This is a genomic window from Parafrankia irregularis, from assembly GCF_001536285.1.
Classification (GTDB): domain Bacteria; phylum Actinomycetota; class Actinomycetes; order Frankiales; family Frankiaceae; genus Parafrankia; species Parafrankia irregularis.
This window is the reverse complement of record NZ_FAOZ01000005.1, coordinates 459,841-511,258: the sequence shown is the minus strand read 5'-3', so window position 1 is coordinate 511,258 and position 51,418 is coordinate 459,841. Positions and strand designations below refer to the sequence as shown.

The following is a 51,418-nucleotide window of genomic DNA, read 5'->3' as shown; positions in this document are numbered from 1 at the left end:
GGGATAACCGCTGAAAGCATCTAAGCGGGAAGCTCGCTTCAAGATGAGGTCTCCCACAGGGTAGCCTGGTAAGGCCCCCGACTAGATGATCGGGTTGATAGGCCGGAGGTGGAAGTGCGGTGACGCATGGAGCTGACCGGTACTAATAGGCCGAGGGCTTGACTACTTTATGATTCTGCTGTTTTGCGTCCACTGTGCGGTTCTCGGGCTGCGACCGGAGGGTCGGGTCTGATAGTGTTTCGGTGGCTTTGGCGAAGGGGAAACGCCCGGTTCCATTCCGAACCCGGTAGCTAAGCCCTTCAGCGCCGATGGTACTGCGTGGGGGACCGCGTGGGAGAGTAGGACGCCGCCGGACTTCTTTCCGATGGGGTTGTTTCTGGCCTTGTGGCTGGGGGCAACCCCATCGGCATTTCTGCGTTCTGCCGCGTTTCCGGCGTGGCAGGTGAGCCAGATCTCGGTGAGGCGTTGCCGCAGGCTGAGCGCTCCAGTGCACTCGAGGCCACCATCCTGAGACGCGATCGTCAGCCGCACAGTTGGCCCCAACTCCATGGACGTCCTACTATCGGACGTGCCAGCGGGAGTCGGTGGCATCGGTGGCAGCCGAGCGTCGTCCAGGGAGCGTGGCCATGAGCGCAGTTACCGCGGCGGAGGCGGAGCAGGAGATCCCCACGTTGCACGTGCCCACCGGGCCGGTGCGGGTCGTCACCGCGGCAGCTCTGTTCGACGGTCATGACGCCGCGATCAACATCATGCGGCGCATCCTCCAGGCACAGGGTGCGGAGGTGATTCACCTCGGGCATGACCGCGGGGTCGATGAGATCGTGACGGCCGCTATCCAGGAGGACGCGCAGGCGGTCGCGATCTCCTCCTACCAGGGCGGCCACGTCGAGTACTTCACCTATCTCGTCGAGCGGCTGCGCGAGCGCGGCGCCGGGCACGTGCGGGTCTACGGCGGCGGTGGCGGTGTCATCGTTCCGGAGGAGATCGATCTGCTGCACTCGCGCGGCGTGGCACGGATCTTCTCCCCGGAGGACGGCCGGCGTCTCGGGCTGGCTCTCATGGTCAACAGGATCGTCCGGGAAAGCGATGTGGACCTGGCGGCGGTCACGCCGGCACTGGGAGATCTGCGGTCCGGCGGCGATGCCGCGCTGGCCCGGGCGATCACCGTGCTCGAGAGTTCTCGGGATGCGGCCTTTGCCGCCGCCGTCCGGGAAGCGGCGGCGACCGCCGATCGGCCGCCGGTGCCGGTCCTCGGTATCACAGGCACGGGTGGATCAGGCAAGTCCTCGCTCACCGACGAGGTGCTGCGACGCTTCCGGCTCGATCAGAGCGATTCGCTGCGGATCGCGGTACTGGCCGTCGACCCGACGCGGCGGCGCGGCGGCGGAGCGCTGCTCGGCGACCGGATCAGGATGAACGCGCTGGCGATGCGGCCGGATGCCGGCGTCGAGCCGGCGGGGCCGAGGTCGGGCGGTGACGTGTCGCTGACCTTCTTCCGGTCGCTGGCAACGCGAAAGGCCGGGCGGGAGTTGCCCGAGCAGTTCGCCGACATCGTGGCGGCCTGCAAGGTGGCGGGCTATGACCTGGTGATCGTCGAGACCCCTGGAATCGGCCAGGGCGACGCGGCCATTGTGCCCTTCTGCGACGTCTCCCTGTATGTCATGACGCCCGAGTACGGGGCGTCGTCCCAGCTTGAAAAGATCGACATGCTCGACTTCGCGGACGCGGTGGCCGTCAACAAATTCGAGCGCCGTGGTGCCGAGGACGCGCGGCGCGATGTCGCGCGTCAGATGGTCCGCAATCGGGAGGAGTTCGGCGCGGAGTGGGAGGAGATGCCGGTCTTCGGCACCTCCGCGGCCCGCTTCAACGACGATGGCGTCACGGCGCTGTACTTCTACCTGCGCGATCTCCTCGGCGAGCGTGGTCTGGAGCTGAAGCAGGGCGCGCTGGAACCCGTGGAGGTGCGGGTATCCAGTGGTCTGACCACGGTCGTTCCGCCGGCCCGGGTCCGCTATCTCGCGGAGATCGCGGATGCTGTCCGTGGCTACCACGCCCACACGGAGGCGCAGGCGGTGCTGGCACGTCGTCGCGAGCACCTGGCCACCGCGATCGCCGAGCTCGAGGCGCATCAGCGGGGCACCGGGCCGGACCGGGCCGGGCGGGAGCAGGCCGGGCAGGCCGAGCAGTCGGACCTGCGGTTGCTGCGGAGCCTGCGGGATGCCGCCGAGTCGCGCCTCGATGCCGAGACGCGTGACCTGATCGAGTCCTGGCCCGCGCTGCGCGCGGAGCGTTCCGGCGACGAGATGGTCTACACCGTGCGCGGCCGGGAGATCCGTACTCCGCTGGTACGCACCACTCTCTCTGGAACCTCGCTGCCACGGGTGGCCGTTCCGGAGATAGACGACGACGCCCGGCTTGTGCGGTTCCGCCGGCGGGAGAACCTGCCGGGGCTGTTTCCGTTCACCGCCGGGGTCTTTCCCTTCAAGCGCGTTGGTGAGGCCCCGGCGCGCATGTTCGCCGGGGAGGGCGACCCGTTTCGGACCAACCGGCGCTTCCACCTCCTCTCGGCGGATTCACCGGCCACTCGGCTCAGCACAGCCTTTGACTCGGTGACCCTTTACGGACGTGATCCGGGTGCCCGGCCCGACGTCTACGGGAAGATCGGTACGTCAGGTGTTTCCGTCGCCACGCTGGATGACATGAAGACGCTGTTCGCCGGCTTCGATCTGTGCGCGCCGACGACCAGCGTCTCGATGACGATCAACGGGCCGGCGCCGGCCGTGCTGGCGATGTTCCTGACCACTGCGGTCGAGCAGCGGCTCGACCTCTTCCGGGTGGAGCATGGCCGTGAGCCTCGGGCGGCCGAGGCCGCCGAGGTCGCCGCCTGGGCGCTGGCGAACGTGCGTGGCACGGTCCAGGCGGACATCCTCAAGGAGGACCAGGGCCAGAACACCTGCATCTTCTCGACCGAGTTCGCGCTGCGGTGCATGGCCGACATGCAGGAATGGTTCATCGCCAACCAGGTGCGCAACTTCTACTCGGTGTCGATCTCCGGGTACCACATCGCGGAGGCAGGGGCGAACCCGATCAGCCAGCTGGCGTTCACGCTCGCGAACGGTTTCACCTACGTCGAGGCGTATCTGGCACGCGGTATGAACATCGACGACTTCGCCCCGAATCTTTCGTTCTTCTTCTCCAACGGCATGGACGCCGAGTACAGCGTGATCGGCCGGGTCGCCAGGCGCATCTGGGCGGTGGCCATGCGCGAGCGCTACGGTGCGTCGGAGCGCTCGCAGAAGCTCAAGTACCACGTGCAGACCTCGGGCCGTTCGCTGCACGCGCGCGAGATGAACTTCAACGACATCCGGACGACTCTGCAGGCTCTGTGCGCGATCTATGACAACTGCAACAGCCTGCACACCAATGCCTACGACGAGGCGGTCACCACGCCCACCGAGCAGTCGGTCCGGCGTGCGCTGGCGATCCAGATGATCATTGATCAGGAATGGGGGCTCGCCGGGAACGAGAACCCCCTGCAGGGCTCGTTCGCGATCGATGAGCTCACCGATCTCGTCGAGGAGGCCGTCCTCGCCGAGTTCGAGCGGATCTCGGAGCGTGGTGGCGTTCTCGGGGCGATGGAGACCGGATACCAGCGTGGTCGCATCCAGGACGAGTCGATGCTCTACGAACGGCGCAAGCACGACGGTTCGCTGCCGATCATCGGTGTCAACACCTTCCTCGGCCCGGACGACGACGAGGAGGACGCACACCAGCTCGAGCTGGCCCGGGCCACCGAGGAGGAGAAGCAGTCGCAGCTGCGCCGGCTCGAGGAGTTCACCTCAGGCAACGCGGCCGAGGCCGCCCTGGCGCTCGACCGTCTGCGGAAGGTCGCGACAGCGGGTGGCAATACCTTTGCCGCCTTGATGGACGCGGTGCGCGTGTGTTCGCTCGGTCAGATCAGCGCGGCGTTCTTCGAAGTCGGCGGGCAGTATCGCCGAAACATCTAGCCACGTCCGGCGGCGTTGACGTGCTGCGGCAGCGCGGTCGCGCAGCTGTGGCCGTCATCCGCCACATCGGTCATCGGCAACATCGGTCATCGTCGCGTGAAGATGTTGTACCCCCGGTGCCGGCGGCTCGGCACGTGGTTGTGGACGAGCCGAGCCGGCCGGCACACTGCGCCGGCGGGCCTCGCCCGTTGCCAAGGTCCGCGAATGGCACGTGGGAATGGCATAGTGGACAGCGCCATTCATCCGCTCATCCGCCCCGCGATCTTTTGGAGTACCGCCCTCGTGTCGCCGCCGAAGCCGCTTCCGACCGACCCGATCGCGGAGGCACACCGGCAGTGGACGGCGCACGGGTGGGGCGGGGTGGCGGACGGGATGGCCGCGGTCACCTCGTTGATGCGTGCACAGCAGATCCTGCTCGCCCGCGTCGACGAGATCCTGCGTCCGCTCGATCTGACGTTCGCCCGTTACGAGCTGTTGATGCTGCTGCTGTTCAGCCGCCGGGGCTCGTTGCCGCTCAGCCGCATCGGCAGTCTGCTCCAGGTCCACCCGACCAGCGTCACCAGTGCCGTCGACCGGCTGGAGGCCCGGGGCCAGGTTCGCCGCCAGCCGCATCCGACCGACCGGCGGGCCATCCTCGCCGAGATCACCGACGACGGTCGCGCGACGGCGCTCGCGGCCACCGAGAAGCTCAACGAGAGCGTGTTCGCCGATCCCGGTCTGCCCGAGAACGGGGTCCGCGAGCTCGTGGACCTGCTCACCGACCTTCGCAGCCGGGCCGGCGACTTCTGAGGGCCACGCTGTGCCGGTCCTCGCGGTCCTCGCGGTCCTCGCGGTCCTCGCGGTCCTGCCTGGTGGGACCGCTCGGCCCCGGCGAGCCCAGCTGAGGCGTCCGGGCTGCGGCTACCCTCTACAGACGTGACCTACCTCGACCACGCGGCGACCACGCCTATGCGTCCCGAGGCCGTCGAGGCGTTCACCGCAGCCCTGACCGGCACGCGCAACGCCTCATCACTGCATGCCGGTGGTCGGCGCGCACGCCGGCTCGTCGAGGAGTCGCGGGAGTCGCTGGCCGAGGTGCTGGGCGCGCGGCCGTCCGACGTCATCTTCACGGGTGGCGGCACGGAAAGTGACAATCTCGCGGTGAAGGGCCTGTTCTGGTCTCGCCGGGCGGTCGACCCGCAGCGGCGTCGTGTGCTGGTCAGCGCGGTCGAGCATCCCGCCGTGCTGGACACGGCGTCATGGCTCGCCAGGCAGCAGGGCGCGGTGCTGGAGACGATTCCGGTGGACGGCACCGGTCTGGTGCACCCCGAGGCGCTGCGTGCGGCCGTGCAGGCCGATCCGTCGTCCGTCGCGCTGATCTCGGTCATGTGGGCGAACAGCGAGGTGGGCACGATCCAGCCGGTCGCGGAGCTGGCGAGTATCGCGCACAACTACGGCATTCCGTTCCATACCGACGCGGTGCAGGCATTCGGCCAGGTGGAGACGTCCTTCGCCGCGAGCGCGGCGGACGCACTCACGATCAGCGCGCACAAGATCGGCGGCCCGGTCGGAGTCGGGGCGCTGCTCCTGCGGCGAGGCCTCGAGCTTGAGCCGCACCTGCACGGCGGTGGCCAGGAGCGCGACGTCCGTTCCGGCACCCTCAACACGCCCGGTGTCGCTGCCTTCGCGGCGGCCGCGCGCGTCGCCACAGCAGAGCTGCCCGCGGAGCGGCTCAGGCTTACCGACCTGCGCGATGACCTGGTGCGTCGGGTCCTCGCGCAGGTTCCCGGGGCCGTCCTCAACGGCGCGCCCTCCGGCGCCGGCCGGCTGCCCGGCAACGCCCATCTGACCTTTCCCGGCTGTGAGGGCGACTCGCTGCTCATGCTGCTCGACGCGCACGGAGTGGAATGCTCGACCGGTTCCGCCTGCTCGGCGGGAATCGCGCGGCCCTCTCATGTGCTGTTGGCTATGGGTGTCGAAGAGGCGCACGCTCGGGGTTCGCTGCGTTTCTCGCTCGGGCACGGTTCGGTCGCCGCGGACGTCGACGCGCTGGTCGCGGTGATCGGGCAGGTGGTCGAACGGGCGGGCCGGGCTGGTGAGCTCGCGGGCCTGATCTCGCGGGCCTGATCCCGGGCGGATCTGGTCCCGGGCGGATCTGGTCGTGCGGGTCTGGCCTCGCGGATCCTGACAGCGGGTCGGAACAGCTGGTCGGAGGGCCGTCTGGCCGGACGGGAGAGCGGGAGAGCGGGAGATGGGATCGTGAGCGGGATGAAGGTGCTCGCGGCAATGTCGGGTGGCGTCGATTCGGCGGTCGCCGCGGCCAGGGCCGTGGACGCCGGTCATGATGTGACCGGCGTCCATCTCGCCCTGTCCCGGTCGCCGGCCTCCGACCGGGTCGGTTCTCGAGGCTGCTGCACTCTGGAGGACGCGCGGGACGCCCGTCGTGCCGCCGACGTGCTCGGTATCCCCTTCTACGTGTGGGATCTCGCGGACCGCTTCGAGGCGGAGGTCATCGACCAGTTCGTCGCCGACTACGCCGCCGGACGAACCCCTAACCCATGTGTTCAGTGCAATGAGCGCATCAAGTTCTCCGCCGTCCTGGACAAGGCGCTCGCGCTCGGGTTCGACGCCGTGGTCACCGGGCATCACGCGCGACTCGACCCGGACGGCACCCTGCGCCGCTCGGTGGACCTGGCCAAGGACCAGTCCTACGTGCTCGGCACGCTGCGCCCCGACCAGCTCGCCGCGGCTCGGTTCCCGCTCGGCGACTCGACGAAGGCCCAGGTCCGTGAGGAGGCGGCGCGCCGTGGGCTGGGCGTCGCCGACAAGCCGGACAGCCACGACATCTGCTTCGTCGCCGCCGGGGACACCGGGGCCTGGCTCCGTGACCGGCTGGGGCCGCGGCCCGGCCCCATCGTCGACTCCGAGACCGGCGAGACCCTGGGCGAGCACGACGGCGCCTACGCCTTCACGGTGGGGCAGCGCCGGGGCCTGCGGCTGGGCCACCCCGCGCCGGACGGCCGTCCACGCTACGTGCTCGAGGTGTCCCCGGTGACGTCCACGGTGACCGTCGGGCCGGCGCGGGCGCTGGACATGCGCAGCCTGGTCGCGGAGCGGATCGTCTGGCCGCACGAGGGCCCGGTGTCATGCGTGGCGCAGGTGCGGGCACACGGTGGTGTGGTCCCCGCGGTGGTCCGTGCCCGTGGCGAGGAGCTTGACGTGCAGCTGGTGGAGCCTGTGCGTGGGACGGCGGCCGGTCAGGCCGTGGTGTTCTACGACGGCGACCGTGTGCTCGGCGGCGGCCGCATCCGCTCGCTGGCCGCCTGACATCCTTTTCCGGATCCGGTCCCTGACGGCGGAAGCCATGTCGGGGCGCCCGCGACGTGGGCCAGCCCGGGACCGGCCCGATGCGATGGCATCGGCACGGCACCAGGCACGAGGGCACCAGGCGACGGCACCGGCGACGGCACCCGGCCGGCCGCGGGCGTGTGATGCGTCTGAGACCCGGGATGCGTCCGGAGACTGTTCCGGAGATTGAGGAGTCGATGTGGCGATGATGTGGTCCGCGACGGAGCGCGAGCCTGGGCCGCCGGAGGAGGGGGACAGCGCGTCGCCGGCTGGCCAGGCCCCTGCCGCGCCCGAAGGCCTGCCGTGGTCGGCGGGGTGCGCGTCGGGTGTCGGGTCACTGCCCGACCTCGACCCGGTCGAAGCGGCGCGCTACGTGCTGGGGGAGGTCCCGGACCTGCCCTTCCTGCCGGAGCTGCCCGCCCGCGGAGTGGGTGCGGACATGATCGGCCGGACCTGCGCGGTGCTGGCGGATCTGCCGGTTGATCTGCAGCCATCCGGTTGGCGGCTGGTGCCGCGCCCGGGGCTCGACCTCCGCCGGGCCCGCGACCTGCTTGAACGGGACCTCGACGCGTTCACCGAGGCGGCCGCCGGCTACACCGGCCCGATCAAGGTGGCCGTCGGTGGTCCCTGGACGTTGGCGAGCACGGTGGAGCTGCCACGCGGGCACAAGGCGCTCGTGGACGCCGGAGCCACCCGTGATCTCGCGGAGGGCCTCGCGGAGGGGCTCAGCAGCCACCTGACCGACCTCGCTCGCCGGGTGCCGGGAGCCCGCCTGGTGGTTCAGCTGGACGAGCCGGCGCTGCCGGCGGTGCTCGCCGGACGCATCCGCACACCCAGTGGCTTCTCGGTGCTGCGCGCGGTCGAGGAAGGGCCGGCGACGGAGCGGCTGGCGGCCGTCCTGACCACGGCGACCGCGGTCGGGGCGGTGATCGCGGCCGGCGTGCACTGCTGTGCGCGGGACGTCCCGATCGGACTGCTGCGCCAGGCCGGGGCCCGCTTCGTCGGCCTGGACGCGACGCTGCTCACCCGGGACCAGGACGACGCCGTCGGCGAGGCGGTCGAGGCGGGGATGGGGCTGATGCTCGGCCTGGTACCGACCTCCGCCGGAGTCGGCCAGGATCTGTCGGACCCTCGTCGTACCGTCGCGGTGGCGGTCGACCTGTGGCGTCGGCTGGGTTTCCGTCCGGAGCTGCTGGGAGAGGTGGTCGCGGTGACACCAACGTGTGGTCTGGCTCATGCCACGGTGGCCGATGCGCGTGCCGTGCTGCGGCACTGCCGTCTGGCGGCGCGTGTCCTGGTGGAATCACCGCAGTGATTTCCACACTGTGAGCCTTTTCCATCTCACGCTCGTCGGGCGTGTCGCGGCAGGTCGGAGCCGACGGTGGAAAAGGCTCAGTGACATCCGGCCGGTGAGTTCCGCTGCAGCTGTGGCGTGGGGAGTTCGGTGAGCATGGCGGAGGAAGGCGTCGAGCCGATGGCCGACAACCAGGCGGTGGCGGTGCCCGCGGTGGCGCCGGTGCCTGTAGCGGGGGAGGCCGAGGCGCCTGACACGGCTGTGCGCGCGCGTGCTGCGGAGCTGGCCCGTGATCTGGAGGAACATGCCCACCGCTACTACGTGCTCGACGCGCCGACCATCGCCGACGCCGAGTACGACGCGCTTCTGCGTGAGCTTGACCAGATCGAGCAGCAGTACCCGGAGCTGCGAACCGCGGACTCGCCGACACAGAAGGTAGCCGGCTCCTACTCGACGCTGTTCACGCCGGTCACCCACCTGGAACGGCTGCTGTCGCTGGACAACGTCTTCGACGAGGACGGGTTCCACGCCTGGGCCGCACGTGCCGCGCGGGAGCAGCCGGTGGAGGCCTGGCTGTGCGAGTTGAAGATCGACGGGCTCGCGGTCGACCTCGTCTACGAGGCCGGTGCTCTCGTGAGCGCGGCCACCCGCGGCGACGGCCGTACCGGTGAGGACATAACGCTGAACGTGCGCAGCCTGCGCAGCGTGCCGGCACGGCTGCGTGGTCCGGGCGTGCCGGAGCTGCTGGAGGTCCGTGGGGAGGTGTACTTCCCGACCGCGGGGTTCGCCGAGCTCAACGCGTCACTGGTCGAGGCGGGAAAGGCGCCCTTCGCCAACCCGCGAAACGCGGCTGCCGGGTCGCTGCGGCAGAAGGACCCCCGGGTCACGGCCAGCCGCCCGCTGGCCATGATCGTGCACGGGCTCGGCGCGAACCGGGGGTTCGAGATGGAGTCACAGTCGGCCGCCTACGAGCGGCTGGCTGAGCTGGGCCTGCCGGTCTCCACGCGCTATCAGGTGTGCGCGGGGGTCGATGAGGTACTCGCCTTCGTGCGGGCGTGGGGTGAGCAGCGGCACGACGTCGAGCACGAGATCGACGGCATCGTGATCAAGGTCGACGGTTTCGCCCAGCAGCGCCGGCTTGGCGCCACCTCGAAGGCGCCCCGCTGGGCGGTCGCGTTCAAGTACCCGCCCGAGGAGGTCACCACCCGGCTGCGGGACATCCAGGTCAACGTCGGCCGAACGGGTCGGGTGACACCGTTCGGGGTTCTCGAGCCGGTGAAGGTGGCGGGGTCGACGGTGGGTATGGCCACCCTGCACAACATCGACGAGGTGGGCCGCAAGGGAGTGCTCATCGGGGACATGGTCGTGCTCCGCAAGGCCGGCGACGTCATTCCGGAGATCGTCAGCCCGGTCGTCGACCTGCGGGATGGTTCGGAGCGTGCGTTCGTCATGCCCACGCACTGCCCGGAGTGCGGTACCGAGCTGGTCCGTCCGGAAGGCGAGGTGGACATCCGCTGCCCGAACACGGTGTCGTGTCCGGCGCAGCTGCGGGAGTCGGTTTTCCACCTGGCGTCGCGCGGTGCGCTCGATATCGACGGGCTGGGCTATGAGACCGCGACGGTGCTACTCGCCGAAGGGCGCATCCGTGACATAGGCGACATTTTTCATCTCGCCCCGGAGTCCTTCGAGGGTCTGCGTGGCTTTGCGAGCAAGAAGGTCGACCAGATTCTGCGCGGGATCGAGGCGGCTCGGGACCGGCCGCTGTGGCGGTTGCTCGTCGGGTTGTCGATCCGGCATGTGGGGCCGACCGCCGCCCGCGCGTTGGCCCGGGAGCTGCGCTCCCTCGACGCGATCGCCGCCGCGCCGGCCGAGCGGCTCGCCGTCGTCGACGGGGTCGGGCCGAAGATCGCCGAGGCGGTGGTCGACTGGTTCGCCGATCCCCGCCATCGCGATGTCGTGGCCCGTATCGCAGCCGGTGGGGCCCGTCTGGCGGATGAGGGCGCGGGAGAGGGCCCCGGGCTGCTGGACGGTGTCGTCGTCGTCATCACCGGAACACTGCAGGGGTGGAGCCGGGACACGGCTACCGAGGCGGTGCAGGCGCGCGGCGGAAAGGTCACCGGCTCGGTGAGCAAGAAGACCACTTTCGTGGTCGCCGGGGTGGATCCAGGTGCCTCGAAGTACCAGAAGGCGCTGAGTCTGCGGATTCCGTTGCTCGACGAGACGGGCTTCGCAGCGCTGCTCGGTGACGGAGCGGATGCGGCCAGGGCGCTTGCCGTGCACGAAGAGGGGGAGGGGTAGCCTTCGAATCCTGGCAGCGAAAGGTTCATCACGGTGAGCACTCATATGTTCTGTCATGTACCTGGCCGCGTGACGGGCCGCGCTTACGAGCATCTGCAACACGTCGACGGATCGGCTCCGGGCGGACCTGGGCTTTGCTGATGGGGGGCCCTCGGCCGAGCGACGGGCCGTCGGGGCTGTCCGAGGCGTCTGGGCTGTCCAGGCCACCCGCATCGTTGTCCGCCGTCTGGGCGGCTGTGGGCGGGGCGCTGGGATGCCTGTCCGCATTCGCGATCATCGCCGTCGCGGCCGGCCATGGCGGGTTCGACGATCTCGGGGTGGCCTTCGCGCTGCTCGCCGGGCTCACCGTCGCCGTCGGCCCGCAGCCGCACCCGTCGCTGATGCCGTCAGCATCGGCGCAGATCACCGGGCCACTGCCAGGGGCTGGGGCGGGGTCTGGGCTGCTGTCGGGGCTGGGGCCCGGCTCCGCGGCGACCCAGGTGGTGGGTGGCGGCGGCACGGACCTCACGGGCACCTTCCTTTTCGCGATTCTGCTCGGCTGGGGTGCGGCGCCGGCGCTGGCGGTTCACCTCGTCGTGGGTGTTCTGCTGGAGCTGCCACGACGGAGTTCGCTGGGGCTTGTGGTGGCCCGGGTGGGGCGTCGCGCGCTTGGGCTCGCCGCAGCCGGGGCCGTCGTGGCGGCGTTCGGTCTCGACCGCACCCTCGGTACCGCCGAGCTGCCGGCTGTCGCCCTCGCCGCGCTGGTGCTGTTCGTGATCGATGACCTGGCCGGCGCTCCAGTCGGGCCGCTTCGGTCGCGCGGGCCGCTTCGGTCGCGCGGGCCGGTTCGGCCTGCGCGGCCGAACCGGCTGGGCCGGCCGGGCAGGCCGGGCGCGCGTGCCGGCGGAGCTGCCCGTGGCTGGCGCAACGACATCCGCGGGGGCGGTAACCGTGGGAGCGGCAGCCGTGGGAGCGGCAGCCGTGGCGATGCATCGTTCCGTCTGCTGTACAACGAGCTGCATCGGCGACTGGCGGTCGCCGCGGCCCTGCTGTCCCTCGCGCCGTTGATCGTGATCGCCGCCGGGCGTGGTCCCTGGCTGGCGCTGCTGCTCCTGCCCGCGCTGCGGGTGGTGACGAGGGTCGGTGAGGGCGCGCGGCAGAAGGAGCATGAGGCCCGTCATGACGGGCTGACCGGCCTGCCGAACCGGACCGCGCTCGCCGAGCGTGCGGCGCTCAGCATCGCGGCGGCGGAACGGACCGGTACTCGTGTCGGGTTGCTGCTGCTCGACCTCGACCGGTTCAAGGAGGTCAACGACCGGCTCGGGCACGATGTCGGCGACCGTCTGCTGGTTGTCGCCGCGGCTCGTCTCGCCGCTGCCCTGCGCCCAGGGGACGTCGTCGCGAGGCTCGGTGGTGACGAGTTCGCGGTGCTGCTTCCGTGGCTTCCACCCGGCGCCGACGGTCGAACTGTCGCCACCGAGGTCGCCGGGCGGGTGCGCGGTGTCGTGCGCGCGCCGTACGAGATCGACGGTCAGTTCTGCGACATCGATGTGAGTGTCGGTGTGGCGCTCTACCCCGATCACGGCGCCGATCTGCCAGCGCTGTCGCAGTCCGCCGATATCGCGATGTACGCGGCGAAGGAGCATCGGCTGGGGGTCCAGGCCTACGGCCCGCGTGACGCCCGCCGGGCCCGGCTGCGTACGCGGACCACGGCGGAGCTGGGCTACGCCCTCGACCACGGGCAGCTCGAACTGCACTACCAGCCTCAGGCGGAGATCGTCGACGGAAGGGTGCGCCGAACCGAGGCGCTGCTGCGTTGGCGGCACCCGAGCCGCGGTCTGCTGCTGCCGGGAGTCTTCGTTCCGCTCGCCGAGTCCGCTGGTCTGATCCGTCCGATCACCTCCTGGGCGATGGACACGGCGCTGGCCCAGACCGCCCGGTGGCACGCGGCCGGGATCCCGGCCGCGGTCGCGCTGAACGTTTCCCCGCGTGATCTGCGAGACCCCGGTTTCGTCGGGTCCGTCGCGAGCGCGCTTGCCGCCAACAACCTGTCACCGGGCGCACTCACCTTCGAGGTGACCGAACGGGCGCTGACCGCCGACGGCGACGGGGCCGCCCGCGCGCTACGGGATCTGGTCGACCTCGGCGTGACCGTGAGCCTGGATGACTTCGGCACCGGACTGATCTCCCTGGACGCCCTGCGTCGGTTGCCGATCGGCGAGATCAAGATTGATCGGACGGTGATCGGGCGGCTGGGCGCCGACCCCCGAGACGCCGTCACGATGGGCCCGGCCGATGGGGAAACCGCGGCCTGGGAGGCAGCCACCAGGGAGGTCGCCTTCATTCGCGCCGTGGTGCGGATGGCGTCCGACCTCGGGATGCGCGTCGTGGCGGAAGGCGTCGAGACATCGACGGAGTGGTGCCAGCTCGCCGGTTTCGGCGCGGACGCCGCGCAGGGCTGGCATGTGGCGCCGGCACTGCCCGCGGCGTTGGTCACACGGTGGCTGGTCGAGCCCGGCCAGGCCCGCGAGCTTCTCACCGGACATCGTCCCGGTGAGGCCCGCCAGGTGGATTCCAGGCACGGCCAGTCACAGGACGCCGTGGTGAGCCTGAGCCGTGACGGCTGACGGGACTGCACCGGGTTCCGTCAGCTTCCAGCGGGCTGCGCGCCGAACCGGACGATCGCCTGCCGAGACGCTGCGATGTTCCAGGTCAGGCTGTCCGCCGAAGGCGTCGTTGACGGGCCGGGCGTCGTTGACGGGCCGGCGGACGGTCGCTCGTTAGCGCCGGGGGCCGTTGGTACGGGCGAGGCTGGCGGCGATGCCGGCCAGATGCGCCAGACGCGCGATCTCCGAGCCACGGAACGCCGGGCCGCCTGGTCTGCCGACGAGCAGGACCAGCTGGTCGTGGCCGACAGGCGCGGCGGCGAGCTCCATGCTGACCGCCTCCCAGCGGGCCGGGAACTCCCCATCGCTGGGTGCGATTCGCCTGGCCTTCTCCAACGGCAGCCACGGCAGGGAGATGCGGACCCGTTCCGGCACGCCCAGGTCGTCGCTGCCGAGGTTGGGAGCGCCCACCGACGCCTCGCGGACGCGGACGTCACCCGGCGCCAGGTGTTCGAGCAGCAGGGCCCAGTCGGCGTTGAAGACACCCGAGACCAGCTCGGTCAACACGGCCGCGGCTTCGGAGGGACGTTCCGTCAGCGCGTCGACGAGCTCCAGGTCGTCGCCGATACCGGCACCGTCGGCGAGGAAGGGGCGCAGGGCCTCGACGGTCACCCCGGGAACGGACTGCGCGGCCGTGAACACGCGGTCGGCCAGACCGCCGGGCGGCAGCAGCACGATCATGTCGTCGACCGCGCCGGCGGGTGTGTGCTCCACGACCGAGAGGCTCACGATGTCGATCCCCGCCGCGCCGAGGGCCGTCGCCACCGCGCCCAGCGCGCCAGGATGGTCGGGCAGAAGGAGCCGGAGCAGGTACGACATGCGGCTGAGCATGCGCAAGATGTGTGACGCTGTCATGGCGATCACGTCACGGGCAGATGTCGATGCAGGTCACCTGCCTGTTAGGAAACGGTTTTCGGGAACGGGTGATCGTGGGTGGCTGTGTGCGTCGCGCGGCGCGCCGGCTCCGCGACGCGGACCCGTACGATGAGTGCACGCTGACGCCGCGCTTCGCCAGGTACGCCGCTGCCCGCGCGGCGCGCGCCACGACCTAGCCGATGTAGGGCCTGTGCCCACCGCTCACGAGGGGTCCACCGGAATGGCGATCACCCGGGACGAGGTCGCGAACCTTGCCCGCCTTTCGCGGATGTCCCTGTCCTCCGCTGAGCTCGACGCGCTGGCACCGCAGCTGGAGGCGATTCTCGGCGCCGTGGCCAGGGTCGCCGAGGTGGCGGCGGCAGACATTCCGCCGACCTCGCACGCCGTACCGCTCACCAATGTCTTCCGCGCGGACGTGACTCGCCCGTCGCTGCCGGTCGCCGACGTCCTCGCCGGCGCGCCCGCCGCCGAGGAGGGCCGGTTCCGGGTGCCGCGCATTCTCGATCCGGAAGAGTGAAGGGCACCAGGCTGCACATGACCGACGTTTCAGGCATCTCGACGCCCGTGGAGTCCGCCCGGACGGACGACGTCGTCCGGCTGACGGCTGCCGCGACGGCCGCCGCGATCGCCGCGGGTGAGCTTTCCGCGGAGGAGGCCACCCTCGCCGCTCTGGACCGCATCGCGAAGGTCGACGACGCGGTGCACGCGTTCCTGCACGTCGATGCGGAAGGCGCGCTTGCCGCCGCCCGCGCGGTGGACGTCCGGCGTGCCGCGGGGGAGCGGCTGGGTCCACTGGCCGGTGTGCCGCTCGCGCTCAAGGACGTGTTCACCGCTCGTGGTATGCCGACCACCTGCGGCAGCAGGATTCTCGAAGGCTGGCGACCGCCCTACGACGCGACTGTGGTCTCCCGGCTGCGCGCTGCCGACGTCGTCATTCTCGGCAAGGTCAACATGGACGAGTTCGCGATGGGCTCCTCCACCGAGAACTCGGCGTACGGCCCGACCCGTAACCCATGGGATCTCACCCGGATACCGGGTGGCAGCAGTGGTGGCAGCGCGGCCGCGGTGGCCGCTTTCGAAGCGCCGCTGTCCATCGGCACCGACACGGGTGGCTCGATCCGTCAACCGGCCGCCGTCTGCGGTCTGGTCGGGGTCAAGCCGACCTACGGCGGGGTCAGCCGGTACGGCCTCGTCGCGTTCTCCAGCTCCCTGGACCAGGCGGGCCCGATCACCCGTACCGTCGCCGACGCCGCCCTGCTGCACGCGGCCATCGCCGGGCACGACCCGATGGACAGCACCAGCGTCGAGCTGCCGGTGCCTCCGGTGGTGGAGGCCGCCGGCCGCCGGGACATCCGCGGAATGCGGGTGGGCGTGGTGCGTGAACTCGCCGGCGAGGGCTACGACCCGGGAGTGCAGGCCGCGTTCGACGCGGCCGTCGCGGAGCTGGCCGGGCTCGGTGCCGAGGTGGTCGAGGTGAGCTGCCCGCACTTCACCTACGCGATGGCGGCGTACTACCTGATCGCACCGAGCGAGTGCTCGTCCAACCTGGCCCGCTTCGACGCGATGCGGTTCGGCCTGCGGGCCGGGGACGACGGTCGCGCCGGCGCGGAGGAGGTCATGAGCCGTACCCGGGACGTCGGGTTCGGTGCCGAGGTGAAGCGGCGGGTCATGCTCGGCACGTACGCGCTGTCCTCGGGGTACTACGACGCCTACTACGGGCAGGCACAGAAGGTCCGGACGCTGATCAGCCGGGACTTCGCCGCCGCGTACGAACAGGCTGACGTGCTGGTCTCACCGACCACGCCGACGCCGGCCTTCCCGATCGGGGACAAGGTCGACGACCCGGTGGCGATGTACCTGTCGGACCTGTGCACGATTCCGTCCAACCTCGCCGGTGGGCCGGCGATGAGCCTGCCGTCCGGGCTCGTGGACGGGCTGCCCGTGGGCATCCAGATCATGGCGCCGGCGTTCGCCGATGACCGGCTCTACCTGGTCGGCGGGGCACTGGAGGCCGCGCTGGACGCCCGGCGCGGGCACGCCCTGCTCGACGAAGCACCGACGCTGTAGACAAACCGACGCTGTGGACAGACCGAGCCTGTGGGCAACAGGCCAGCGCACCAGGAGAGGAGGGACGAGAAGGAGATGGTCGAGCTGCGCAGCGGTCGCCAGGACCGCGCACTTCTGCTGATTGTCTGGGGGCTCACGCTCGTGGTGCTCGTCCTCGGCGTCCTGACGTTGAGCCCGATCCTGCTCGTCTGGGGGGTCATCGGCCTGCCCGCGGCGGTCGCGCTGGGCTACGTCCATGTCCGTGACACGCGGCGTCAGGCCGGCAGCCAGGGGGCAACGCCTGGGCGGCCGGCGGCTGGCGGTCACGAAGACGGCCTTGAAGACGGCATCGAAGAGGAGTCATCCCGGTGAGCACATCGGCTCCCGTCATCGCCACCCCCTCCTATGAGGACGCCACCGCGCGCTACGAGGCGGTGATCGGGCTGGAGACCCATGTCGAGCTCGGCACCGCCTCCAAGATGTTCTGCGGGTGCGCGACGACGTTCGGCGCGGAGCCGAACACCCAGGTATGCCCGGTCTGCCTGGGCCTGCCCGGGGCGCTGCCGGTGGTGAACGAGGCCGCGGTGCGGTTCGCGACGCTCATCGGGCTCGCGCTGAACTGCACGATCGCATCCTGGTGCCGGTTCGCCCGGAAGAACTACTTCTATCCGGACATGCCGAAGAACTTCCAGATCAGTCAGTACGACGAGCCGCTGTGCTCGAACGGCTGGCTTGACGTCGAGGTCGAGGGGGAGATCCACCGAGTCGGGATCACCCGGGTCCACCTGGAGGAGGACACCGGCAAGTCGCTGCACGTCGGCGGGGCGACCGGGCGGATCCACGGAGCCACCCACTCCCTGGTCGACTACAACCGGGCCGGCATCCCCCTGGTGGAGATCGTCACCGAGCCCGACATCCGGCATCCCGAGGTCGCTCGGGCCTACGTCGACGAGCTGCGGGAGCTGTGCCGGGCGCTGGCGGTCTCGGACGTGCGGATGGACCAGGGCTCGCTGCGCTGCGACGCGAACGTGTCGCTGCGGCCCCGGCCCGCGGCAGGGCAGCCGGACGCGCCGTTCGGCACCCGTTCGGAGACGAAGAACCTCAACTCGCTGCGTTCGGTCGAGCGGGCTGTCCGCTTCGAGGTCGTGCGCCAGGCGGCGCTGCTGGACGCCGGCGAGCGGGTCATCCAGGAGACCCGGCACTTCGACGAGGCGTCGGGCCGCACCTCCTCTGGCCGGTCGAAGGAGGAGGCGACCGACTACCGCTACTTCCCGGAGCCGGACCTGACGCCGCTCGCGCTCACCTCGGAGTACGTCGAGGCGCTGCGCGCGGTCCTGCCGGAGCTGCCGGCACAGCGGCGGGCCCGGCTCGTCGCGGAGCTCGGCTACACCGCCCGTGAGCTGCAGGAGATGCGCAACGCCGGGGTACTGGAGCTGGTCGAGGCGACGGTGGCCGCCGGCGCGAGCCCGGCCGGGGCGCGCAAGTGGTGGCTCAACGAGCTGGCGAGGCGCGCCTCGGACGCCGGTGTCGAGCCGCGTGAGCTGGCGATCAGCCCGGCCCAGGTGGCCCGGATCTGCGAGCTCGTCGCCGAGGGGAAGCTGACCGACGCACTCGGGCGAAAGGTCGTCGACGGTGTGCTCGCGGGTGACGGCTCGCCCGACGAGGTCGTCGCCGCGCGGGGGCTGGCCGTGGTCTCCGACGACTCGGCGCTGCGCGACGCGGTTGACGCCGCGATCGCCGGCGCGCCCGACATCGCGGACAAGGTCCGGGGCGGCAAGCTGAACGCGGTGGGGCCGCTCGTCGGCACGGTGATGAAGACGATGCGGGGCCAGGCGGACGCCGCGGCCGTCCGCAGGTTGTTGCTGGAGCGGCTGGAAGTCTCCTGACCGACGGTGGTTCCGGCAATGTGCGACGATCGTCGGTGATGTCTGGGACCACGCGGGGGCGTCTGCTCGCCACCAGCGATATCCATGTTCGCCATCCGGAGAACCGGGCGATCGTCAAGGCGATGCGGCCGGGCCATGACGATGACTGGTTGCTCGTGGTCGGCGACGTCGGCGAACGTCTCGACGACGTCGAATGGGCGCTGAGGTTGCTCGCGGGCCGGTTCGCCCAGGTCGTGTGGGTGCCCGGCAACCATGAGCTGTGGACGTTGAGCCGGGACGCCGTGCCCCTGCGCGGAGAGGCCCGTTACCGTCATCTGGTTGACCTGTGCGCGGGCCTGGGAGTTCTCACCCCCGAGGACCCCTACCCGATCTGGACCGGGCTGGGTGGTCCCGTGCGCATCGTGCCGATGTTCCTGCTCTACGACTACACGTTCCGTCCCGAGGGCACCTCGAACAAGGAGGAGGCGCTCGCCGCGGCGTACGCGGCGGGCGTGGTGTGCTCCGACGAGTCGGTGCTGCACTCCGACCCCTATCCGAGCAGGGACGACTGGTGCCGGGCTCGGGTCGCGCAGACGCGCGTCCGGCTGGACGAATGTCCCCGGGACGTCCCCCTCGTGCTCGTCAACCATTTCCCGCTGGTGCGTGAGCCCACCAGGATCCTGCGCTACCCGGTGTTCGCGCAGTGGTGCGGCACCGAGCTCACCGCGGACTGGCACACCCGCTACAACGTCGCCGCCGTGGTCTACGGTCACCTGCACATTCCTCGGACGACGTGGCATGACGGCGTCCGGTTCGAGGAGGTCTCGGTGGGCTACCCGCGTGAGTGGCGCAGCTGGCGGACCCGACGACCGGTGTTGCGCCAGATCCTGCCCGCGCCGACCGGTGAGCGCGTCCCGCCCTGGGGCGCGACCCGGGACGAGTCGGAGTCCGCGTTGGTCCCGCCCAGCTGACCGGCTGGCCGGTCGGCCGGCTGCTCCAACAAAGGTGTGGTCCTCCGTGTTGCCGCCATCGGTGCATCCGCGTGTCGGCTTGCCGACGTCGCGCGGCGCGTCGGATGCGGAGTCGCGGAGCCGTTCGTAGTGTGTGGACGGGCCTTGCGGGCCCCACCGGATGGTTCTGCGAGGCAATGGGGGGAGGCGAGTCGTCGTGCCCCTCACACCTACGGGGTTCGGTCCGTCCCGGTCGCGCCGCAGGGGGCGGGGGCGCCGGGGCCTGCTGGCCGCAGGTCTGGTGCTCGTGCTCGTGGCGGTTGGTGGCGGTCTCACCTACTGGCTGAAGGAACGGTCGGACGCGCGCGCGGCTGACCGCGCGGTGGTCTCGGTGGCCGCGGCCTATCTGGAGGCCTGGCAGGCGCTGACGATCGCGCCGTCCGCGGCCGAGGAATCCGACACGGCTGCCGGCGGGACCGGTGCCGCTGCCAGCGGGACCGGTGCCACCGGGACCGGAGTCGCCGGGACCGGAGCCGCTGCCACCGGGACCGGCGGTGGCGATGCCGCGGCCGGTCAGGCCCGTGCTCGGGCCGGCGCCGCGGTCAGCGCGGTCAGCGTCGACGGCGACGTCCCGGTCGCGACACTGGTCGGGCTGATGTCCGACGTCCACGATCGGCTCTCGGTCACCAGGGCGGAGTTCGTCGCGGGGAAGGCGGCCCGCTCGGGGGCGAGCGCCACGGTTCCCTACACCGCGACCCTCACGCTCGCCGGATTCACCGAGCCGCTGACGTACTCCGGTTCGCTCGGCCTGACCGGGGCCGGCGGCGATGCCTGGAAGGTGCGGGCGGCGCCGTCCTCGGTGCACCCCGACCTCAAGCCCGGCCTGCACCTGGACCGCACCGACTCCACCGGTAAGCGGGGCGCGCTGCTGGACGTGAACGGGCGTCCCATGGACACCAACCCCGAGCTCGCCGGGAACCTCATCGGCCGGATCGATCCGGCGTCCGGCCTGCAGCGGGTCTACGACTCGCGGCTGCGGCCCCAGGGCGGCTCGGTGGTGGTCCGCACCGACGGCAACGAGACAGTGAAGACCCTCAAGGCCTACCCGAGCAGCGACGGCGAGGCGATCCGCACCACCATCAACCTGGACGTCCAGCGTGCGGCCGAGGCGGCCCTCGGCACCGCCGCGCAGCCGAACGGGGCGCTGGTGGCCATCGACACCCGGACCGGCGGGGTGCTCGCGGTGGCGAACCGCCCGACCAACGGCTACGGGCGGGCGGTGCGCGGGTCGTATCCGCCCGGTTCGACCTTCAAGATCGTGACGGCGACGGCGGCGCTGATGAACGGCAGGACGGCGGACACCCCGCTCGACTGCACCGAGAAGGTGAGCATCGGCGGGCGGGAGTTCCAGAACGCCGAGGCGGAGCAGTTCGGGATGATCCCGTTCCGCACGGCCTTCGCCAAGAGCTGCAACACGGCGTTCATCCGGCTGGAGCAGTCGCTGCCCGACGGCGCGCTCGAGCAGGCCGCCAAGCTGTACGGCTTCGACGGTGTCGAGCCGCTGCCCATCGCCAGCGTCGGCGGCTCCTTCCCGACCCCGCGCGACGACGTCGAGGCGGCGGCCGCGTCGATCGGGCAGGGCCGGGTCGCCGCGTCGCCGTTGCAGATGGCGAGCGTCGCCGCCGCCGTGGCCAGCGGTACCTGGCACCAGCCGTTCGTCGTGGGGGAGTCGCCGCGCAGCAACGCTCTGCCGGCGCAGGCCCTGGGGCCGCTGCGCGACTTCATGCGGGCCGTGGTCACCGAGGGGACCGCGGCGGGGGTTCCGATGCCGGGTGAGGTCGGCGGCAAGACCGGCACGGCCGAGTACGGGAACGGGAACCCGCCGCCGACGCACGGCTGGTTCGTCGGATACCGGGGTGACATCGCGGTCGCGACGGTCATCGAGGACGGTGGTTTCGGTGCCGAGTCCGCCGCGCCTGTGGTCTCCAGGTTCTTCACCGCTCTCGACGGTGGCCAGGTGTCGGCTCCGCCGGCCGCCGGCTGATCGGCTTTGGCCAGTCGCAAGAGTGAAGGATCTTTGTCGTTCCAACGACCGAAATCTTTCACTCTTGCGGGTCGCCAGGCGATCTCGCGGGTCGGCAGGCGACCCTGTGGCCCTTTTCGTTCCTTTTGAGGGGAATTGCTGGCGCGGCGACGCGGTGCTGGATCCTCGATGGGTGGCCGCGCGAGTGGGCTCGCGTTCCATCGGCGCGCCTGGGCCGGGCCCGGGCTGACCGCCCGAGGCCGCCAATCGAAGATCATGGGATTTTGTCGTCCTGGCGACCATGATCCGCAACTCTTGCTCGGCAGCAACGGCAGCAACGGCAGCAACGGCAGCAACGGCAGCCCGGTGTTCGCCGTTCTGTCGCGGGCTCTGTCGCGGCCGTAGTCCTCACTCCTTGCTGGGAAGCAGGGATGGCGTGGGCCGGCTACCGCCGTCCGCTTGACGTGGTGGCCGTTGTCGGGGATGGTGTATCGCGTGCTGCTTGGCATCCTCGTACGCTCGGAGCGCGTGTAGTCGGACCGACTGGTCACCGACCACCCGCGCCGCCCCTCAGTGCCTCCGGCACGAGGGGCTTTTTCATGTCCGGCCCGGCGCATGCACCACGACCGCCCGTACATCGCCGTCTCGACCAGCTCTGCCGGCCCCGTCAAGGAAGACGACCAGATGACCAGAGAGACTCCACAGATCACCGGCGCGCAATCGCTCGTCCACTCGCTTGAGGCGGTCGGTGCCGAGGTGGTCTTCGGTATTCCGGGCGGGGCGATCCTGCCCGCCTATGATCCGCTGTTCGACTCCACCCGGGTGCGGCACATCCTGGTCCGGCACGAGCAGGGCGCCGGGCATGCCGCCGAGGGCTACGCGCAGGCCACCGGGCGGGTCGGGGTGTGCATGGCGACGTCCGGGCCGGGCGCGACGAACCTGGTGACGCCGATCGCCGACGCCTACATGGACTCGGTGCCCATCGTCGCGATCACCGGCCAGGTGGCGAGCCGGGCGATCGGCACCGACGCGTTCCAGGAAGCCGACATCTGCGGCATCACGCTGCCGATCACCAAGCACAACTTCCTGGTCCAGTCGGCCGATGACATCCCGCGCACGATCGCCGAGGCGTTCCACATCGCCTCGACCGGCCGGCCGGGTCCGGTGCTGGTCGACCTGCCGAAGGACATCCTGCAGGGCCTCACCTCGGTGCTGCCGCACGAGATCTGGCCGCCGGCGCTGGAGCTGCCCGGGTACCGCCCGGTCACCCGCCCGCACGCCAAGCAGGTCCGCGAGGCGGCGAAGATGATCAGTGCCGCCCGTCGCCCGGTGCTGTATGTCGGCGGTGGCGTCCTCAAGGCACGGGCGGCCGCCGAGCTGCGGGTGCTCGCCGAGCTCACCGGGATCCCGGTGGTCACGACGCTGATGGCCCGTGGCGCGTTCCCCGACTCGCATCCGCAGCATCTGGGCATGCCCGGTATGCACGGGTCGGTCGCGGCGGTCACGGCGATGCAGAAGTCGGACCTGCTGATCACTCTCGGGGCCCGCTTCGATGACCGGGTGACCGGGCGGCTGGCGTCCTTCGCGCCGGACGCCGCGATCATCCACGCCGACATCGACCCGGCCGAGATCGGTAAGAACCGGGTGGCCGACGTGCCGATCGTGGGCGACTGCCGGGAGGTCATCGCCGACCTCACCGTCGCCCTGCAGGCCGAGCCGCGTCCCGACCTGGAAGCCTGGTGGCACGCGCTGAACCGCTGGCGGGAGACCTACCCGGTGGGCTACGACCTGCCGGCGGACGGCTCCGTCGCCCCGCAGCAGGTCATCGAGCGGATCGGTCAGATCTCCGGGCCGCAGACGGTCTTCGCGGCCGGTGTCGGGCAGCACCAGATGTGGGCGGCGCAGTTCATCTCCTACGAGCACCCGTACACCTGGCTCAACTCCGGCGGCGCCGGGACGATGGGGTACGCGGTGCCGGCGGCGATGGGCGCGAAGGTCGGCCGGCCGGACGCGACGGTGTGGGCGATCGACGGTGACGGCTGCTTCCAGATGACCAACCAGGAGCTGGCGACCTGCGCCCTGGAGGGCATCCCGATCAAGGTCGCGGTCATCAACAACGGCTCGCTGGGCATGGTGCGCCAGTGGCAGACGCTGTTCTACGACCAGCGGTACTCCAACACCGACCTGGGTACCCACCCGGCTTCGGCGCGGACCGGGGTGACCCGGGTGCCGGACTTCGTGCGGCTGGCCGAGGCGCTGGGATGCGTCGGTCTGCGCTGCGAGTCCCCCGAGGACATCGACGCGACCATCGAGAAGGCGATGAGCATCAACGACGCCCCTGTTGTGGTCGACTTCGTGGTCCACCCGGACGCCATGGTGTGGCCGATGGTGGCCGCGGGCGCCAGCAACGACGAGATCCAGGTCGCCCGCGACCTGGCTCCCGACTTCGACTACTCCGGCGACGCGGAGGTCAACCTGTGACCCGGCACACCCTCTCGGTCCTCGTCGAGAACAAGCCGGGCGTCCTCGCCCGGGTGTCGGGCCTGTTCTCCCGGCGCGGCTTCAACATCGAGTCCCTCGCCGTCGGGCCCACCGAGCATGCGGACGTCTCCCGGATGACGATCGTCGTCGCGGTCGAGGACCTGCCGCTGGAGCAGGTGACCAAGCAGCTCAACAAGCTGGTCAACGTGCTGAAGATCGTCGAGATGGACACGAGCGTCTCGGTCCAGCGCGAGCTGATGCTGGTCAAGGTGCGGGCTGACCTCACGGTCCGTTCCCAGGTGCTGGAGACCGTCCAGCTCTTCCGGGCGAAGGTCGTGGACGTCGCCCAGGACGCGGTGACGATCGAGGCCACCGGCACCCGTGACAAGCTGGACGCGCTCATCCGCATGCTCGAGCCCTTCGGGATCCGCGAGCTGGTCCAGTCCGGCATGGTTGCTCTCGGCCGCGGCTCGCGGTCGATCACCGACCGCAGCCTGCGTGCGGTCGAGCGCTCGGCCTGACGAGCATCCCCTCTGTTTCCACCAGCAGTTCGTTTCCACCAGCAGTGCCCCAGCAGTTCGTTTCCCCCAGCAGTGCCCCGGCAGTGCCCACCAGTAATTCCCACTAGGAGATTCACCAACGATGGTCGAGATCTACTACGACGACGACGCGAACCTCGCGAACCTGGCTGACCGCAAGGTCGCCGTGATCGGTTACGGCAGCCAGGGGCACGCGCACGCGCTGAACCTGCGTGACAGCGGGATCGACGTCCGCGTCGGCCTGCCCGAGACGAGCACCAGCCGGGCCAAGGCCGAGGAGCAGGGCCTGCGGGTGGTGACCCCGGCGGAGGCCTCCGCCGAGGCCGACATCATCATGATCCTGACGCCGGACACGACGCACCGCAAGATCTACGCCGAGTCGATCGCGCCGAACCTCGCCCCGGGCAAGGCGCTCGCCTTCGGGCACGGCTTCAACATCCGTTACGGCCTCATCGAGCCGCCGGCCGGCGTGGACGTCTTCATGGTGGCGCCGAAGGGCCCGGGCCACCTGGTCCGTCGGGTGTTCACCGAGGGCAAGGGCGTGCCGTGCCTCGTCGCCGTCGAGTCGGACGCCTCCGGCAAGGCGCTCGACATCGCGCTCGCCTACGCCAAGGGCATCGGCGGCACCCGGGCCGGCGCGCTGCGCACGACGTTCACCGAGGAGACCGAGACCGACCTGTTCGGCGAGCAGGCGGTGCTGTGCGGCGGTGCCAGCGCGCTGGTGCAGGCCGGCTTCGAGACGCTGGTCGAGGCGGGGTACACCCCCGAGGTCGCCTACTTCGAGTGCCTGCACGAGCTCAAGCTGATCGTCGACCTCATGTACGAGGGCGGCATCAGCCAGATGCGCTACTCGATCTCCGACACCGCCGAGTACGGCGACGTCACCCGTGGCCCGCGTGTGGTCACTCCGGCGGTCAAGGCGGAGATGCGCAAGATCCTCGGCGAGATCCAGGACGGGACGTTCGCCCGCGAGTGGGTCGCGGAGGACGACGCGGGTCGCCCGACCTTCACCAAGCTGGTCGAGGAGGGCAAGCAGCACCCGATCGAGCAGGTCGGCGGCAAGCTGCGGCCGATGATGTCCTGGATCGCGAAGGACTGACGCGGTGGGCCGGGCCGGGTGGCACTGCCGCCCGGCCGTGCCCGGCGTGTCAGGCGGTGCCCGGCTGTGCCCGGCCGTGATCCCTCGGTGGTGAGAGCGGGCACACCGCCGCGGGCAACCGATCGCGCTGAGCGTCCTCTGTAGGCTGTAGGCGCACCGTAAAGCCCACCTGATTCGACACCGTCGTCGTCCGCCCGGGCAGCGGCGCAGCACGGCCTCGTTGCCGCTGCGTCCTTCTCACTGGTGGCCGGCGACGAGCTGCGCTACTAGGAGCAGACCGTGCCCGTCGTACTCGTCGCCGAGGAGCTCTCACCGGCCGGGCTGGAGGTCCTCTCTGGGGACTTCGAGATCCGCCACGTGGACGGGGCCGACCGATCCGCGCTGTTGCCGGCGCTGGCGGACGTGGACGCGGTCCTCATCCGTTCGGCAACGAAGATCGACGCGGAGGCACTCGCCGCCGCGCCGCGGCTGAAGGTCGTCGCCCGGGCCGGGATCGGGCTCGACAACGTCGACGTGCCGGCCGCCACCAACCGGGGCGTCATGGTGGTGAACGCGCCCCAGTCGAACATCGTCAGCGCCGCCGAGCACGCGATCGCCCTGCTGTTGTCCGTGGCGCGGAGGGTGCCGGCCGCGCATGGCGCGCTCATCGGCGGCGAGTGGAAGCGGTCGAAGTACGTTGGCGTGGAGCTGACCGAGAAGACCGCGGGTGTCGTGGGGCTCGGCCGCATCGGCGTCCTGGTCGCGCAGCGCCTCGCCGCGTTCGGGATGGACATCGTCGCCTACGACCCCTACGTGTCGGTGGCCCGGGCCTCCCAGCTGGGCGTTCGCCTGGTCGACCTCGACGAGCTACTCGCCGTCAGCGATGTGATCACCATTCACCTCCCCAAGACGCCCGAGACGCTGGGGCTGATCGGCGCCGAGCAGCTCGCGCGGGTCAAGCCCGGCGTGATCATCGTGAACGCCGCGCGCGGCGGCCTGGTCGACGAGACGGCGCTGGCCGACGCCGTCAGCTCCGGCCGGGTCGGTGGCGCCGGGCTCGACGTGTACGTCAAGGAGCCGACCACATCCTCGCCCCTGTTCGGTCTGGAGAACGTGGTCGTCACCCCGCACCTCGGCGCCTCGACCCAGGAGGCGCAGGACAAGGCGGGCCTCGCGGTGGCGAGGTCGGTGCGCCTGGCGTTGAGCGGCGAGTTCGTTCCCGACGCGGTCAACGTGCAGGCCGGCGGGGTCGTCGCCGAGGACGTGCGGCCCGGCCTGCCGCTCGCCGAGAAGCTGGGCCAGCTCTTCTCCGGCCTGGCCGGGGGTGTCGCCGCGGCGATCACGGTCGAGGTGCGGGGCGAGATCGCCGTGCATGACGTCTCGGTGCTGCAGCTGGCCGTCCTCAAGGGTGTCTTCACCGACATCGTCGAGGAGCAGGTCACCTATGTGAACGCGCCGCTGATCGCCAAGGAGCGCGGGGTCGAGGTCGGGCTGGAGACCTCCGAGGAGAGCCCGGACTACCGCAACCTCGTGACGGTGCGCGGAGCGCTGCCCGACGGCACCGCGGTCTCGGTCAGCGGCACCCTGGTCGGGTCGCGGCAGGTCGAGAAGATCACCGCGATCGACGGGTTCGAGGTGGACCTCCGGCCCGAGAACCACCTGGCCTTCTTCCGTTACGAGGATCGCCCGGGCATTGTCGGTGCCGTCGGCGCACTGCTCGGCGAGGCCCACATCAACATCGCCAACGCGCAGGTCAGCCGGCTGAGCGCCGGCGGCGAGGCGCTCATGTCCCTGTCTCTGGACGACGCGGTGGCGCCTGACATCCTGACCGAGATCGCGAAGATCATCGGCGCGTCCTATGCGCGGGCGGTCAGCATCTCGACCGACTGATCGCGCCGAATGGGTCTTTTCGTCGCGCCTTGGTGTGACTCGACCTGATCCGGGTGATCGTTAGGCAGAAGTGACGCCCGAGGCGCTTGCCGGCGTTACCGTGACACACATGGCGCCACGGCACCCGGATCCGTTCGAGGGCGTGCGGCTTGACGAGCGCTTTGTGCGGTCCGCACGCTTCCTGGAACCCTCGGCGATGGAGCGTGCGGGCCGGTTTCCGCCCGCCAGCGGGGCGCGGTGCACGGTCGTGCCGGCGCCCCGCGGCCTGCACGGGCTGGTCTTCCGGCTCTTTGTCGCCCCGCCGCGTCCGGCGCCGCGGGCCAGGCGCCTGACCTGGGTACTCGCCGTGCTCACCCTCGCGCTCGGGATGATCAGCCTCACCTTCATAGCGCTGCGCCAGACGGCGCGAAGCGTTCCGGTCGCGACCTTGCCGCAGCCGGCCTTGGGGATCAGCACCACCAGCAGCACCCTTGCCTCCCATGAGGCCGGTGGTCAGGTCGCCACCACCGCGACCAGGTTCGCGACAGGCCCGTCATCGTTGGCCGGGAACGGGGCGGCGGCGGGCCTGGCCGCCGCAGCTTCGCAGGGCTTCGACCTCACACCGGCCCTGTTCGCCGGGCTGCGGGCGGGGGACTGCCTGGCCTGGCCGGCCGCGCCGGCGACCAGGCTGGCCCCGGTGCCGGTGGACTGTTCCCAACCTCACATCGACGAGATCACGAAGGTCGTGGACCGGGCCGGCGGCGACGCCTCCTGGCCCGGCGCGGACGTGCTCAGCGCATCCGCGACGGACCTCTGCGGAGGTTCCCTGCTGGCGTCCGCGGGTGCCTTCGGTGTGGCTTCGAGCGGGGTCGTCGCGACGGTGTGGCCGGACCGGGCCAGCTGGGAAGGCGGCGTGCACGGGCTCGCCTGCACGATCCGCTCGCAGGACCTGACTCCCCGGTCCGGGCGCCTGGTGATCCCTGCACCCGTCCAGGGCTGACACCCGTCCACGGCGGACAGACGTCCAGGGTCGACAGGCGTCCAGGGTCGACAGGCGCCCGGAGCCGACGGCCGTCGGGTAGGCTGACGAGGCGATGCGTGCGCTGCTTCTTCTTAGGTGCCGCGGCGGGGCCTGATCCGGGCTTTCTGATCCGGAATATTGGCTGGCTTCCCCGTCGCGGAGTTCTCGTGCGTCAGCACCGGTCCCCTGCCACTGATCTCAGTCAGGCGCTGAGCTTCAGGCAGGCGCTGAGGAACCGGCCCGCATACCCGAGGAAGCAGGAACAGTGATCACACCTCAGCAACCGTCTGGCATGCCCATCGAGAAGTACCGCCCGTTCCAGGCGGTCACGCTGCCGGACCGTACCTGGCCGGGCGCCACGATCACCCGGGCACCCCGCTGGTGCAGCGTGGACCTGCGCGACGGCAACCAGGCTCTGATCGACCCGATGACCCCGTCCCGCAAGATGCAGCTGTTCGAGCTGCTGGTGGCGATGGGCTACAAGGAGATCGAGGTCGGCTTTCCCGCGGCGAGCCAGACCGACTTCGACTTCGTCCGTCAGCTGATCGAGGGCGATCGGATCCCCGACGATGTGACGATCCAGGTCCTCACCCAGGCGCGTGAGGAGCTGATCGAGCGCACCGCCGCGGCGGTGGCCGGATCCGACCGTGCTCTGATCCACCTGTACAACTCCACGTCGACGCTGCAGCGCCGGGTCGTGTTCGGTCTCGACCGCGCCGGCATCACCGACATCGCCGTGCAGGGCGCGCGCTGGTGCGTCCAGTACGCGGAGAAGCTGCTGGACGGGACGGACGTCCGCTGGCAGTACAGCCCCGAGTCGTTCACCGGGACGGAGCTCGACTACGCGGTCGAGGTCTGCGAGGCGGTGATGGATGTCTGGGAGCCCACGGCGGAGAACCCCGTGGTCCTCAACCTGCCCGCCACCGTCGAGATGTCGACGCCGAACATCTACGCCGACCAGATCGAGTGGGTCAGCCGGAACCTGACCAGGCGCGACGCGGTGGTGCTGTCACTGCACCCGCACAACGACCGGGGCTGTGCGGTCGCGGCAGCCGAGCTCGGCGTCATGGCCGGTGCGGACCGGGTGGAGGGCTGCCTGTTCGGCAACGGCGAGCGCACCGGCAACGTGTGCCTGGTGACCCTCGGGCTGAACCTGTTCTCGCAGGGCGTCGACCCGGAGATCGACTTCTCCGACATCGACGGTGTGCGCCGCACGGTGGAGTACTGCAACCAGTTGCCGGTGCACCCCCGTCACCCCTACGGCGGCGACCTCGTCTACACGGCCTTCTCCGGCTCCCACCAGGACGCCATCAAGAAGGGCTTCGAGGCGATGGAGCGCACCGGCCAGACCCTGTGGGAGGTGCCCTACCTGCCGATCGACCCCAAGGACGTCGGTCGCAGCTACGAGGCCGTCATCAGGGTGAACAGCCAGTCGGGCAAGGGCGGCGTGGCCTACCTGATGAAGTCGGAGTACGCGCTGGACCTGCCACGGCGGCTGCAGATCGAGTTCTCCGGCGTGGTGCAGAAGCACACCGACGACGCCGGCGGCGAGGTCACCGCCGAGCAGCTGTGGGAGATCTTCACCCGGGAGTACCGCCCGCAGGGCGGCGACCCGGAGGCGCCGCTGGAGCTGCTGGGGTCGCGGACGACCGCGGCGAGCGGCGAGCGGGACGAGGTGACCGTCTCGGTGCGCCTGCACGGGGTCGAGAACGTGATCACCGGTACCGGTAACGGCCCGATCGACGCGTTCGTCGCGGCACTGTCCGACCGTGGGGTGCAGATCCGGGTTCTCGACTACACCGAGCACGCCCTGGGCTCCGGGGCGGACGCGCGTGCCGCGGCCTACCTGGAGGTCGCGGTCGGGGACGCGGTGTACTGGGGAGTCGGGATCGACCCGAACATCGTCACGGCGTCGATGCGCGCGGTCGTCAGCGCGGTCAACCGGGCAGCGGCCCGGGCCCGGGTGGCGCCGCCGGCGCCGGTACCGGCGCAGTGAGGTGGCGTGGGCCCGGTGGCACGGTCTGCCACCGGGCCCACGCCCGCTCCAGGCGTGCCGGCAGTGCGTGCCGTCAGTCGTTGTGCGCGTTGAGCGCGGTGGGCTCGACGTCGCGGATGCCGCGCCGGACCAGCTCGGTGAGCTGCAGCGGCACGTCGGTCATCCCGTGGTCGACCCGGGCGTGCGTGTCGACGGAGGCGATGATCTCGTCCTCGCTGGGCGCGACCAGGCGGGTCTCACAGTCGTGGATGATCGCCCCGCAGTAGAACTCCTTCATCACCGGGGGGCGCCCCAGTGTGATCTCTCGGACCCGGGCGCCGGGATCACCCACGGGGCGCGGGGCGATCAGGGCCTGCGCGGTCCAGAACCGGTTCCGCCTCATACCGCCGACAGCTCCGCGAGACGCAACATCAGGCGCTCCATCCGTACCAGGCCGAGGGGTCGTCCCATTTCGGTCACGATTATCACCGGGTCGAACCGACGCCCCTTCGGGCGGGTCATGGCTCGGCGCGCCACCTCGGTCACGGGCTCGTCCGGCCGGGCGAACAGCGAGGTGGGAATTCTGCGGGGCGCCTGAGCTCCAGCACCTCCGGCGGCTCCGGCACCTCCGGCGAGCTGCAGCGCCACGGGCCGGCACCGGTTGCTGACGATGATGGTCGTCTCCCCGGCCCCGTCGCGGTCGCCGTTGCGGTCGCCGTCGCCGTCGCGGTCGCTGTCGCCGGAGGGCTGCCGCACGGCGCCGGTTTCCGCAGCCGAGGCCGGGGACTCCGGCACGTCCGCCAGGTCGAGCATGCAGGGTGGGCACGCCGCGTCGCGGGCGCACTGCCCGTGATCGCCGGTGGACACCCGGGCCGGTTCCATCAGGCTGACGATGTGCGCGGAACGGTCGGTACGCGCGGCCATGGTCTGGATCCGTCTGGCCACCGAGGGGTCGAGGAACTGCCAGTGGGCTGACGGACGTCCGAGGAGGAAACCCTGTGCCAGCGGGACGCCCAGGGCGACGAGCATGGTGAGCTCCTCCACCCGTTCAATGCCTTCGGCGATCACCCAGCCGTTGAGGCGGCTGGCGAACCCGCCGACCAGCTCGGTCAGCGCGATCTTCACCTGGTCGTCGTCTATGTGGGTTACGAGCGATCTGTCCAGTTTTACGAAATCCGGGCGGATGTAGGTGAGCTGGCGCAGCCCCGCGTAACCCGAGCCGACATCGTCCATCGCAATGAAGGCACCTCTGTCACGGAGCTCCTGTGATGTCGCGGCCAGGGCCGAGGAGCAGTCGATGGCCACTGCCTCGTTCAGCTCGAGAACCAGTCGGGAAAGATCGGCTGTCCGCCAGACGGACTCGACCTCCGGACTGGAAAGGAGATGCGGGAAGACGTTGACGGCGAGAAAACAACGATCCGGAAGATGATCCCGTGCGGCGATCGCCTTGCGCAGCACCCGCGCCTCCACCTCGGCGGCGACACCGAGACGATCAGCCTCGGCGAAGACGAGGTCCGGGGCGTTGCGTGGGTCGTCGCCGAAGCGGGCCAGTGCTTCGTAGCCGGCTGTCAGGCCCAGTCGGAGGTCCACAATTGGCTGGAAGACAAGGCTCGGTGCGTCCGGGTCGGCCAGGATCCGGTCGATGTCGGGATGGGTCGGTGGTCCCACGGCTGGCTGGAGCTTTGCTGCCGTAGAGATCTAGCCCACCCCGCCGTGGCCTCCTCGACCCGCGGATCCGCGGCCCGTCGGCCGGCCGGTGTCCGCTGAACGCCCGCTGGTCAGGCGCTGAGGAACCATGCGTCGTGCACCCCCTCGTATCCCCGCACGTCGCATCAGCAAAGTTGTTTATTTCGTACCACTTTTACGGCGGCATCGGCATGCTGTCTCCGTGGAGTTGTGGTGCTGTGCGTGGGTGTGGTCCGAACTTTGTCCGTTGTGCATTTTTCGAAGTCAACGTGATTGTGTTCCGGTTGATATGTGCAGGGTCGGCCGGTGCTTCGTTTGGATCGACTGATCGGCACGCGAATGCAGCGCACTCGTTGAACGGAATGCCGGGCTGGCCCGACTGCCACCACGGGCTGTGGGCCGGCGAGCACGATCGGCCGGTGGAGCGGCCCGCCGAAGCGCTGGCATGCAGGCCCTCTCACGGAGGGTGGCGGCGGGGTCGGTCCAGCCGAGCGGGTCCATAGGGGACGACTACAGTCAGGCCTCATGAGGCTTGCGGTCATAGGTGGCGACGGGATTGGTCCGGAAGTGGTGGCGGAGGGGCTGCGTGTACTGCGCGCGGTCTACCCCAAGGTCGAGACGACCGACTACGAGCTGGGTGCCCAGCGGTGGCACCGGACCGGCGAGACCCTGCCCGACAGCGTGCTAGCCGAGCTGCGTGGCCATGACGCGATCCTGCTGGGAGCCGTCGGGGACCCGGGCGTGCCGAGTGGTGTTCTCGAGCGTGGGCTGCTGCTGCGCCTGCGGTTCGAGCTCGATCACCACGTCAACCTTCGTCCGGTGCGGCTCTACCCGGGCGTGACCACTCCGCTCGCCGGCGACCCGACCATCGACATGATCGTGGTCCGGGAGGGGACGGAGGGGCCGTACGCCGGTGCCGGTGGCACGCTGCGTCGCGGCACGCCGCACGAGGTGGCGACCGAGGAGAGCCTGAACACGAGGTTCGGCGTCGAGCGGGTCGTCCGGGACGCCTTCGCGCGGGCGAGCCGGCGGCCGCGCGCGCATCTGACCCTGGTGCACAAGACCAACGTCCTCACCAAAGCCGGTGATCTCTGGGCCCGCACCGTGGCCGACGTCGGCGCGGAGTTCCCCGGCGTCACCGTCGACTACCAGCATGTCGACGCGGCGTCGATGTTCTTCGTGACCAACCCCGGGCGGTTCGACGTCGTGGTCACCGACAACATGTTCGGCGACATCCTGACCGACATCGGGGCCGCGATCACGGGCGGCATCGGGCTGGCCGCGAGTGGGAACCTGGACCCTTCAGGTGCGAACCCGAGCATGTTCGAGCCGGTGCACGGCAGTGCGCCGGACATCGCGGGCCAGGGCCTGGCCGACCCGACCGCGACCGTGGCCTCGGTCGCCATGCTGCTGGACCACCTCGGGCACACCGGTGAGGCGGCACGGGTGGAGGCGGCGGTCGCCGCGTCGCTCGCGGCGCGTGCCGCCTCTGACGGCGGGCGCCGGTCCACCCGTGAGATCGGGGATGATCTGGCGGCGCGCGCCGCCGGCTGATCGGCCCCGGCACCGCGCCATGGCGGTGGCGGCGGCATCGTTGCAGGCGGTGCCCGCGTCGGCGGTCGTTTTCCGTTCGGTCATCCGGGGGCTATTCTCGGAAGGGAGCCGTAGATCCGGTACGACGGCAGCCGACAGGGCCTGACCACGGCGACGATCGGCAGTTTCGTCATCTCTGACTGTTCGTCACAGTGTTCGCCTGCGCCCTCGTGCGCCCTGAAGTCTTTCGTACTGGAGTTGCCATGCCCATTACCCCCACTTCAAAGATCTGGATGAACGGCGAGCTCGTCGACTGGGACGACGCCCAGGTCCACGTGCTCAACCCGAGCCTCCACTACGGCTGGGGTGTGTTCGAGGGCATCCGCGCCTACGCCACCTCGAGCGGCAGTGCGGTCTTCCGGCTGACCGACCACATTGCGCGTCTCTACCGCAGCGCCAAGATCTACATGATGGAGCCGGCCTTCTCGCCGGAGGAGATCATCCAGGCGACGAAGGACCTCATCGTCGAGAACGACGTCCAGGCCTGCTACATCCGCCCGCTGATCTACCTCGGCTACGGCGAGATCGGCCTCAACCCGCTGCCGTCCTCGATCGAGGTGATGATCGCGGTCTGGCCCTGGGGCTCCTACCTGGGAGAGGACGCCGAGCGCAACGGCGCGCGCGCCACCATCTCGACCTGGCGCCGCAACGACGCGAACATCATCCCGCCGGCGGCGAAGGCCACCGGGCAGTACATCAACTCGTCGCTGGCCAAGGTGGCCGCCATCAAGGCCGGCTACGACGAGGCGATCATGACGAGCCCGAACGGCCACATCGCCGACGGCTCGGGCGAGAACGTCTTCATCGTCTCCGGGCGGAAGGTCATCACCCCGCCGCTCAGCGATGGTCCGCTCGGCGGCATCACCCGGGCATCGGTGATGCAGATCGCGGCGGACCAGGGCTACGAGGTGCTGGAGCAGCACATCGTGCGGACCGACCTGTACCTCGCCGACGAGGCCTTCTTCACCGGCACCGCGGCCGAGATCGTTCCGATCGCGTCGGTGGACGACCGGCCGGTCGGTGCCGGCCGGCCCGGCCCGGTCACCAAGGAGATCCTCGACATCTTCCACCAGGCGACCCGCGGCGAGCTCGACCGCTACAAGGACTGGAACGAGTCCGTCCGCTGAGGTTCACCGCGGCCGCGTAATGCCCACGGCCCCCGCCCGGGTAACTCCCCGGGCGGGGGCCGTTGTCGTTTCAGGGCGTTTTATGGCGCGATGACCGCTGTGTACTGTCCCTTTTCTGACATCATCGACAGCTGTTCTGGCGTGTGCTCTGGCCAACTCGACCTTGGCCGCCTACCGTCTCCCTTAGTCGTTTCACGAACGCACAAGCGTCAGGAGCGAGCCGGTTCAGGAGGGCACCATGCGAGTTTCGGACGGAATGAGTGTTCTGGTCCTCGTGATCGGGCCGAACCACACGCTGCGGCAGGCGGCCCGGCTGATGGCAGCCCGGCACGTCGGTGCGGCGGTGGTCCTCGACAGCGAGAGCCAGGGGTTCGGAATCCTGACCGAGCGCGATGTTCTTCGCTCGGTCGCCCTCGGGCAGGATCCTGACGTCGAGCTTGTCGGCGATCACGTGACGAGGGACGTCGTGGTCGCCGGCCCTGACTGGTCTCTGGACGAGGCCGCCGCGGCCATGCTGCGGGGTGGCTTCCGGCACCTGATCGTGACCTCGGGAGCCGAGGTCGAGGGTGTGCTCTCGATGCGAGACGTCGTCCGGTGCTGGAGTCGCCAGCGGGTCGCTGCCTGACATGATCTGGATCGCCAACTGTGGTCGTCGAGTGACGTTGTGCCGATGAATTCACCGAGTCGGGCATCCGTGGCGCATCACATCCCCCGACAACGCTACGTTCACGGAATGCACGACACTGAGGCGGTCACCCTGCTGCGGGCGACCACGCTGCTAAAGGAACTCGACGAGGAGGACCTGCTCCGGCTGGCCAGCAGGTCGGTGACCCGGCGGTTCCGCCGGGGGCAGGTGGTCTTCACGGAAGGCGAGCCCGCGGACACACTGCTCGTGGTCGCCTCGGGCCGGCTGAAGGTGCTCACCAAGGCGGACGACGGCCGTGATCACGTTCTGAACATCGCGGGCCCGAAGGAGACCCTGGGCGAGCTCAACATCGTCGAGGCCGGGACACGCTCCGCGAGCGTCGAGGCGCTGGAACCGAGCACCGCGCTGGTGCTGGACCGCAGTGCCGTGTGGGAGCTCGTCCGGGAACGCCCGGCCGTCGCCGAGCAGCTCATCCGGGCTCTGGTCGCGCATGTGCGCCGACTGACCGGCGCGAACGCCGACCTGGTGTTCCTCGACCTGCCGCGCCGTGTCGCCAAGCTGCTGCTGATGCGGATGCGTGAGGCCGGCCGCCCGGTCATCGAGCTCGGGCTCACCCAGACCGAGATCGCCTCGCTGCTGGGTGGTTCACGGCAGTCGGTCAACCAGGCGCTGCGTGAGTTCGAGCGGCGCGCCTGGATCCTGTCCGAGGGGCAGACGATCACCATCCTGCAGGTCGACCGGCTTCGGCGCTTCGCCGGCGACTGAGCCGGCTCGCTTTCTCCGGGCCCCCTCGCCGCTTCCCCTCCGTAGCTCGGTGGCCCCGTGGCCGGTGGCTCGGTGGCGCCGTGGCGGCGGGCCACGCCAGGCGGCGGCGAAGCCGGCCCGCCGGCCGCCGCGCCGCGAACGGTGCGTAGCGTGGAGGGCAGGAACGGGTCGCATCGAGTGCGGCAGGGGCCTGCCGGCGCCGGCCTTCTGGGCCGCCGGCCCGGCCCCGGGCGAGAGAACCCCAGGTAGATCAGGTGGGCCAGCACGATGGCGCTCGCCACACTTGCTACGTGTCCAGCGTGTTACGACATAAGGTGGGACGCTGGCGGCGAACCCGTCCCCGTCGCGCGTACCGGTCACTGACCATGGAGACCGGGGCGCGTGACGGCCAGACAAGGTTCCGGCGAGAGGGCCAGCTGTGCACCACGACGTCCCAACCACCACCCGAACCGCTTCCGTCGACGCCCGCGCCGAGGGCGCCCCGGTGGAGCCCGTGTTCGACCGTGAGTCGCTGCACATCTACGACACCACCCTGCGGGACGGAACCCAGCAGGAAGGGCTCTCGCTGTCGGTCGCCGACAAGCTCGTCGTCGCTCGTCATCTCGACGAGCTGGGCGTCGGGTTCATCGAGGGCGGCTGGCCCGGATCGAATCCCAAGGACGCCGAGTTCTTCCGCCGTGCCCGTACCGAGCTGAACCTGCGCGGTGCGCTGCTGACCGCCTTCGGCTCCACCCGGCGGGCGAGCAAGGCCGTGGCCGACGATCCGCAGGTCGCGGCGCTGCGTGACGCGGGTACCGCGGTCGTGTGCCTGGTGGCGAAGGCTGACCGTCGGCACGTCGAGCGCGCGCTGCGCACGACCCCCGCCGAGAACCTGGCGATGATCCGCGACACCGTCCGGCATCTGACCGCCGAGGGCAAGCGGGTGTTCGTCGACGCGGAGCACTTCTTCGACGGTCACCGGGCCCACGCCGACTACGCCCTGGAGATGGTGCGCACGGCGGCCGAGGCCGGTGCCGAGGTCATCGTGCTGTGCGACACCAACGGCGGGATGCTGCCGACCCGGATCGGCGAGGTCGTCGCCGAGACGCTGGCGCTCACCGGTGCGCGGCTCGGCATCCACTGCCACGACGACGCGGCCTGCGCCGTCGCGAACAGCCTGGTCGCGATCGAGGCCGGGGCGACCCATGTGCAGGGCACCGCGAACGGCTACGGCGAGCGCTGCGGCAACGCCAACCTGTTCAGCGTGATCGCCGGCCTGGAGACCAAGCTGGGGCGCCAGGTGCTGCCCGCCGGGCGGCTGCGCGATCTCGTCCGGGTGTCCCACGCCATCGACGAGGTCACCAACTCGGTACCGGACAACAGCCGGCCGTATGTCGGGGCGAGCGCCTTCGCGCACAAGGCCGGCCTGCACGCGAGCGCGGTCAAGGTCGACCCGGACATGTACCAGCACATCGACCCGGCCATGGTCGGCAACGACATGCGGATGCTCGTCTCGGAGCTGGCGGGCCGGGCGACGCTGGAGCTCAAGGGCCGGGAGATGGGCCTGGACCTGTCCGGCGAGCGTGAGGCCCTCGGCCGGGTGCTGGAGATCGTCAAGGACCGTGAGGCCGCGGGCTACTCGTACGAGGCCGCGGAGGCCTCCTTCGAGCTTCTGCTGATCGACGAGGTGTCCGGGCGGGAACGCTACTTCACCCTGGAATCCTGGCGGGTCATCGTCGAGCAGCGGGCTGGTGGCGAGGTCGTCAGCGAAGCGACGGTCAAGCTCACCTCCCACGGTGAGCGGCACGTTTCGACCGCCGAGGGCAACGGCCCGGTGAACGCGCTCGACACCGCGCTGCGCGCCGCGCTGGAGAAGGCCTACCCGGGCCTCGTGGACCTCGACCTCGTCGACTTCAAGGTCCGGATCCTCGACGGGAGCCAGGGCTCCGGAGCGGTCACCCGGGTGCTGGTCGAGACCAGTGACGGCCGTGGCCGTTGGGACACCATCGGCGTCCACGAGAACATCATCGCGGCCTCCTGGGTGGCGTTGCAGGATGCCGTCATCTACGGGCTGCGTCGCCAGGGCGAGCGTCCCGACCCCGACGCGGTCTAGTCCGGTCGCCTGGCGGTGTCCCCCATCGCCAGATCAACATCGTCAACGCCGCCTATGCGGCGTCCGCCCGTCCTGCCAAAGATTTCTCCGCTCGTGCCAACGCGGCGCGGCCATCCTTTGGTGCCCGTTACGCTGACCGCGACGCTTCCGGCGATCCGGCAAATCCACCGCATATCGGTGTCCTGGATGTCCGAGGCGATGGTGAGACGCGAGCTCGGTCACCAAGCCGGGGAGAGGGGACGGCGGTGTCGCGGTGTCCGGCCATGGCGCGGTGTCCGGTCATGGAGTGCCAGACCAGCAGCAGCAGCAGCCGCCGGTGGGGGCGGCTGTGAGCCGCCGGTCCGTCCGTGGCGCGGCAGGTAGCGGCGTTGCGGGTCATGGCATGGCGGGTCATGGCACGGCGGGCCGTCGGGCCGGTGCACACCGGTCGTCGCGGGCCGCGGCCGAGGCGGTGTGGGTCGATCCTCCGTCGAGGCGCCGCAGGCCGGCGACAGCACGCGGCCAGGTGGCGGCCCGCCGCCCGACGTCGTCAGCCGCCCCCGGTGGGCGACGCCGACGCGCCGAAGGCCAGGCGACACGCGTCTCCTGGGGTGCGCTGCTGAAGCTCCCGCTGGCGGTGGCTGTGCTCACTCTCGCGGTGACCGCGGTGGCCACGCCCGCGCCCGCCGCCGCACCGATCAGCCTGCACGGGCCGGTCAACGGCCGGATCGACCAGGTCGAGGTGCTGCCCGACAACGGGGCCGCCTTCGGCGGAGCGACCGTGGAGGCTCTGGCGGGTGTGGTCGGCGCGTCCGGGCAGATCCGGCTGCCGGTGCGTGACGGGCTCACGGCGTCCGCCGGTACCGCGACCCGCTCCGGGTCCGACGTCGCCGCCGACGACAACGACGAGGTGGACGATGGTTCGGCGCCGGATTCGACGGTCCGTAACGAATCGCTGACCACTCCGCCCGGTTCGAGTGCCGAGGCCTCCACGATCCCGTCCCGGGCGTTGGCCGCCTACACGAGCGCGGCCGACCGGGTGAACGCCGAGCGGCCGGACTGCTTCCTGCACTGGTCGCTGCTGGCAGGCATCGGCGCAATCGAGTCAGGCCACGGAAAGGGCGCGGCGATCGACCCGGTCACCGGCCAGGTCACACCCACTGTGGTCGGCCCGCGGCTCGACGGCTCGGCCGGCATGTTCTACATCCGCGACACCGACGACGGCTGGCTCGACGGTGATCGTGAGCTCGACCGGGCGGTCGGCCCGATGCAGTTCACCCCGGCGATGTGGCGCTGGGCCGGCCGGGACGCCGACGCGGACGGACGTGCTGACCCCAACGACCTCGACGACGCCACGCTCGCCGCGGCGGAGCTGCTCTGTGCCTCCGGCGACCTGCGGATCCCGAAGAACGTGCTCACCGCGGTGCGCTCGTACAACCCGTCGGAGGCGTACACCCGCTCCGTCCTCGGCTGGGCGGCCTGGTACGCCGTCGGCGCGACGGTCGTGAGCGGCCTGGGCGCCGAACCGGCCGACGCGACCGGTGGCGACACCTCGGATGATCAGGGGGCGCAGGGCCTGCCGATCGACCAGCCGTTCGAGGTCACGGCGCTGACGCCGCTGGCCGGCGCGGAGGGGGAGGGCTGCCTGACGCCGGTGATCGACCAGGGATCGATCAGCGTCGACGGGGTCGGCGGCGATGTGCTGACCGGCTCGGACCATGAGTCGTTGGAGGTACGCGGCCGGGTCGGGGGCACCGACGGCCGGACGGTGACCATCGAGCTCGTGGTGCTCGACAGCACGGGCGCGACGGTGGCCACGGGGACGAGCGCCCGGACCGTGTCGAGCGGCGACGAGGTCGTCTCGCTCGGGCGGGTGGACGGGCTGGCGATCGGCCGCGCGACGGGTCGCGGCCCCTTCGACGTCGTGGTGCGGGTCCTGCCCGGCGGTGCTGACTGTGCCTCCACCGAGACGCGGATCCGGGCCGCCGACCTCGATCCCGCGGACTTCACCGGTGCTCCGCCCACGCTGGCCGGGTTGCGGCGCCATCTGGAGACCTACCGCGACACCGGACGCATCACCCGGACGGCCGTGGACGACCTGCTCGCCACCCTGCCGGACGGCGATGGCGGTCTGCAGGCCGCTGTCGAGCTGTCCCGTTTCCTGGACCGGCTCGCGGCCGCGATCCAGGTGGGAGAGATCGCCGCCGATGCGCGGATCGGTCTCGGCGAGGTGATCACGGCCCTGTGCGCCCAGGTGGACCCGGGCTCGGCCGCCACGGGTTCGGCGGCCACGAGCTCCGCCGCTGCTCCGGGAGCCGCCGGCACCGGCGGCGACGGGAGCACGCTGCCCTTCCCGGTCGTGTCGTTGGCCCCGTAATCCCCAGCCGCGGTAGGCGTACGTTCCGCTGTCTCCAGGTGGCTGCGGGTAACTGGGCGCCGTAACCTCACCGTCACGGGGAGGTGGCGATGGTGCTGCGGGCGATCCGGGGCCGAGTGCGGGACAAACGCGCACTGCGTGATGCTCTGGAGCGAGGGGCCGGCGGTTCGCGCGGTCCGGGCGGCTCAGGTGCGTCGAGCGGTTCAGGTGCACCGAGCGGTTCAGGTGCACCGAGCGGCGGCCCAGCTGGCGCCGGGCTGGCGGCCTGCACCACCGGGACGTCACGGGACGGTGTCTTCGTCGGCCTGTTCGACCTCCATGACCCCGGCGATGTGGATGGCGCCGAGTTCTGGCAAGGCACGACCTGGGAGGCCTTCGGAGGGTTGCTGCGCCCCGTGGCCGTGATCGACCATCCGCACGTGCAACTCGTCGGCGAGGCGAGCCTGGCAGGGGAGGGAGGCCGCCCCGAGCTGGGGCGGGCGCGGTACGTGCGGATCACCTGGGGGCGGACCGCCGACTGGGCGGCGCTGTGGGAGCTGCGGCGGCAACTCGCCCGCCGGCTGCCTGACGCCCGCCCGGACCTGCTGGGCCTGCTGTCGGCCTGCACGGCGAGCGGATGGCTGGTCGAGGCGGCCTACCACGAGTCCGAGGAGCTGACGCACGCGGCGGACCGTGGCTGGCAGGAACCGGAGGTCGCGGAGCTGCTCGCCGAGGCGAGCAGCCTGGTCGCGGTCGCCGCCGTCGACGTCCTGCCTGCTCCCTGGCTGGCCGGTCGCCGGCCTGTGACCGGCGCCAGCGACAACATCGGGGGCGCCGGTGGGGGCGTCGGGGCGGTCCGGCACCCCCGGGGCGTCGCCTCCCGGAAGGTCAGTCCTCTTCCGGGATCTCCTCCCACCACTGGCACCACCAGTCGCCGCCGACCAGGATCCGCAGCTTCGGGTGCCAGCAGTAGGTGATGTCCTTGTCGGTGTCGAGGTAGTACAGGCAGTTGTCGCAGCGCTCGTCGCCGTTGGGCTTGCCGCGAAGGATCGCGTCCTCCGCGAGGTGGCCAAGCTGGACGCTGAGCTCCTCGTCGATCGGCTTGGGCTCGGGTGCGCCAACGTCGTAGACGGGAGTGGTGTCAGTCTCGGTCATCGTGCTCCTTCCAGATCGAGGCCGGTCCGTGATGGGTCACCGCTGTCCCGACCCGGGGCGCGGACCCGTACGGGGCAATCCTGCCTGATTCTCGGTGCCCTTTCGCCACCCCGGCGAATCGGATGCCTCGACGAGGCTGGTGGGGTCCGAGCGGGCCGGTCATGGTCAGAGGTGGTCAGTGGCGGCCGGACGCGGCCGGACGCGGCCGGATGTGGCCGGATTGTGGTCCGGCGGGGTCAGGGCTGCGCAGTGTCGGTGGTTGGGTGCGCCGCACCACGCCCCCGACGCGTAGCTGGATCGGTACGGTCGCCCAGTGCGCATCGCGAGGTTTACAGACGGATCGGAACCGGCGTTCGGAGTGGTCGAGGGGTCACCGGAGGAAGGGACCGCGGTTGTAGCCGGGATCACACCGCATCCGTTCGCTCCGTTCACCTTCACCGGGGTGCGGCGTCCGCTGGCGGAGGTCCGGCTGCTCGCTCCGGTGCTGCCGAGCAAGATCCTGTGCATCGGCAAGAACTACGCGGACCACGCGAGGGAGATGGGTGGTGAGCCACCGGCGAGCCCGGTGCTGTTCCTGAAGCCGTCGACCAGCGTGGCCGGCCCGGGGGACCCGGTCATGCTGCCGGCCGAAAGCCGGCGGGTGGACTACGAGGGTGAGCTGGCCGTCGTGATCGGCCGGCTCTGCCGGGACGTCCCGGTGGAGCGGGCGATGTCCGTCGTGCTCGGATTCACCTGCGCCAACGACGTGACCGCCAGGGACGAGCAGGCGACGGACGGCCAGTGGACACGGGCCAAGGGGCATGACACGTTCTGCCCGCTCGGGCCCTGGATCGAGACCGAGCTCGATCCGTCCGACGTGGCCCTGCGGACGACGCTGGACGGCGAGGTCCGGCAGAACTCCCGGACCAGTCACCTGCTGCATGACGTACCGGCGCTGGTCGCGTTCATGTCGCGCGCGATGACGTTGCTCCCGGGAGATGTCCTGCTTACCGGCACTCCCGCCGGAGTGGGGCCGATGGAAGCAGGGCAAACCGTCGCCGTCACCGTGGATGGCATCGGAACCCTGACGAACCCGGTGACCGCCAGGTAGCTTCTCGGGTGCCGCGGGGTCGGCGGTCCTGGACCGGCCCGACCCCCGGACGCCGGTCTCTGGAACTGGCCGGCCTTTCGCCGGCCCCCACTCGCGGATCTGGGCCGTGCATGGGGTACAGTAGGCAAAGCCCGCGAGGGCCCCTTGGGGTATGGGGTAATTGGCAGCCCAACGGATTCTGGCTCCGTTAGTCTAGGTTCGAGTCCTGGTACCCCAGCTGCACCAAAAGCACGAAAATGCTGTATATTGCAGGAACGGTTCTGGCCCCGTCGTCTAGCGGCCTAGGACGCCGCCCTCTCAAGGCGGTAGCGCCGGTTCGAATCCGGTCGGGGCTACATTTGAAGAACATCAGGCGCCAACCTTCGGGTTGGCGCCTTTCTTTTTCTCCGTCGACGCCAGGCGTCGCCGTCGACACCGGCCGCGGGGGAGTGACGTACGTCTCCTTCTCTCTGTCGCGGTCTCTCTGTCGCGTTGTCGTGGAACGCGTCGAGGGCTCCGAGGAGGCCTCGGAGCCCTCGACGAGCGCCCGACGGACGCGGAGGTCTGCTGAGCGTGGCGGGGCGTTCCCAGGCCGGCAGGGCGGCAGGGCAGTGGCGTGGTGGCGTGGTGGCGGCGGGCAGGCTGGCCGCGGTGGCCTTGCTGGCCTGCGCCGGCCGCGGCGCAGGCTGCGGGTCGCCCCGGGGTGGTCCGGGTGGTCTGGTTGTCGGTGGCGGGTCCGGTCGGGCTCCGGTCGCCGCGAGGGGCGACCTACCGGAAGGTGGTGGTGGAGGACTAGTTCCTGGGCGCGGCCCTAGTCAACGACACGGAGACGAGGCATGGACGCTGGGTGACGGGCCATCGCGCACGGCCGGCAGTTGCACGTGACCGGCCCACCCCAGCCGTGGACGACCTCCGCGGGCCCTTCGGACCCGTCGACCTGCTCCGAGCCGACGAGGCGCAGCAGGGGCCGGGGCGCCAACGCCCCGCGGACACCGCTCTGGGCGCCACTTACCGCAGGTTGCGGCGCTGTCGGGGTGATGAGGGCGGTCGCGGTCGCGGTAGTCAGGGCCACTGGGGGCACGTGTCCTCCTTCACGGGCGGCCGTCGGCGAGGCCACCTCGCGGACCACAGCCTGTCGGGAATGCCAGCATCTGCGCCATGCCCTTTTGAGCCCCTTACCGGGTGGTGCGGATGGCCTAGTCAAAGCTGGGCATAGTCGTCATACGACACCACCCGTGCCAGCCATGGCGCTCCGGGACCGGAACGGGGGAAACTTGCTCGGATGTCCTCCGCCAGCCCCTCCATGCCCGCACGGGCGCGCCGCCGTCACGGCAGTGCCCATGTAGGGCGCGCCGCCCGGCGACCCGAGAAGTCTCGGCCGTCCCGGAACCACGCGGCGGATTCCGGGCTGGCCGCGTCGGGTGTCGACACCACGTCCCGTGGGCCGGTCTCCTGGTTCCCCCGGGGCCGGGGCCTGCCCACGGAGGACTGGGCCGCCCGCCACTCCCTGATGTGCTGGGTGCTCGCCCTCCACCTGCCGGCGATCGTCGTGTACGGCCTGTGGCGTGACCACAGCCTGCCACACGGTGTCCTGGCCGCCAGCCCGCCCGCGCTGCTGTTCGGTGCGGCGCTGGTGCCCGGCATGCGCCGGGTGCGGGCCCTCGCGGCGAGCCTGGGGCTGCTGTGCTGCTCCGTCGTCTTCGTGCATCTCTCCGACGGCCAGACCGCGATGTACTTCCACTTCTTCGTCGTGGTGGCGCTCATCGCCCTCTACGAGGACTGGACCGTCTACCTGCTGGCGATCGCGTTCGTGTTCCTGGCCAGCCTGGAGATCGGCGACATCGTCACCGCCGAGGCCGCGGGGCGGATGGAGGACAACGCGCTGGTGCTGGCCGGCCTGCACGCCGGCTTCATCTGCGCCCTCGCCGGCGCCCAGATGGTCTTCTGGCACTACAACGAGCAGTCCCGCCGGCGGGAGGAGGACTACCGCCAGCAGCTCTACGAGGGCCAGCAGAGCCTCATGGCCCGGCTGGAGGAGACCGACCGGATCCGCAGCGACCTGGTCGCGACGGTCTCCCACGAGTTCCGGACGCCGCTGACGGGAATCCGCGGCACCCTGCTGACCATCCGGCGCCGCCGCGACCGCCTCTCCGACGCCCAGCTCGACGGGATGCTCGACTCCGCCGTCACCTACTCGGACCGCCTGTCCAGGCTGCTGGAGAACATGCTGACGGCGGCGACCGCCACCGGAACCGACGACAACACCGTCGCCGACCTACCCGAGGTGGTCCGGGACGTCATCGCCGGCCTGACCTATGCCGGCAACAGCGTCACCGTGGACCTGCCGCCCCAGCTCTCCGTGCGGATGGCCCGCCAGGCCCTCCACCAGGTCGTCGCGAACCTGGTGGACAACGCGCTCGTGCACTCCTGGCCGGGCGCGCCGGTGCGGCTCATCGCGGGCCGGGTCGGCGACGAGGTGGTGCTCCGGGTGCGCAACCCCGGGCCGGACCTCGATCCGGCGACAATCCGCCAGCTCTTCGAGCCGTTCACCCAGCGGGACGGGACGGCTACCCGCCAGACCGACGGCGCCGGGATGGGGCTCTACGTGGTGCGGCGCCTGGTCGAGGTGCACGGTGGCCGTCTTCGGATGTCCTCGGAGAACGGCGAGATCATCGTCGAGGTCGATCTGTGGGCAGCCTCGCCGGCCGCCGCCACGGGGGCCGCGGAGCCAGCTCCCATGCCGGTTCCGATGCCTCTCCCGCGCAGTCTGCGCACCCGGGGTGATCTGCCCGATCCGCCGGCCCTGCCCGCGGGCTCCGGAGCCCTGCTCCGGCCCCGGGGTGGCCCTTCCGGCAGCGGCGCGGGCTCTCAGGTACCGACCCCGACGCCGGCGAACTTCCCCAAGCCGTCCTCCGCCCGGCTGCCTGCCGTACCCCCGGCTCCGCCGGGCCCGCGGGCAGCAGCCGAGCCGGCGCAGGGGTGGCCGTCATCGCTGCCCGCAGACTGGGTTGGCTGACCCGCTCACCCGCGTTGCGCGCGGTAGCGCAGTTGTGTGGCAGGGGTCTGCTGTGCCGGGTGAGGTGGTGACCGGGGTAGTCCTCGGGCCCCTCGACGGCGGGAGGAGCTGCGCCGGGTGTGGGCGGAGATTGACCGCGCGGTCCATCCCAGCGCGGCTGGGCCGCTGATCCCGTTGGGGCGAGTCCGAAGAGCTGAGCGGAATCCAGGCTTCGAGCTGCCGCCGGGCAAGATCTGAGGGTTGTGGTCGTCGGGACGACGAAGATCCTCAGATCTTCGAGCGGCGGCTTCGAGCGGCCACCACCGCTGGCGTTACTGCCGCGAAAGGGCTGGGGGTTCTGGTTGCAAGCACGACCAGAACCCCCAGCCCTTCGGACTCTCGCGTCCCTTTTGCGTGCCCCGAGCCGCGTCGGGATGGCTGTGGGTGTCGAGCGCGGTCCGGTGACCTGTCAGGTCCTGGTGGCGGCTGGTGTTGTCGGGGCCGGGGCTGGTGACGCGGCGCAGTTCGGCTCGAGCCAGACGTTCTCGCCCTTGTGCATCATGGTTCCGGCCGAGGGGTTGGTCCGTGCCGCAGTGCTGGTGGTTCCCCACTGGCAGCCGCCCCCGCCGTCCAGAACGCCAAGCCCCGCGCTGGTCAGCTTGCTCCGTGCCGCGCTGAGCGAGCTGCCGGCGACGGACGGGACCTCGACGCAGTCCGTGGCCTGCACGGTCAATGTGATCTTCGTGGACACCGGGACGACGCTGCCGGCGTTGGGGCTCTGACCGAGCACGATCCCGCCGCTCTCGCCCTTCCGGCAGGTCTCGCTGGTCGCGACGTTCGTGAAGCCCTTGCCGCTCAGCGTGCTCGTCGCAGCCGACTTGCTCTGGTTCGTCACGTCGGGGACGGTTCCGTCCTTGGCCGTCGGCGAGGCGCTGGGGCTGGTGCTCGCGCTCGGGGAGGCCGTCCCGGACTGGGTGGCGCTGGCGCCGGGCGAGGTGCTCTGGCCGGGACGGCCGGATGCGGTGCCGCGCGCGGCACCGGTGGAGCGCCCGTCCGTGCCGGCGGCCGGCGGGGCCATGCCCGGCGGCATCGGGCTGCCCCCGGGAAGAGTCGCGACCACGCCGGAATCGTCGGTGAACATCTGCTGGTTGCTGTCCGTGGTCAGGGTGGTGTCGCCGCCCCCGGCGGCGGCCAGCGCCCAGCCACCGGCTCCGGCGACGAGGGCCACAACCAGGCCGGCACCGGCCGCGATGCGGCTGCGGCGGCGGCGGTCGGCCGCCGAACGGCCGCTCGGTGCGCCCGCTCCCGCTCCTGGCGCACCCACGGGTGCGGAATCCTTGCTCTTCGAGATCACCGTGTTGCGGTCGGAGGCCGAACCCGCCGAACGCGCCGGAACCCGGACCGCGGGCTGCGCCCCGGTCGCGGCGTCGGACCAGTCGGTGCCGGTGCCGGTGCCCGGGCCGGCCCCGGCGCCGGCGCGGTCTGGCCGCACGGGCGGCATCCCGGCGATCTGCGTGTGCGCCGCGGCATCCCAGTCGGCGCGGGCCGGTGGAATGCCCGCGACCTGGGTGTGCGCGGCGTCGTTCCAGCCGCTGTGGGCGCCGGTCGCGTCCCCCCCGGCGGCGAGCAGGCTGGTCGCGGCGACGGGGGCGATCCCACCGACCTGGGTGAGCGCGGCGTCGAAGGCGGCGTCGCGTCCCGCGGGGGCGCCGTGCCGACGTCCGGCTGCGCCGGATCGGCTGGCGGTGCCAGTTCGTCCGGCCGCGCCGGGTCGCTCGGCCCGGTCGATCCGGGTGGTGTGGTTGTTGTTGCCGGAGTCCTGGTCGAAGTCGTGGTCGTGGTCCCGGTCGTCGTCCTCGAGGGCGTCGAGCAGGTCCTCCGCCGCGTCCGCCGCGGTGGCCGGGCGTTGCTTCGGTGACTTCGCGAGCATTGAGGCCAGGACGTCCCAGACCGCCGGCGGCACACCCTGGATGGGTAGCGGCTGCTCCTCGCGGTGCGCCCGCATCAGGTCGGCGGGATGCGCGTGGTCGAACGGGGGACTGCCGGCGATGAGCTCGTAGAGCACGACTCCGGCGGCGTAGATGTCCACCGAAGGTGTCGGTGGGACGTCGTCCGCAAGCTCGGGCGCCATGTAGAGCGGGGTCCCGATCGGGCCGGTCAGCGATGCCCGGCCCGGGGTGTGGATCATGCGGGCCACGCCGAAGTCGGTGAGCCGCACATAGGGACGACGCGGATCCGAGGTGTCGATGAGCACGTTCTCGGGCTTGACGTCGCGGTGGATGATGCCCGCGTCGTGCACGCTGTCGAGCGCCCACAGCAGGCCGATGACGAGGCGGGCGGCCTCGGTTACCGGGCGTGGGCCGCTCTGGTCGAGGTGCGCGCGTAGGTCGATGCCCTCGACGAGGTCCATCACGATTGCCAGCGTGCCGGGCTCCTTGATCAGGTCCCGCACCCGCACCAGCTCGGGGCTGTCAAGCTGCACCAGGAGGTCGCATTCGCGGAGGAACCGGTCGACGACCTCCGGATCATGCGCGAGTTCCGGCCGGAGAACCTTGATGGCCACCGGCTCCCCGTCGGGGACGTGGGCCCCGCGCCAGACCTGGCCGGCAGTGCCCTGCCCGATCAGCTCGTGCAGGACGTACCGCGAACCCAGTTTGCGCACTGCGCCTTTCCCCCTTTGACTGCCGTGGGGAGCCTGACCGGCGTGAGCCTGCGCCCCGTCGTGACGGGGACCCGGCAACCGCAGCGCGCCGACGTGCCTGCCGTCGCTGGGATTGCGCATGGCCACTGGCGCCGCGTCCGACCGGAGCGATCGGCCTGGAAGCACATCGGGCCGGGCACTCGCAGCCCCGGCCGGAAACCGCGGAGCCACGGTCAGGCCGAACCGTGCGACATCCATGTCCGTGGGTGGACAACCGCTCGGAAACATCGATCCTGACTGTTGACCACCAAAGGCTACGACGTCGCATCTCACCCGGTTGCGTCGGGGTCCCGCTGACGCTTACCGCTGTGGCCGGATTGCGCCCCGCCATGCCCGCAGGTGGTGTTCACGGCGAGAATCCCGTGATTTTCCTGTGTGTTCGCGGACCGGCATTCTCCGGCTATCCATCGTGACTTCGGGTACTTTCCCGGGGGGTCGCGTTCTGATCGTCGGGATGCGGCGGGCGCGGCGCGACCGGCGCCGCCGCCGGGCCCGGCGCTGACAGCTGCCGGGCCGCGGCGACGACGACCGGGCCGTGGCGCCGTCCCGGCGACCGGGTGAGCCGTTCGACCGGTCCGGACAGCGACACCGCGGCGACCAGGCCCGATCCGTCGAAGACCGGGGCTGACACCGATGCCAGGCCGGGCTCGCGCTCGCCGATGCTCTCCGCCCAGCCGCGCCGGCGCACCCGGGCCAGGATGTCCGGGGCGAACGTGGCGCGGGCCAGCAGATCGGGCTCGGCGGCGTCGGCGAAGGCGAGGAGGACCTGCGCGCCCGATCCGGCGGTCATCGGCAGGGCCGCGCCGACCGGCACGGTGTCGCGAAGGCCGGTGGAGCGTTCCGCCGCGGCGACGCACACCCGGACCGGGCCGCGCCGAACGTACAGCTGGGTGCTCTCGCCGGTCTCGTCGCGCAGAGCGGTCAGAATCTTGCCGGCCGCGTCCAGCATCTCCCAGGGCAGTGCGGCGGGGCTGCCGGCGGCGAGCCGAGGTCCGGGAACAAAGCGCCCGGCCGCGTCGCGTGCCAGCAGCCGGTGGACCTCCAGAGCGCTGGCGAGCCGGTGGGCGGTGGCTCGGCTCAGCCCGGTCTGGGCGACGAGGTCGCGCAGGTCGGCGGGGCCATGCTCCACAGCGGTCAGAACCAGGGCGGCCTTGTCCAGGACGCCGACGCCGCTACTATGTTCCATAGTCTGATACTGCCATCCCAAGTACTGAGACGTCTCGAGAGCTGAGACGTCTCAAGCCTGAGACGTCTCAGGAGCGGGACGGGCAGGCGAGGTAAGTGGGAAACCACGAAGCGGAAAACCAGACGAGCGGGAGGCCAGGCGACCGCCTCCCGCGGCGCAGTCATGACACCGGGATTCGAGCAGCGTGGGCCCGGCTCACGCCAGAGAGGGAGTGGGGCCAATGGGGCGCACACTCGCGGAGAAGGTCTGGGACGCACACGTCGTCCGCCGCGCCGACGGAGAGCCGGACCTGCTCTACATCGACCTGCACCTCGTCCACGAGGTCACGTCGCCGCAGGCGTTCGAAGCCCTGAGGCTGGCTGGCCGGCCGGTCCGGCGGCCCGACCTGACGATCGCCACCGAGGACCACAACGTCCCGACGACCGACACCCTGCTCCCGATCGCGGACCCGGTGTCGCGGGCGCAGGTGGAGGCGCTGCGCAAGAACTGCGCCGACTTCGGTGTCCGCCTGTTCCCGATGAACGACCCGGGGCAGGGAATCGTTCACGTGGTCGGTCCGCAGCTGGGCCTGTCCGAGCCCGGGATGACGATCGTCTGTGGTGACAGCCACACCTCGACCCACGGCGCCTTCGGCGCGCTGGCGTTCGGCATCGGCACGAGCCAGGTCGAGCACGTGCTGGCGACCCAGACCCTGCCGCAGCGCCGGCCGAAGACGATGGCCGTCACCGTGCAGGGCGAGCTGCCGGCCGGTGTCACCGCCAAGGACCTGATCCTCGCGGTGATCGCCAGGATCGGCACGGGCGGCGGGGCCGGCTACGTCATCGAGTACCGCGGCGAGGCCGTGCGCGCGCTGTCGATGGAAGGCCGGATGACGGTCTGCAACATGTCCATCGAGGCCGGCGCGCGGGCCGGCATGATCGCCCCGGACGAGACGACCTTCGAGTACCTGAAGGGCCGTCCGAACGCGCCGCAGGGGGCCGACTGGGATGCCGCCGTCGCCTACTGGCGGACGCTGGCGACCGACGACGACGCGACCTTCGACCACGAGGTGGTCATCGACGCGCCGAGCCTGAGCCCCTACGTCACCTGGGGAACGAACCCCGGCCAGGCGGCGCCGCTGAACACCGCTGTTCCGGACCCGGCCGACTACGGCGACGCGGCGGCGAAGGCCTCGGTGGAGCGGGCCCTGGCGTACATGGGTCTCACACCCGGCGCGCCGCTGAGCGACGTCGCCGTCGACACCGTCTTCATCGGCTCCTGCACCAACGGCCGGCTCTCCGACCTGCGTGCCGCCGCCGAGGTGCTGCGCGGGCGGCGGGTGGCCGACGGGCTGCGGGTCCTGATCGTCCCCGGTTCGATGGAGGTCAAGGCACAGGCCGAGGCCGAGGGCCTGGACGAGGTGTTCCGCGCGGCGGGCGCCGACTGGCGCAGCGCGGGCTGCTCGATGTGCCTGGGCATGAACCCGGACACCCTGTCGCCGGGGGAGCGCAGCGCGTCGACGTCGAACCGCAACTTCGAAGGCCGCCAGGGCCCCGGGGGCCGCACCCATCTGGTGTCGCCGGAGGTCGCCGCCGCCACCGCGGTGACCGGCCGCCTGACCGCGCCCGCAGACCTGTAGCCGTCCGCTCCGACCCGTAGCCGCCTGCACACAGCGACTTTCGAACGAAGCCGTTCGAACGATTTCGAAGGGGACGTGCCTGTCATGGAGGCGTTCACCATCCACACCGGTCGGGCGGTGCCGCTGCGACGCAGCGACGTCGACACCGACCAGATC

37 protein-coding genes, 2 tRNA genes and 2 rRNA genes (1 of these 41 cut by a window edge) are annotated in these 51,418 nt (G+C 70.9%); 35 read left to right on the top strand and 6 right to left on the bottom strand.

Going from position 1 to position 51,418, the window contains the following annotated elements:
• The 9 genes from AWX74_RS11225 to AWX74_RS11185 all read left to right on the top strand — a co-directional run.
• A 23S ribosomal RNA gene (locus AWX74_RS11225) occupies window positions 1-166 on the top strand; the annotation flags it as partial.
• A 72-nt stretch (window positions 167-238) separates the two neighbouring features.
• A 5S ribosomal RNA gene (gene rrf, locus AWX74_RS11220) occupies window positions 239-355 on the top strand.
• Window positions 356-626: 271 nt separating this feature from the next.
• The gene (icmF, locus tag AWX74_RS11215) at window positions 627-4,007 is read left to right on the top strand and encodes a fused isobutyryl-CoA mutase/GTPase IcmF (protein ID WP_091274591.1); all 3,381 of its coding nucleotides are present in this window, start codon (window positions 627-629) and stop codon (window positions 4,005-4,007) included.
• A gap of 282 nt (window positions 4,008-4,289) precedes the next feature.
• On the top strand, window positions 4,290-4,796 hold the full coding sequence (locus AWX74_RS11210) for a MarR family winged helix-turn-helix transcriptional regulator (RefSeq protein WP_035951728.1): 507 nt from the start codon (window positions 4,290-4,292) through the stop codon (window positions 4,794-4,796).
• Window positions 4,797-4,922: 126 nt separating this feature from the next.
• Window positions 4,923-6,113 carry a cysteine desulfurase family protein gene (locus AWX74_RS11205; RefSeq protein ID WP_091274588.1) on the top strand — a complete coding sequence of 397 codons (1,191 nt, stop codon included), beginning with the start codon at window positions 4,923-4,925 and terminating at the stop codon, window positions 6,111-6,113.
• Window positions 6,114-6,254: 141 nt separating this feature from the next.
• Window positions 6,255-7,313 carry a tRNA 2-thiouridine(34) synthase MnmA gene (mnmA, locus tag AWX74_RS11200; RefSeq protein WP_054565044.1) on the top strand — a complete coding sequence of 353 codons (1,059 nt, stop codon included), beginning with the start codon at window positions 6,255-6,257 and terminating at the stop codon, window positions 7,311-7,313.
• 226 nt (window positions 7,314-7,539) lie between these two features.
• Window positions 7,540-8,649, top strand: coding sequence for a methionine synthase (locus AWX74_RS11195; protein ID WP_091274760.1), 1,110 nt, complete (start codon window positions 7,540-7,542; stop codon window positions 8,647-8,649).
• Between the two features lie 135 nt (window positions 8,650-8,784).
• Window positions 8,785-10,926, top strand: a complete 2,142-nt coding sequence (gene ligA / locus AWX74_RS11190) for an NAD-dependent DNA ligase LigA (RefSeq protein ID WP_091274585.1) — start codon at window positions 8,785-8,787, stop codon at window positions 10,924-10,926.
• A 140-nt stretch (window positions 10,927-11,066) separates the two neighbouring features.
• The gene (locus AWX74_RS11185; protein WP_226931259.1) at window positions 11,067-13,532 is read left to right on the top strand and encodes a putative bifunctional diguanylate cyclase/phosphodiesterase; all 2,466 of its coding nucleotides are present in this window, start codon (window positions 11,067-11,069) and stop codon (window positions 13,530-13,532) included.
• Between the two features lie 153 nt (window positions 13,533-13,685).
• On the opposite strand, the gene AWX74_RS11180 is transcribed toward AWX74_RS11185, so the two are convergent.
• Window positions 13,686-14,402, bottom strand: coding sequence for an ACT domain-containing protein (locus tag AWX74_RS11180; RefSeq protein ID WP_091274582.1), 717 nt, complete (start codon window positions 14,400-14,402; stop codon window positions 13,686-13,688).
• 265 nt (window positions 14,403-14,667) lie between these two features.
• Here AWX74_RS11180 and gatC point away from each other — a divergent pair, with 265 nt between their 5' ends.
• The 13 genes from gatC (at window position 14,668) to leuA (ending at window position 30,315) form a co-directional block, all read left to right on the top strand.
• Window positions 14,668-14,964: an Asp-tRNA(Asn)/Glu-tRNA(Gln) amidotransferase subunit GatC gene (gene gatC, locus AWX74_RS11175; RefSeq protein WP_006541000.1), complete on the top strand. Its 297-nt coding sequence runs from the start codon at window positions 14,668-14,670 to the stop codon at window positions 14,962-14,964.
• Window positions 14,965-14,981: 17 nt separating this feature from the next.
• Window positions 14,982-16,514, top strand: coding sequence for an Asp-tRNA(Asn)/Glu-tRNA(Gln) amidotransferase subunit GatA (gene gatA / locus AWX74_RS11170; RefSeq protein WP_091274754.1), 1,533 nt, complete (start codon window positions 14,982-14,984; stop codon window positions 16,512-16,514).
• 75 nt (window positions 16,515-16,589) lie between these two features.
• Window positions 16,590-16,865 carry a hypothetical protein gene (locus AWX74_RS11165; protein ID WP_091274751.1) on the top strand — a complete coding sequence of 92 codons (276 nt, stop codon included), beginning with the start codon at window positions 16,590-16,592 and terminating at the stop codon, window positions 16,863-16,865.
• Entirely contained in the window at window positions 16,862-18,379 is a 1,518-nt protein-coding gene (gatB, locus tag AWX74_RS11160; protein ID WP_091274578.1) for an Asp-tRNA(Asn)/Glu-tRNA(Gln) amidotransferase subunit GatB, read from the top strand. The genes AWX74_RS11165 and gatB overlap by 4 nt, the downstream gene beginning before the upstream one ends.
• Before the next feature lie 38 nt (window positions 18,380-18,417).
• Entirely contained in the window at window positions 18,418-19,329 is a 912-nt protein-coding gene (locus tag AWX74_RS11155; RefSeq protein WP_091274575.1) for a metallophosphoesterase family protein, read from the top strand.
• Between the two features lie 196 nt (window positions 19,330-19,525).
• Window positions 19,526-21,352: a penicillin-binding transpeptidase domain-containing protein gene (locus AWX74_RS11150; protein WP_091274572.1), complete on the top strand. Its 1,827-nt coding sequence runs from the start codon at window positions 19,526-19,528 to the stop codon at window positions 21,350-21,352.
• 168 nt (window positions 21,353-21,520) lie between these two features.
• Window positions 21,521-21,736, top strand: coding sequence for a hypothetical protein (locus AWX74_RS40690; protein WP_193209822.1), 216 nt, complete (start codon window positions 21,521-21,523; stop codon window positions 21,734-21,736).
• Between the two features lie 210 nt (window positions 21,737-21,946).
• Window positions 21,947-23,812 (top strand): acetolactate synthase large subunit, encoded by a 1,866-nt coding sequence (locus AWX74_RS11145; RefSeq protein ID WP_226931261.1) that lies wholly within the window; start codon window positions 21,947-21,949, stop codon window positions 23,810-23,812.
• Window positions 23,809-24,333, top strand: coding sequence for an acetolactate synthase small subunit (ilvN, locus tag AWX74_RS11140; protein ID WP_054565039.1), 525 nt, complete (start codon window positions 23,809-23,811; stop codon window positions 24,331-24,333). Before AWX74_RS11145 ends, ilvN begins: the two co-directional genes overlap by 4 nt.
• Before the next feature lie 121 nt (window positions 24,334-24,454).
• The gene (ilvC, locus tag AWX74_RS11135) at window positions 24,455-25,450 is read left to right on the top strand and encodes a ketol-acid reductoisomerase (protein WP_091274569.1); all 996 of its coding nucleotides are present in this window, start codon (window positions 24,455-24,457) and stop codon (window positions 25,448-25,450) included.
• Window positions 25,451-25,729: 279 nt separating this feature from the next.
• Entirely contained in the window at window positions 25,730-27,319 is a 1,590-nt protein-coding gene (gene serA, locus AWX74_RS11130; protein ID WP_091274566.1) for a phosphoglycerate dehydrogenase, read from the top strand.
• A 109-nt stretch (window positions 27,320-27,428) separates the two neighbouring features.
• Window positions 27,429-28,298, top strand: coding sequence for an SCO2583/SCO2584 N-terminal domain-containing protein (locus AWX74_RS11125; protein ID WP_091274563.1), 870 nt, complete (start codon window positions 27,429-27,431; stop codon window positions 28,296-28,298).
• A gap of 313 nt (window positions 28,299-28,611) precedes the next feature.
• Window positions 28,612-30,315, top strand: coding sequence for a 2-isopropylmalate synthase (gene leuA, locus AWX74_RS11120; RefSeq protein ID WP_165615558.1), 1,704 nt, complete (start codon window positions 28,612-28,614; stop codon window positions 30,313-30,315).
• 73 nt (window positions 30,316-30,388) lie between these two features.
• Here leuA and AWX74_RS11115 read toward each other — a convergent pair whose 3' ends face one another.
• Together AWX74_RS11115 and AWX74_RS11110 are read right to left on the bottom strand one after the other, a co-directional pair.
• The gene (locus AWX74_RS11115; RefSeq protein ID WP_054565035.1) at window positions 30,389-30,697 is read right to left on the bottom strand and encodes a DUF1059 domain-containing protein; all 309 of its coding nucleotides are present in this window, start codon (window positions 30,695-30,697) and stop codon (window positions 30,389-30,391) included.
• Window positions 30,694-31,992: an EAL domain-containing protein gene (locus AWX74_RS11110; protein ID WP_242666179.1), complete on the bottom strand. Its 1,299-nt coding sequence runs from the start codon at window positions 31,990-31,992 to the stop codon at window positions 30,694-30,696. The genes AWX74_RS11115 and AWX74_RS11110 overlap by 4 nt, the downstream gene beginning before the upstream one ends.
• A gap of 513 nt (window positions 31,993-32,505) precedes the next feature.
• Here AWX74_RS11110 and AWX74_RS11105 point away from each other — a divergent pair.
• The 7 genes from AWX74_RS11105 to AWX74_RS39475 all read left to right on the top strand — a co-directional run bounded on the left by AWX74_RS11105 (window position 32,506) and on the right by AWX74_RS39475 (window position 41,515).
• Window positions 32,506-33,534 carry a 3-isopropylmalate dehydrogenase gene (locus AWX74_RS11105; protein ID WP_091274554.1) on the top strand — a complete coding sequence of 343 codons (1,029 nt, stop codon included), beginning with the start codon at window positions 32,506-32,508 and terminating at the stop codon, window positions 33,532-33,534.
• 242 nt (window positions 33,535-33,776) lie between these two features.
• Window positions 33,777-34,700, top strand: a complete 924-nt coding sequence (ilvE, locus tag AWX74_RS11100; protein ID WP_091274551.1) for a branched-chain-amino-acid transaminase — start codon at window positions 33,777-33,779, stop codon at window positions 34,698-34,700.
• Between the two features lie 238 nt (window positions 34,701-34,938).
• On the top strand, window positions 34,939-35,325 hold the full coding sequence (locus AWX74_RS11095; protein ID WP_054565031.1) for a CBS domain-containing protein: 387 nt from the start codon (window positions 34,939-34,941) through the stop codon (window positions 35,323-35,325).
• Window positions 35,326-35,433: 108 nt separating this feature from the next.
• Entirely contained in the window at window positions 35,434-36,111 is a 678-nt protein-coding gene (locus AWX74_RS11090; RefSeq protein ID WP_006541017.1) for a Crp/Fnr family transcriptional regulator, read from the top strand.
• A 418-nt stretch (window positions 36,112-36,529) separates the two neighbouring features.
• A complete protein-coding gene (gene cimA / locus AWX74_RS11085) occupies window positions 36,530-38,203 on the top strand; it encodes a citramalate synthase (protein ID WP_397312580.1) in 1,674 nt (557 codons plus the stop codon).
• 382 nt (window positions 38,204-38,585) lie between these two features.
• Window positions 38,586-40,559, top strand: a complete 1,974-nt coding sequence (locus tag AWX74_RS11080) for a murein transglycosylase (RefSeq protein WP_226931262.1) — start codon at window positions 38,586-38,588, stop codon at window positions 40,557-40,559.
• An 89-nt stretch (window positions 40,560-40,648) separates the two neighbouring features.
• Window positions 40,649-41,515, top strand: a complete 867-nt coding sequence (locus AWX74_RS39475) for a hypothetical protein (RefSeq protein WP_131799445.1) — start codon at window positions 40,649-40,651, stop codon at window positions 41,513-41,515.
• On the opposite strand, the gene AWX74_RS11070 is transcribed toward AWX74_RS39475, so the two are convergent.
• Complete coding sequence (locus tag AWX74_RS11070) at window positions 41,427-41,693, bottom strand: hypothetical protein (RefSeq protein WP_006541021.1); 267 nt, start codon at window positions 41,691-41,693, stop codon at window positions 41,427-41,429. The two genes, AWX74_RS39475 and AWX74_RS11070, sit on opposite strands and share 89 nt — an antisense overlap.
• Window positions 41,694-42,006: 313 nt before the next feature.
• On the opposite strand from AWX74_RS11070, the gene AWX74_RS11065 reads away from it, so the two are divergent.
• The 4 genes from AWX74_RS11065 to AWX74_RS11045 all read left to right on the top strand — a co-directional run bounded on the left by AWX74_RS11065 (window position 42,007) and on the right by AWX74_RS11045 (window position 45,778).
• The gene (locus tag AWX74_RS11065; RefSeq protein WP_006541022.1) at window positions 42,007-42,783 is read left to right on the top strand and encodes a fumarylacetoacetate hydrolase family protein; all 777 of its coding nucleotides are present in this window, start codon (window positions 42,007-42,009) and stop codon (window positions 42,781-42,783) included.
• Window positions 42,784-42,928: 145 nt separating this feature from the next.
• Window positions 42,929-43,000 (top strand) — tRNA-Gln (locus AWX74_RS11060).
• A gap of 45 nt (window positions 43,001-43,045) precedes the next feature.
• A tRNA-Glu gene (locus tag AWX74_RS11055) sits at window positions 43,046-43,118 on the top strand.
• 926 nt (window positions 43,119-44,044) lie between these two features.
• Complete coding sequence (locus tag AWX74_RS11045) at window positions 44,045-45,778, top strand: sensor histidine kinase (RefSeq protein WP_091274544.1); 1,734 nt, start codon at window positions 44,045-44,047, stop codon at window positions 45,776-45,778.
• A gap of 448 nt (window positions 45,779-46,226) precedes the next feature.
• On the opposite strand, the gene AWX74_RS11040 is transcribed toward AWX74_RS11045, so the two are convergent.
• Both AWX74_RS11040 and AWX74_RS11035 read right to left on the bottom strand, forming a co-directional pair.
• Window positions 46,227-48,419 (bottom strand): serine/threonine protein kinase, encoded by a 2,193-nt coding sequence (locus AWX74_RS11040; RefSeq protein ID WP_091274541.1) that lies wholly within the window; start codon window positions 48,417-48,419, stop codon window positions 46,227-46,229.
• 439 nt (window positions 48,420-48,858) lie between these two features.
• Window positions 48,859-49,644, bottom strand: a complete 786-nt coding sequence (locus tag AWX74_RS11035; RefSeq protein WP_091274538.1) for an IclR family transcriptional regulator — start codon at window positions 49,642-49,644, stop codon at window positions 48,859-48,861.
• A gap of 220 nt (window positions 49,645-49,864) precedes the next feature.
• On the opposite strand from AWX74_RS11035, the gene leuC reads away from it, so the two are divergent.
• Together leuC and leuD are read left to right on the top strand one after the other, a co-directional pair.
• Window positions 49,865-51,262, top strand: a complete 1,398-nt coding sequence (gene leuC / locus AWX74_RS11030) for a 3-isopropylmalate dehydratase large subunit (protein WP_091274535.1) — start codon at window positions 49,865-49,867, stop codon at window positions 51,260-51,262.
• 84 nt (window positions 51,263-51,346) lie between these two features.
• Window positions 51,347-51,418, top strand: partial view of a 3-isopropylmalate dehydratase small subunit gene (gene leuD / locus AWX74_RS11025; protein WP_091274532.1) — the 5' portion only. Its footprint extends 516 nt past the window's final position; 72 of the gene's 588 nt are visible here — the first part of the coding sequence; it begins with the start codon at window positions 51,347-51,349; the stop codon falls past the right edge of the window.

Coding starts and splice junctions, on each gene's coding strand:
- icmF (WP_091274591.1), top strand. CDS start 627: ATGAGCGCAGTTACCGCGGCGGAGGCGGAGCAGGAGATCCCCACGTTG.
- mnmA (WP_054565044.1), top strand. CDS start 6,255: ATGAAGGTGCTCGCGGCAATGTCGGGTGGCGTCGATTCGGCGGTCGCC.
- AWX74_RS11195 (WP_091274760.1), top strand. CDS start 7,540: ATGATGTGGTCCGCGACGGAGCGCGAGCCTGGGCCGCCGGAGGAGGGG.
- ligA (WP_091274585.1), top strand. CDS start 8,785: ATGGCGGAGGAAGGCGTCGAGCCGATGGCCGACAACCAGGCGGTGGCG.
- AWX74_RS11185 (WP_226931259.1), top strand. CDS start 11,067: ATGGGGGGCCCTCGGCCGAGCGACGGGCCGTCGGGGCTGTCCGAGGCG.
- AWX74_RS11180 (WP_091274582.1), bottom strand. CDS start 14,402: ATGCTCAGCCGCATGTCGTACCTGCTCCGGCTCCTTCTGCCCGACCAT.
- gatC (WP_006541000.1), top strand. CDS start 14,668: ATGGCGATCACCCGGGACGAGGTCGCGAACCTTGCCCGCCTTTCGCGG.
- gatA (WP_091274754.1), top strand. CDS start 14,982: ATGACCGACGTTTCAGGCATCTCGACGCCCGTGGAGTCCGCCCGGACG.
- AWX74_RS11165 (WP_091274751.1), top strand. CDS start 16,590: ATGGTCGAGCTGCGCAGCGGTCGCCAGGACCGCGCACTTCTGCTGATT.
- AWX74_RS11155 (WP_091274575.1), top strand. CDS start 18,418: ATGTCTGGGACCACGCGGGGGCGTCTGCTCGCCACCAGCGATATCCAT.
- AWX74_RS40690 (WP_193209822.1), top strand. CDS start 21,521: ATGGGTGGCCGCGCGAGTGGGCTCGCGTTCCATCGGCGCGCCTGGGCC.
- AWX74_RS11145 (WP_226931261.1), top strand. CDS start 21,947: ATGCACCACGACCGCCCGTACATCGCCGTCTCGACCAGCTCTGCCGGC.
- ilvC (WP_091274569.1), top strand. CDS start 24,455: ATGGTCGAGATCTACTACGACGACGACGCGAACCTCGCGAACCTGGCT.
- AWX74_RS11125 (WP_091274563.1), top strand. CDS start 27,429: ATGGCGCCACGGCACCCGGATCCGTTCGAGGGCGTGCGGCTTGACGAG.
- leuA (WP_165615558.1), top strand. CDS start 28,612: ATGCCCATCGAGAAGTACCGCCCGTTCCAGGCGGTCACGCTGCCGGAC.
- AWX74_RS11115 (WP_054565035.1), bottom strand. CDS start 30,697: ATGAGGCGGAACCGGTTCTGGACCGCGCAGGCCCTGATCGCCCCGCGC.
- AWX74_RS11105 (WP_091274554.1), top strand. CDS start 32,506: ATGAGGCTTGCGGTCATAGGTGGCGACGGGATTGGTCCGGAAGTGGTG.
- ilvE (WP_091274551.1), top strand. CDS start 33,777: ATGCCCATTACCCCCACTTCAAAGATCTGGATGAACGGCGAGCTCGTC.
- AWX74_RS11095 (WP_054565031.1), top strand. CDS start 34,939: ATGCGAGTTTCGGACGGAATGAGTGTTCTGGTCCTCGTGATCGGGCCG.
- AWX74_RS11090 (WP_006541017.1), top strand. CDS start 35,434: ATGCACGACACTGAGGCGGTCACCCTGCTGCGGGCGACCACGCTGCTA.
- AWX74_RS11080 (WP_226931262.1), top strand. CDS start 38,586: ATGGCGGGTCATGGCACGGCGGGCCGTCGGGCCGGTGCACACCGGTCG.
- AWX74_RS39475 (WP_131799445.1), top strand. CDS start 40,649: ATGGTGCTGCGGGCGATCCGGGGCCGAGTGCGGGACAAACGCGCACTG.
- AWX74_RS11070 (WP_006541021.1), bottom strand. CDS start 41,693: ATGACCGAGACTGACACCACTCCCGTCTACGACGTTGGCGCACCCGAG.
- AWX74_RS11045 (WP_091274544.1), top strand. CDS start 44,045: ATGTCCTCCGCCAGCCCCTCCATGCCCGCACGGGCGCGCCGCCGTCAC.
- AWX74_RS11035 (WP_091274538.1), bottom strand. CDS start 49,644: ATGGAACATAGTAGCGGCGTCGGCGTCCTGGACAAGGCCGCCCTGGTT.
- leuC (WP_091274535.1), top strand. CDS start 49,865: ATGGGGCGCACACTCGCGGAGAAGGTCTGGGACGCACACGTCGTCCGC.